This window comes from Rhodohalobacter sp. 614A, from assembly GCF_021462415.1.
GTDB lineage: Bacteria > Bacteroidota > Rhodothermia > Balneolales > Balneolaceae > Rhodohalobacter.
In genome coordinates, this window is the sequence record NZ_JAKEDS010000001.1 from 508628 (window position 1) to 566298 (window position 57671).

The 57671-nt window shown below is 41.0% G+C and carries 49 protein-coding genes and 1 tRNA gene (2 of these 50 running past the window's edge); 25 read left to right on the forward strand and 25 right to left on the reverse strand.

The window, feature by feature from the left end:
• The 4 genes from L0B18_RS01955 to L0B18_RS01970 form a co-directional block, all read right to left on the reverse strand.
• Positions 1 to 747: the beginning of an ATP-binding protein gene (locus tag L0B18_RS01955; RefSeq protein WP_234567460.1), read on the reverse strand. Its footprint begins 1191 nt before the window's first position; the window shows 747 of its 1938 coding nt (coding positions 1-747); its start codon is at positions 745 to 747; its stop codon lies beyond the left edge, outside the window.
• Positions 748 to 852: 105 nt separating this feature from the next.
• Positions 853 to 2097: an ABC transporter permease gene (locus L0B18_RS01960; RefSeq protein WP_234567461.1), complete on the reverse strand. Its 1245-nt coding sequence runs from the start codon at positions 2095 to 2097 to the stop codon at positions 853 to 855.
• A 3-nt stretch (positions 2098 to 2100) separates the two neighbouring features.
• The gene (locus L0B18_RS01965; protein WP_234567462.1) at positions 2101 to 3330 is read right to left on the reverse strand and encodes an ABC transporter permease; all 1230 of its coding nucleotides are present in this window, start codon (positions 3328 to 3330) and stop codon (positions 2101 to 2103) included.
• Between the two features lie 47 nt (positions 3331 to 3377).
• Positions 3378 to 4484: an efflux RND transporter periplasmic adaptor subunit gene (locus L0B18_RS01970; RefSeq protein WP_234567463.1), complete on the reverse strand. Its 1107-nt coding sequence runs from the start codon at positions 4482 to 4484 to the stop codon at positions 3378 to 3380.
• 256 nt (positions 4485 to 4740) lie between these two features.
• On the opposite strand from L0B18_RS01970, the gene L0B18_RS01975 reads away from it, so the two are divergent.
• From L0B18_RS01975 to L0B18_RS01985, 3 genes are all read left to right on the forward strand, one after another.
• On the forward strand, positions 4741 to 5616 hold the full coding sequence (locus tag L0B18_RS01975; RefSeq protein WP_234567464.1) for a phosphodiester glycosidase family protein: 876 nt from the start codon (positions 4741 to 4743) through the stop codon (positions 5614 to 5616).
• A gap of 42 nt (positions 5617 to 5658) precedes the next feature.
• Positions 5659 to 6093 carry an OsmC family protein gene (locus L0B18_RS01980; protein WP_234567465.1) on the forward strand — a complete coding sequence of 145 codons (435 nt, stop codon included), beginning with the start codon at positions 5659 to 5661 and terminating at the stop codon, positions 6091 to 6093.
• A gap of 189 nt (positions 6094 to 6282) precedes the next feature.
• Positions 6283 to 8808 carry a M14 metallopeptidase family protein gene (locus L0B18_RS01985; protein WP_234567466.1) on the forward strand — a complete coding sequence of 842 codons (2526 nt, stop codon included), beginning with the start codon at positions 6283 to 6285 and terminating at the stop codon, positions 8806 to 8808.
• Between the two features lie 58 nt (positions 8809 to 8866).
• Here L0B18_RS01985 and L0B18_RS01990 read toward each other — a convergent pair whose 3' ends face one another.
• Complete coding sequence (locus tag L0B18_RS01990; protein ID WP_234567467.1) at positions 8867 to 10159, reverse strand: DEAD/DEAH box helicase; 1293 nt, start codon at positions 10157 to 10159, stop codon at positions 8867 to 8869.
• A gap of 366 nt (positions 10160 to 10525) precedes the next feature.
• On the opposite strand from L0B18_RS01990, the gene L0B18_RS01995 reads away from it, so the two are divergent.
• From L0B18_RS01995 to L0B18_RS02010, 4 genes are all read left to right on the forward strand, one after another.
• On the forward strand, positions 10526 to 11254 hold the full coding sequence (locus tag L0B18_RS01995; RefSeq protein ID WP_234567468.1) for a fibrobacter succinogenes major paralogous domain-containing protein: 729 nt from the start codon (positions 10526 to 10528) through the stop codon (positions 11252 to 11254).
• Positions 11255 to 11387: 133 nt separating this feature from the next.
• The gene (locus L0B18_RS02000) at positions 11388 to 12785 is read left to right on the forward strand and encodes an InlB B-repeat-containing protein (RefSeq protein WP_234567469.1); all 1398 of its coding nucleotides are present in this window, start codon (positions 11388 to 11390) and stop codon (positions 12783 to 12785) included.
• A gap of 122 nt (positions 12786 to 12907) precedes the next feature.
• Positions 12908 to 14251, forward strand: coding sequence for an InlB B-repeat-containing protein (locus L0B18_RS02005; RefSeq protein ID WP_234567470.1), 1344 nt, complete (start codon positions 12908 to 12910; stop codon positions 14249 to 14251).
• Positions 14252 to 14341: 90 nt separating this feature from the next.
• The gene (locus L0B18_RS02010) at positions 14342 to 15592 is read left to right on the forward strand and encodes a 4-hydroxy-3-methylbut-2-enyl diphosphate reductase (protein ID WP_234567471.1); all 1251 of its coding nucleotides are present in this window, start codon (positions 14342 to 14344) and stop codon (positions 15590 to 15592) included.
• Positions 15593 to 15594: 2 nt separating this feature from the next.
• Here the strand turns inward: L0B18_RS02010 and L0B18_RS02015 are convergent, their stop codons facing one another.
• Genes L0B18_RS02015 through eno form a run of 5 tightly spaced genes read right to left on the reverse strand, consistent with a single transcriptional unit; the run spans position 15595 to position 20437 of the window.
• Positions 15595 to 16599 carry a CdaR family protein gene (locus tag L0B18_RS02015; protein ID WP_234567472.1) on the reverse strand — a complete coding sequence of 335 codons (1005 nt, stop codon included), beginning with the start codon at positions 16597 to 16599 and terminating at the stop codon, positions 15595 to 15597.
• A 26-nt stretch (positions 16600 to 16625) separates the two neighbouring features.
• The gene (locus tag L0B18_RS02020; protein WP_234567473.1) at positions 16626 to 16922 is read right to left on the reverse strand and encodes a DUF721 domain-containing protein; all 297 of its coding nucleotides are present in this window, start codon (positions 16920 to 16922) and stop codon (positions 16626 to 16628) included.
• A gap of 1 nt (position 16923) precedes the next feature.
• A complete protein-coding gene (gene recF / locus L0B18_RS02025) occupies positions 16924 to 18054 on the reverse strand; it encodes a DNA replication/repair protein RecF (RefSeq protein WP_234567474.1) in 1131 nt (376 codons plus the stop codon).
• Complete coding sequence (locus L0B18_RS02030; RefSeq protein ID WP_234567475.1) at positions 18044 to 19132, reverse strand: SGNH/GDSL hydrolase family protein; 1089 nt, start codon at positions 19130 to 19132, stop codon at positions 18044 to 18046. Before L0B18_RS02030 ends, recF begins: the two co-directional genes overlap by 11 nt.
• An 18-nt stretch (positions 19133 to 19150) precedes the next feature.
• A complete protein-coding gene (eno, locus tag L0B18_RS02035; protein ID WP_234567476.1) occupies positions 19151 to 20437 on the reverse strand; it encodes a phosphopyruvate hydratase in 1287 nt (428 codons plus the stop codon).
• Positions 20438 to 20680: 243 nt separating this feature from the next.
• Here eno and L0B18_RS02040 point away from each other — a divergent pair, with 243 nt between their 5' ends.
• Positions 20681 to 21511 carry a hypothetical protein gene (locus tag L0B18_RS02040; protein ID WP_234567478.1) on the forward strand — a complete coding sequence of 277 codons (831 nt, stop codon included), beginning with the start codon at positions 20681 to 20683 and terminating at the stop codon, positions 21509 to 21511.
• Between the two features lie 9 nt (positions 21512 to 21520).
• On the opposite strand, the gene L0B18_RS02045 is transcribed toward L0B18_RS02040, so the two are convergent.
• A complete protein-coding gene (locus tag L0B18_RS02045; RefSeq protein WP_234567479.1) occupies positions 21521 to 22360 on the reverse strand; it encodes a hypothetical protein in 840 nt (279 codons plus the stop codon).
• A 201-nt stretch (positions 22361 to 22561) separates the two neighbouring features.
• On the opposite strand from L0B18_RS02045, the gene L0B18_RS02050 reads away from it, so the two are divergent.
• From L0B18_RS02050 to L0B18_RS02080, 7 genes are all read left to right on the forward strand, one after another.
• Entirely contained in the window at positions 22562 to 22960 is a 399-nt protein-coding gene (locus tag L0B18_RS02050) for a hypothetical protein (protein WP_234567480.1), read from the forward strand.
• A 12-nt stretch (positions 22961 to 22972) separates the two neighbouring features.
• The gene (prmC, locus tag L0B18_RS02055) at positions 22973 to 23857 is read left to right on the forward strand and encodes a peptide chain release factor N(5)-glutamine methyltransferase (RefSeq protein WP_234567481.1); all 885 of its coding nucleotides are present in this window, start codon (positions 22973 to 22975) and stop codon (positions 23855 to 23857) included.
• Between the two features lie 373 nt (positions 23858 to 24230).
• On the forward strand, positions 24231 to 25676 hold the full coding sequence (gene dnaA, locus L0B18_RS02060; protein ID WP_234567482.1) for a chromosomal replication initiator protein DnaA: 1446 nt from the start codon (positions 24231 to 24233) through the stop codon (positions 25674 to 25676).
• Between the two features lie 98 nt (positions 25677 to 25774).
• The gene (gene folB, locus L0B18_RS02065) at positions 25775 to 26134 is read left to right on the forward strand and encodes a dihydroneopterin aldolase (protein WP_234567483.1); all 360 of its coding nucleotides are present in this window, start codon (positions 25775 to 25777) and stop codon (positions 26132 to 26134) included.
• Entirely contained in the window at positions 26122 to 26610 is a 489-nt protein-coding gene (gene folK / locus L0B18_RS02070) for a 2-amino-4-hydroxy-6-hydroxymethyldihydropteridine diphosphokinase (RefSeq protein ID WP_234567484.1), read from the forward strand. The genes folB and folK overlap by 13 nt, the downstream gene beginning before the upstream one ends.
• Positions 26611 to 26652: 42 nt before the next feature.
• Positions 26653 to 27300 carry a deoxynucleoside kinase gene (locus tag L0B18_RS02075; protein ID WP_234567485.1) on the forward strand — a complete coding sequence of 216 codons (648 nt, stop codon included), beginning with the start codon at positions 26653 to 26655 and terminating at the stop codon, positions 27298 to 27300.
• A 217-nt stretch (positions 27301 to 27517) separates the two neighbouring features.
• On the forward strand, positions 27518 to 28060 hold the full coding sequence (locus L0B18_RS02080; protein ID WP_234567486.1) for a tetratricopeptide repeat protein: 543 nt from the start codon (positions 27518 to 27520) through the stop codon (positions 28058 to 28060).
• Between the two features lie 122 nt (positions 28061 to 28182).
• Here L0B18_RS02080 and L0B18_RS02085 read toward each other — a convergent pair whose 3' ends face one another.
• A complete protein-coding gene (locus tag L0B18_RS02085) occupies positions 28183 to 28671 on the reverse strand; it encodes a YajQ family cyclic di-GMP-binding protein (protein ID WP_234567487.1) in 489 nt (162 codons plus the stop codon).
• 273 nt (positions 28672 to 28944) lie between these two features.
• Between L0B18_RS02085 and L0B18_RS02090 the strand changes: the two genes are divergently transcribed.
• The 6 genes from L0B18_RS02090 to L0B18_RS02110 all read left to right on the forward strand — a co-directional run bounded on the left by L0B18_RS02090 (position 28945) and on the right by L0B18_RS02110 (position 35353).
• Positions 28945 to 30759, forward strand: coding sequence for a BspA family leucine-rich repeat surface protein (locus L0B18_RS02090; protein ID WP_234567488.1), 1815 nt, complete (start codon positions 28945 to 28947; stop codon positions 30757 to 30759).
• Between the two features lie 72 nt (positions 30760 to 30831).
• Positions 30832 to 30905 (forward strand) — tRNA-Pro (locus L0B18_RS02095).
• 156 nt (positions 30906 to 31061) lie between these two features.
• Positions 31062 to 32183 (forward strand): tyrosine-type recombinase/integrase, encoded by a 1122-nt coding sequence (locus tag L0B18_RS02100; RefSeq protein WP_234567489.1) that lies wholly within the window; start codon positions 31062 to 31064, stop codon positions 32181 to 32183.
• Between the two features lie 74 nt (positions 32184 to 32257).
• A complete protein-coding gene (locus L0B18_RS02105) occupies positions 32258 to 32440 on the forward strand; it encodes a hypothetical protein (protein WP_234567490.1) in 183 nt (60 codons plus the stop codon).
• Positions 32441 to 32686: 246 nt separating this feature from the next.
• Positions 32687 to 32890 carry a helix-turn-helix transcriptional regulator gene (locus L0B18_RS19795; RefSeq protein ID WP_370647484.1) on the forward strand — a complete coding sequence of 68 codons (204 nt, stop codon included), beginning with the start codon at positions 32687 to 32689 and terminating at the stop codon, positions 32888 to 32890.
• Positions 32891 to 33325: 435 nt separating this feature from the next.
• A complete protein-coding gene (locus L0B18_RS02110; RefSeq protein WP_234567492.1) occupies positions 33326 to 35353 on the forward strand; it encodes a DUF3987 domain-containing protein in 2028 nt (675 codons plus the stop codon).
• Positions 35354 to 36177: 824 nt separating this feature from the next.
• Here L0B18_RS02110 and L0B18_RS02115 read toward each other — a convergent pair.
• Positions 36178 to 39366, reverse strand: a complete 3189-nt coding sequence (locus L0B18_RS02115) for a type I restriction endonuclease subunit R (RefSeq protein WP_234567493.1) — start codon at positions 39364 to 39366, stop codon at positions 36178 to 36180.
• 150 nt (positions 39367 to 39516) lie between these two features.
• Here L0B18_RS02115 and L0B18_RS02120 point away from each other — a divergent pair, with 150 nt between their 5' ends.
• The 3 genes from L0B18_RS02120 (at position 39517) to L0B18_RS02130 (ending at position 41183) form a co-directional block, all read left to right on the forward strand.
• Positions 39517 to 40035 carry a hypothetical protein gene (locus tag L0B18_RS02120; RefSeq protein ID WP_234567494.1) on the forward strand — a complete coding sequence of 173 codons (519 nt, stop codon included), beginning with the start codon at positions 39517 to 39519 and terminating at the stop codon, positions 40033 to 40035.
• On the forward strand, positions 40032 to 40709 hold the full coding sequence (locus L0B18_RS02125; protein WP_234567495.1) for a hypothetical protein: 678 nt from the start codon (positions 40032 to 40034) through the stop codon (positions 40707 to 40709). The genes L0B18_RS02120 and L0B18_RS02125 overlap by 4 nt, the downstream gene beginning before the upstream one ends.
• Positions 40710 to 40787: 78 nt before the next feature.
• A complete protein-coding gene (locus tag L0B18_RS02130) occupies positions 40788 to 41183 on the forward strand; it encodes a hypothetical protein (RefSeq protein ID WP_234567496.1) in 396 nt (131 codons plus the stop codon).
• A gap of 39 nt (positions 41184 to 41222) precedes the next feature.
• Here the strand turns inward: L0B18_RS02130 and L0B18_RS02135 are convergent, their stop codons facing one another.
• The 7 genes from L0B18_RS02135 to L0B18_RS02165 form a co-directional block, all read right to left on the reverse strand.
• Complete coding sequence (locus L0B18_RS02135) at positions 41223 to 42590, reverse strand: McrC family protein (RefSeq protein ID WP_234567497.1); 1368 nt, start codon at positions 42588 to 42590, stop codon at positions 41223 to 41225.
• The gene (locus tag L0B18_RS02140) at positions 42574 to 44991 is read right to left on the reverse strand and encodes an McrB family protein (protein ID WP_234567498.1); all 2418 of its coding nucleotides are present in this window, start codon (positions 44989 to 44991) and stop codon (positions 42574 to 42576) included. Before L0B18_RS02140 ends, L0B18_RS02135 begins: the two co-directional genes overlap by 17 nt.
• A 176-nt stretch (positions 44992 to 45167) precedes the next feature.
• Positions 45168 to 45749, reverse strand: a complete 582-nt coding sequence (locus L0B18_RS02145) for a hypothetical protein (RefSeq protein WP_234567499.1) — start codon at positions 45747 to 45749, stop codon at positions 45168 to 45170.
• Positions 45750 to 45757: 8 nt separating this feature from the next.
• Positions 45758 to 46720 (reverse strand): DUF713 domain-containing protein, encoded by a 963-nt coding sequence (locus L0B18_RS02150; protein WP_234567500.1) that lies wholly within the window; start codon positions 46718 to 46720, stop codon positions 45758 to 45760.
• Positions 46721 to 46724: 4 nt separating this feature from the next.
• A complete protein-coding gene (locus tag L0B18_RS02155) occupies positions 46725 to 47927 on the reverse strand; it encodes a restriction endonuclease subunit S (RefSeq protein ID WP_234567501.1) in 1203 nt (400 codons plus the stop codon).
• A 2-nt stretch (positions 47928 to 47929) separates the two neighbouring features.
• A complete protein-coding gene (locus tag L0B18_RS02160; RefSeq protein WP_234567502.1) occupies positions 47930 to 49564 on the reverse strand; it encodes a type I restriction-modification system subunit M in 1635 nt (544 codons plus the stop codon).
• A 96-nt stretch (positions 49565 to 49660) separates the two neighbouring features.
• Positions 49661 to 50686, reverse strand: a complete 1026-nt coding sequence (locus L0B18_RS02165) for a YbjQ family protein (protein WP_234567503.1) — start codon at positions 50684 to 50686, stop codon at positions 49661 to 49663.
• Between the two features lie 78 nt (positions 50687 to 50764).
• On the opposite strand from L0B18_RS02165, the gene L0B18_RS02170 reads away from it, so the two are divergent.
• Positions 50765 to 51085, forward strand: a complete 321-nt coding sequence (locus tag L0B18_RS02170) for a helix-turn-helix transcriptional regulator (protein WP_234567504.1) — start codon at positions 50765 to 50767, stop codon at positions 51083 to 51085.
• Between the two features lie 46 nt (positions 51086 to 51131).
• Here L0B18_RS02170 and L0B18_RS02175 read toward each other — a convergent pair whose 3' ends face one another.
• The 5 genes from L0B18_RS02175 to epsC all read right to left on the reverse strand — a co-directional run.
• Complete coding sequence (locus L0B18_RS02175) at positions 51132 to 52061, reverse strand: tyrosine-type recombinase/integrase (protein WP_234567505.1); 930 nt, start codon at positions 52059 to 52061, stop codon at positions 51132 to 51134.
• A gap of 730 nt (positions 52062 to 52791) precedes the next feature.
• Complete coding sequence (locus L0B18_RS02180) at positions 52792 to 55545, reverse strand: ABC transporter permease (protein ID WP_234567506.1); 2754 nt, start codon at positions 55543 to 55545, stop codon at positions 52792 to 52794.
• 73 nt (positions 55546 to 55618) lie between these two features.
• Positions 55619 to 55963, reverse strand: coding sequence for a PadR family transcriptional regulator (locus L0B18_RS02185; protein ID WP_234567507.1), 345 nt, complete (start codon positions 55961 to 55963; stop codon positions 55619 to 55621).
• Positions 55964 to 56166: 203 nt separating this feature from the next.
• Entirely contained in the window at positions 56167 to 57051 is an 885-nt protein-coding gene (cysM, locus tag L0B18_RS02190) for a cysteine synthase CysM (protein WP_234567508.1), read from the reverse strand.
• 156 nt (positions 57052 to 57207) lie between these two features.
• A protein-coding gene (gene epsC / locus L0B18_RS02195; RefSeq protein ID WP_234567510.1) for a serine O-acetyltransferase EpsC crosses the window boundary here: on the reverse strand, positions 57208 to 57671 show its 3' portion. The gene runs 376 nt beyond the window's last position; the window shows 464 of its 840 coding nt (coding positions 377-840); its start codon lies beyond the right edge, outside the window — the gene reads right to left on this strand; the stop codon is at positions 57208 to 57210.

The following is a 57671-nucleotide window of genomic DNA, read 5'->3' on the forward strand; positions in this document are numbered from 1 at the left end:
TCCAAAGTTGTTATAGACAATTCCAAGGGCATATTGATCCTGCAGTTCATCCCCAATGATTTCTGCCTGACGGTTATAATCAAGCGATTCTTCAAAGTTATTCAGCCGGAGATACTGTCCCGCAAGATTGGTAAGGGTGATTATCTCATATTGCTGAATATTATTTTCCTGGAAAACCGGTAATGCCAGTTCATTATAGCGCACGGCATTCGAGTAATCCCCCATATCCGCAAAAACCCCGGCCATATTATTGTGGCTCATGGCAAGGTTCACTTCATCTCCACTATCCTCAAAAAATGATGCACTTTCCAGAAAAACTTCCAGCGCCTCCTGGTGTTTTTTTTGTCTCAATAAAACTACACCGACCCGATTATTGATGCGTGCCGCCTGATCTGTATCTCCTGCCCGTTCTTTACTGGTTTTGGCATCACGAAAATTGATTAATGCTTCATCCAGTTCACCAGATACAAAATGGAGCCTTCCTTTTTGGTCGTAAATATCACCGAGTAAAACTTCATCGTCTGCAAGTTCCACAGACTGGTTTACATATTCCAATGCCCTGGGAAGATCAGCAGCCATGGAAAGTTGCGCTAATTGCAGATAGATATGGGCTTTCTCATTTTGATCTACTTCTACCGATACGGCTTGAAGAAGACTGTCGGCCGCTGATATTTGTGAGTAGACCGGAGGCCGATCAAAGAAAAGAATACAAAGCCACCCGAGTAGTATTGTGGTTAACCACCTCAAACCTATCTATTTTTCATTGATTTATTCATAAATCTAAGAAATAATAGATTTGAAACAAGTACTTGTATTGAGAAGGATTGTCGCGGGCTTCCGAAAATTTTGGAATTACTCGTATCTCAACGATTCCACCGGGTCTACTTTTGCAGCTTTGACTGCCGGAAAGATACCGGCGATTAACCCAATCAGTGCCAGCACACCTACCGTGATGATCACTGCCATTTCAGAGATCTGCGGTTTTCCAAGAAATTCGCCGGCACCTTCGGTCATATCCATTGCAAGAACCGCGAACACAATGGCCGACGAAATGGCCATCCCCAGGAAACCTCCCAGGAAGGAAATAAAAAGTGATTCGAAAATGAATTGTACAATGATATGAACTTTTCTTGCTCCCACAGCCAGTTTAATCCCAATCTCCTGCGTGCGCTCTTTTACAACCACAAACATAATATTGGCCACACCTACACCGGCAATCATCAGCGTGAAAAAACCAACCGTAAAAAGGAAAATCTCAAGGCCCGCCGAAACTTTCTGATTCATCTCTTCAGCTTCAATAAAATCCCACATCGGCATGGCCTGTTCATCTGCGGGATCAAACTTGTACTTGGCAGAAAATATATTCGTGATGCTCTCCTTGATTTCCTCTTGCTTGCTGGGATCGGTAGGCCGTACCAAAATGGAACCGACATAACGGTCTCCATAAATATTTCTGAAGGTTGAGTATGGAATAATCGCTCGGTCGGCATCCGGGCCATTATTCATGGATGTTTGCATTTTGGATTGCATCGTTCCAATCACCGTAAAAGGTACGTTATTGAGCATCACTTCCTTACCCACTGGGTCTTCTCCCTGGAAAATCCGTTGAGCAATTTCGTTTCCCAGGAAAAGAACGCGGCGGACTTCATCCACATCTTTCTCATTAATAAATCGTCCCCCGGCGGCGGGATACATTGTGCGCATAATCTCAAAATCCGGATTCACTCCCTCCATGTAGGTGTTGGTTCGAACGTCACCATATTCAATTGTTGCTCCCCATCGGCCGTACTGCGGACTTGAATACTCAATATCAGGAACGGCTCTTTCAAGCATGGAAACATCTTCTTCCGAAAACCGGATCGCCCTGCCAATCCCGAGTCCTTCGTAATTCATACTGGTTTGTCCACCATAAATAATAATGACCTGATTTCCTGCGCCCAGCATTCCTTCTGCCATGCTATTGCCCAGCCCCCTGCCAAAAGCCAGAAGAAGTACCACGGAGAGTGTTCCCCACGCAATAGCAATGATCGTCAGAAAAGACCGGAGTTTTTGGTTTCCAAGATCCGTAAAAAATTCTCTAAATAGATTTCGCCACATTCCTTATCTCCGTAAACATTCTACAATATCCAGCCGTGCTGCTCTCCATGCCGGGAGTAAGCCGGCTGCAAATCCCACGAATCCCAAAACGGCAAATGCAATCAACCCAACTTCTGGTGAAAAGTAAGGGGCTCCAACAAATTCCTTAATTGGAATATTTTGTGTGGCCTGTACCAGCAGCCATCCTATGGCATAACCGGCACCTGCACCCAAACCGATAATCAAAAAGGTTTCCAGGAAAAATTGTCCCATAATGTGATGACGTTTTGCACCGACTGATCGCCGGATACCGATTTCTTTCATCCTTTCCTGGACAACCACAAACATGATATTGGCAACCCCAATACCGCCGACAGCAAGTGTAAAGAAACCAATCAATCCCAGAAAGCCGTTGATTCCCAAAAACATGATGTCGATAAATGCCCAGAATTCATTGGTGTCCCAAATCCCGACGGCATCCGTATCAGACGGATCAAACCGGTGTTTCCGCCCCATCACTTCGTACACCTGATCCCGAATGTTTTCGGCCATTGCCGGATCCTTCGGCGTGTAAATGATATTATTGATAATGTCGGTACCCATCATAGTAGAAAATGTAGTTGCAGGAATAAATGCCCTGTCCTGATCTTGTTGAGAATAGGATGAGTTTTGAATTTTCTCATGAAGTACCCCAATCACGGTGAAAGGTGTATCCTGCATCATTACAGATTTTCCTACCGGATCTTCATTTTCGAACAGATTTTGAGCCAGCCGGTTACCGAGAAAAATCACACGTCTTTGCTCACGGATGTCATGATCATTTAACCAGCGTCCACCTTGTTTTTCATACATATTCCGAACATCCTGATATCCCGGATAAACCCCGCCAACTGATGAGTTTCGCCGTTTTTCGCCATATGAAATCTGCAGGTAGCTGGAATATTCCGGAAGAACAACGTCGATCTCCGAAATCTGCTGCTTCAGCATCCAGGCATCGGCTTCGCGAAACCGGATGGGACGGCCTATTCCATATCCTTCAAATGCTTTTGTTGTTTGCCCGGGAAACATAATGGCAAGTTGATCTCCCATCCCCCGCATATTCAAAACGGTTTGATCTCTGAAACCTACTCCAAAAGCAAGAAGCAAAATGAGCGTGGCTGTACCCCACATGATTCCAAAAATCGTGAGGAAACTTCGCAGCCGTTGCTGGTTTAGGTTTCTGAAAAGGTCCGTAAAAAGACTCAGGATTGACATGGATGATTTTTAAACTGATGACTTATTTAAACTTGCTTACAGATTCTCTATCTCACGGTAAGTGTTTTAACCGGGCGTTCATAAACGGTATCACCTTCAGCAAGGCCATCGGTTACGGCAACTGTAATGGCGTCACTCAAACCTAACTGAATTTCTTTTTCAACTCTGCTGCCGGGTTCATCACCGGGAATTTCCACATAGTTTTTACCATCCCGCATAGTGATTACCCGTTCAGGAATAGTAACTACATCCTGGGCTCTTTCGATAATGATATCGGCATTTGCGGAATAACCGGCTCTTAGTGTTACGCCATTTGTATCGGTAATCGTAATCTCAACCGGAAAAACCGTTGCATTATCTTCCTGTGTAGCCTTCAGTGAAATTCGAGAGACTTCACCGTAAACAACGGCATCAGGCAGAGCTCCGATCTTGATTTCTGTTCTCATTCCTTCTTCCATTTTGCCAACATCAATCTCATCAACTGTTCCTTTAAACAGCAACTTGTCCATCCCGGCAATACTCATCAACGCGGTACCGGCCTGGTAGGAGGTTAACGGAACTACAGGCTCACCTTCATCAACCATCTTTTCAAGTATATAGCCATCGACTGGTGCACGAATTACCGATTCAATCACCGTATCACCAATCGAAACTTTACCGGATTCCAACAAATCGAGACGCTCCTGGCTTATTTGAACGCGAATTTTTACATCTTCATACTGCTGTTCCAGTTGCTCATACTCCTGAGCAGAAACCAGATTTTGATCCATCAGTGTCTGCATGCGTTTCATTTCGCTTTCAAGACTTTCTTTCTCGATTTGGGTTCGTTCCAGGTTTCGTTTTGCCTCTGCGAGCTCCAGTGGAGTTGGATCCGGTTTTACCTCAATAAGCGGCTGACCCTGGGTGACGTATTCTCCCGGTTCGGCAAAAATTCTACTGACAACCCCCGAGATTTTTGATTTGATTTCGATCTCATTTTCAGGTTCAATCGTACCAACTGCCAATGCTTTTTCAATAACTGTCCCGATCTCGGCAACCACAAACGGATCTTCCTGACCCTCTTCTGAGGATGAATCACCCTGCAAAAAGTAGAAGGCCCCGCTGCCCAGTACAATCACAACAAGAAGAGTTATCCAGATTTTCTTTCCTTTCATTTTAACATCCTTTTTTTGATTCAAGACTGACTTGTCATTCATTCATAATCTCACTTACGCAAGAATTTTTACAAGGTTACTGTTAATCCGGTCCTAAACTCTCTCTTTTTTATTTTACTTTATGTGTTAGAATTTTTTTATCAACCACATTTAACTTGTTATTTTGAGCCTGAGATGAGTTTATCTTCATAAATAATGCTTCAATCTCTTCGGGATGACAGGAATTATATTCGCAACATATTTAAATCATTTATCTTTGAAGAAAGCTCTTTACAAATACTTCCGGATGGCAGAGCTTTTTGTATTTACATGTTTCATTTCCCTTTCTGCTGCTGAAGTAAATGCACAGCCCACAACAATTGCATCTGGAGTAGAGTGGGCATCAGAAAGGCTCGATACTGGTATTTATTGGAAAAATTATCGCGGAACGGATCTTTTTGATTCCAGGCAAAGTATTAATCTGATTGAAGTTTTTTTGGACAGTGTCACCACCGAATTCAAAGTAGCTTTCCTGAAAGACAGCATGATTAAAACCAGCCAATTTGCCAACGAAAATGACGCTCTTGTTGCTGTAAACGGGTCCTTTTTTAGGAGAGATACCGGAGGATCGGCAGTGTTTCTGAAAGTAAATGGAGAGGTTATTTACGAAGGAGTCCCACGGCGCAACCGATTTAACGAAAGTGGTGCTGTGGCATGGTCTTCAAACAAATCCATTCAAATTTTAAAAAAACCAGAAGAAGGCTGGCATCATGCAGACTTTGAAACCGTTTTGAGTTCCGGTCCCCTGTTAATTTTTGAATCCACTGTCCAACAATTCAATAATGATCCTTTCCATCAAAACCGGCATCCCCGAACGGCCGTTGCACTAACAAACGACAAGCGTCTCTATTTGGTTACTATTGATGGACGGTCGTTCCAGTCTTATGGAATGACAATCCCGGAACTGTCAAAATTTTTACTGGATCTTGAATCTGAATATGCTCTTAACCTCGATGGTGGAGGTTCAACATCCATGTGGATTAAAAATGCAACAGAAAACGGGATTGTTAATTATCCGAGCGACAATCTGGAATTTGATCATGAAGGTGAGCGAACGGTTGCAAATGCATTGCTTATCATTCCGTCCCAATAAGGATTTTTCAAATCATAACATTAAACATAACTACCAAAAAATATGAAACGTATAGCAAAAGCAGTTTGGAATGGCTCCGGAACCGAAGGATCCGGAACTCTGTCTACCCCTCAAAGCAAGGCGTTTGTCGACCTGCCGTATTCTGTAAAATTGCGGTTCGAAAATGAAGACGGAACCAAAGGAACAAATCCCGAAGAATTGATTGCAGCCGCACATGCCGGATGCTACGCCATGGCCCTGAGCGTTGGTCTCGAAAAGCAAGGCTACAAGGCTGATTCAATTGAAACAAAAGCAACACTCAGCCTCGACAAGCAGGATAATGGATGGGCGATCACAAAAATTGACCTGAAACTGGATGCAAAGGTACCCGATATTTCTGAAGAGAAATTTGGTGAAATTGCCAAAGCTTCAAAAGAAGGTTGCCCTGTATCGAAGTTACTGAACGCTGAGATTACTCTCGATTACACCTTGAACTAAATTATTTACCGGATCTTTGGCCATAATAACCAAAAAGGCCAATGATCCGGTGTTTCTATGCTTTCCTCATTTATTTGTCTTCCCTTTCTCAAATAAAACTGACACTTTTAGCAAAACACGGATTTGATTAAGTTGTGCCAGCTTTTATGATTTAAAATCACACCATTCACCTATTCTTATTTCCCGATCATGAAAAGAAGGGCTGTACGTTTAACCTTTTTCCTGTTTTTACTTTTTGTTGCCTCACCTGTTTTTGCACAAGTACAATCACCTGAAGAATTTTTGGGATATGATTTGGGAGACCGCTGGACTCCACATTATCTGGTGATGGATTATGTTCATCATGTCGCCGAGGAATCCGGCTATGTTACGATTCAAAAATATGGCGAAACCTATGAACACCGCGACCTTCTATACCTGGTTATCACAACTCCGGAAAATCATGAAAATCTTGAAGAAATACGGTTGAACAACCTCCGGATGACCGGACTTGAAGAAGGTGAAATCACATCCAACCAAAAAGCTATTGTGTGGCTGAGTTACAACGTTCACGGCAATGAAACATCGAGCAGTGAAGCCGCCATGAAAACTTTGTATGAACTTGTTCAGCCCGGCAATAAGGAATCCAAAAACTGGCTGGATAACACGGTAGTTATTATGGACCCGATGGTCAATCCCGACGGACGCGACCGTTATATTTACTGGTACAAGCAAATGGTTGGCGAAGAACCAAACGCTACATTCGCCGCACGTGAGCACCACGAACCCTGGCCTGGAGGCCGCTCCAACCATTACATGTTTGACCTGAACAGAGACTGGGCCTGGCAAACCCAAATAGAGTCTCAGCAACGCTATGATATTTACAAGCAATGGTTCCCGCACGTTCATGTGGATTATCACGAGCAGGGATATGACAGTCCTTATTATTTTGCGCCGGCAGCTGAACCGTTTCATAAAGTAATAACTGACTGGCAACGGGAGTTTCAGGCAGCCATCGGAGAAAATCACATCAAATATTTCGACAAAGAAGGCTGGCTCTACTTTACAAAAGAACGGTTCGACCTTTTTTATCCCAGCTATGGAGATACCTGGCCAACGTACCACGGCTCCATTGGCATGACCTACGAACAGGCCGGTCACAGTTTAGCGGGTCTTGCCATCGAAAAAGCCGAAGGAAATTCACTGACACTGCTTGACAGATTAACTCACCATTACACAACCGGGATGTCAACCGTTGAAATTTCGTCCCAAAATGCCGACAAGCTTATTGAAGAATTTCAAACCTATTTCTCAACAGCCCGTGAAAATCCGGCGGGGCAGTACAAAACGTTTGTCGTAAAAGCCGATAACGATCCCGATAACATCTACAACCTGCTAACGGTATTAGACAGAAACCAGATTGAATACGGTACTTCCGGTGGCGCCAGAACTGTAAATGGTTATGATTTCTCAACCGGAGAAACAGGACGCATTTCCATTTCGGAAGGTGATATTCTTGTAAGCACTTACCAGCCACAGGGAAATTATGTGAGAATTTTGTTTGAACCCAATCCCGAGCTTTCAGATTCTCTGACATACGACATCACCGCATGGGAAGCCCACTATCGATTTGGCCTGGATGGCTATGCACTGGAATCTCAAATCAATCCGGAAATGAATATTTCTGCATCCGATTTCCGGTCAAGTAAAATTACAGGTTCCGATACACCTTACGCCTATATTGTGGAGTGGAATTCTCTGGATGATGCCCGGTTTCTTGCCGAAATCACAAAAAAAGGTGTTAAGAGTCGATTTTCTACGGTGGATTTTGAGCTTGGAGGGAAATCGTACAAAAAGGGAACTCTGATTATTACACGCAACGGCAACCGTGATCTTGGGGACTCTTTTGATGAAATTGTGCAGTCCGCCGCCGAAAAATATCAGCGATCGCTTTATGGTTCTGCCACCGGCTATGTTTCAAGCGGTTCCGATTTTGGTTCGGGGAACGTTTCTTTCCTCGAAAAACCAGAAGTGGCTGTGATTACAGGCGAGGGAAGTTCATCCCTGAATGCGGGAGAAATATGGCATTTCTTTGATCAGCAACTCGATTACCCGGCTACGCTGCTCCATTCAGGCGATATAATGAGAACAAGTCTTGATGATTTTAACGTTCTGATTTTACCCTCCGGCTTTTATTCAGGGATTTTCACGGATGAAGTGATCGAAAAAATAAGCACCTGGACCAAAGACGGCGGCACTTTAATATCGTTTGGTTATACCAATCGAATTTTAGCGGGCAGAGATGGTTTCCAGCTTCAGCGAAAAGTGAATGAACAAGAAGAACCTTCCAACGAAGAGAAGCTTCAGCCTTACGAAGATCGCATTCGAAACCGCGCAAGTTCCATGGTTCCGGGATCCATCTTTAAAATTACTGTTGATAATTCCCATCCTTTAGGCTACGGCTATGGCGATCATTATTTCTCCCTGAAAACGGATGGCTCAGCTTATGAATATCTGGACTCTGGCTGGAATGTTGGAGCTGCTGAAGCAGAAGCACCCATCAGCGGATTTACCGGACATGAAGCCAAACAGGAATTGGAAAATACACTTTCTTTTGGCGTACAGCCTCACGGATCAGGCCAGGTTGTCTATTTTGTGGACAATCCGCTTTTCCGTGGCTTCTGGGAAAACGGCAAACTGCTGATTGCAAACGCTGTTTTCTTTGTAGGGAATTAAGAATGGATTGTGAGTAGTGGCAACTCATGAATTGCCACTACGCAAATCTTACATCTCATTACTGAGCATGCACTTTCAGTTTCAGTAAAGCAGCGGCGATTTCGATCGGGGTAAAATCGCCTTCGGCAAGCGGTTCAAGCTGATCAATATATTCTCTCAGTCCGCCGGCATGAAGAGTTTCAATGACATCATCCAGATGATTGCCCATCTTGGATTGTCTCACTTCCGAAACGGATGGCATAGGCAACGGCATTAACTGCGTTCGGATCATCTTTTCGATATATCGAATCCGTTTTCTTTTATTCCCGGATGAGAATGTAATCGCCATCCCGTTTCTTCCAGCCCGGCCGGTTCGGCCAATTCTATGCACATAATATTCGGGATCCTGCGGAATATCATAATTGAATACAACATCCACATTTTCAACATCCAGTCCGCGGGCAGCCACATCGGTGGCAACCAGCATATCAATCTGGCCGGTTCGGAATTTGTTCATCACTTTATCCCGAACATTCTGACGCATATCTCCATGAAGTGCATCTGATGAATATCCACGCGCCTGCAAATCCTGGACCAGTGAATCACAAAGGCGTTTGGTATTGCAAAAAATCAGGGCCAATTTAAAATTGCCTACGTCCATAATCCGGCAAACGGCTTCGGTTCGCACCGAATCCCGGACTTCCATCACAAACTGTTCAATTCCGGCAGCCGTTTCAGCTTTTCCTTCAACCTTCACCATTTCCGGCTGATGCATCCATTTATTCATGATTTGGCGGATTGCCTTTGGAACCGTTGCCGAGAACATCACCGTCTGGGCTTTTCCAGAACTGTAACTCAAAATTTCTTCCAGGTCTTCACGAAAACCCATATTCAGCATTTCATCGGCTTCATCCAGTACAACAAACTTCAGGTTATTCAGCCGAAGTGTTCCGCGCTTCAGGTGATCAATAATTCGGCCGGGAGTTCCCACCACAATCTGCGCACCTTTCTTCAACGCTTTAAACTGCCTGTTGATGGGTTGCCCGCCATAAACCGGAACGGTGTACACACCATTTGTAAATTTCGCGAGTTTGATCAACTCTCCCGTAACCTGAATGGCAAGTTCTCGGGTGGGAGTCAGTATCAAAACACTGGGAATTTTTGAACCGCTGTTTGCCATTTGAATGGCCGGAATACCGAATGCAGCTGTTTTTCCTGTACCGGTTTGAGCCTGTCCAACCACATCAGACCCCGAAAGTACGGCGGGTATGCATTTTCCCTGGATTGGGGTTGGAGCCTCAAAGCCCATTTCATTTATGGCTTTAAGAATTTCGGGCTGAATCCCAAGGTCTGAAAAAGAGACATTTTTCATAAAAAATTATTCTGTTTTATTTGATTTTTGCATTCGCCACGCGCATCGCTCCACTCTTGTTTTCAGAAAATTCGGGAGATACTTTCCTGGCCAAAGCGCGTTTTACAAACATTCAGAAGTGAACTTGCTGAAGAGAGGCAAAAATAGAACCGACAGGACAGGTTAATGGAGAATCGCCAATAATTGAGCAGCTAAGGTACGCATTATTTTAAGATTAACTACACTTTCTTCTGGTTACCCGCTATTTATTTTTTTTGACTGAGCTTTTCTATTCACAATTGGTGCATGTCTTTTTCAAAGGTAAGAAAGAAATCAGCTTTTCTGTTTTCCACTCAAACCAACGTAATCACTTCCAATAAAACGACTATGAATAAAAATATGCATTCAAATCACCGGCACTATGTAACACTTTTTGCTTGCCTGACCTTTGTACTTTCGATACTGCTCGTTTCCTGTAAAGACAGTTCGACATCATCAGAAGATCCCGATGACAATGATTTTGAAACTTGTGGCGACACACTCAAAGATATAGACGGAAACCGTTATAAAACCATCCAATTTGGGGATCAATGCTGGACAGCCGAAGATATGCGAGCCCGCTCTTATAATGATGGTTCTGCCATTCTTAATATCGAAGATGATGAGACCTGGGCCTCCATGTCAATGGGAGCCTGGGCATACTACGCAAATGATGAATTCAACAGCGATATCAACGGAAAAATGTATAACTGGTATGCTGTAAATAACAGCCGCGGAATTTGCCCTACCGGATGGAGAGTTCCATCCGATGATGACTGGAAAACGCTTGAAATAACTCTGGGAATGACTCCCGAGCAAGCCGATGGCGTTGAATGGCGGGGGGATGATGAAGGAGAAATCCTGAGAGATTCCAACGGATTTTCAGCCGTTTTGGGTGGTTCGAGATCTGGAAACGGAGCTTTTTCCGCCGGAGGAAATAACGGCGCATGGTGGAGCAGTACAGAATATAATGACTTCAACGCCTGGGCAAGGTTCCTTTATTATGACATTTCCAAGGTATACAGAAATAATTATGACAAACGAAATGGTTCGTTTATAAGATGTCTGCTCAATTAATTCCTGTTCAAAAATCTACTGAGCTTTTCAGGAAAAAAAGAGTGCATATCACATAAAAACTGACAAAGGGTACTCATTAGACTGGTTTCATAAGAGTACAGTTTCAGCTTTAATCATTTAATTCTTTTATATCATGAAAAAACAATTACGTTTTAAACATTTGCTGTGGTTTTTTCTGGGTTCTTTTTTAATGATCTCCTGCAAGAGCTCCAACAGCTCAAAAGAAACCTTTACACTATCAGCCACCGTCTCTCCATCAGAATCCGGGTCGGTTTCTCCTGCAAGTGGAGAATTTGATAAAGATGAACAAGTTCAACTCACAGCATCTGCCAACAGCGGCTGGGTGTTTAAAGAGTGGAACGGAGATTTGTCTGGCGTCAATAATCCGGCTTCAGTCACCATCACCAAAAATATGAGCATCAATGCGCTGTTTGAGCAGCTTACCTATCCACTTACTGTTGAGGTTGAAGGACAAGGTGAGGTTACCGAACAAATCGTTAATGCTAAAACCGATTATGCGGAGGGCTCTGTTGTTCAGCTTACAGCAAATCCCGCTGCAAACTGGACATTTACGGGGTGGAGTGGTGCGCTCAGCGGAACCCAAAACCCGACCACCATTACGATGGATCAAGCCAAAACGGTTACAGCCCAATTTGAATTAAAGAAATATAAACTCACGTTAAATATAAGTGGGAATGGAGGCTTGAACTTCGAACCTTCAAATAGCAATCGAATGTTTGCCCATGGTACCGAGGTAGAGTTAACCGCCAATCCATCCAATGAATGGCGTTTTGTTGAATGGACCGGAGATCTGGAGACACAGGATAATCCCGCAACGGTTACCATGGACGGCCCTAAAAATATCACTGCCATATTTGACTTCGGATTTAATGAAGACTTTGAAGATGGCGTGGCCGATAATTGGGTTTTCTCAGATAACCGCTTCTCTGTTGCAGACGGCAAACTTCAGTTTTCAACAGGAAATGACGGAAACTGGGGTGGAGGCGTTTATGATCAAGTATTTTCAGATTATAAAATTGAAGCAAAAGTAACACGAACGCGTTCGGACGAAACAGAAGACTATACACTCGCCCTTTTTATACGGGTTCAGGGAAATGTTGAAGAGGCTTTCCTTCAAAATGGCTATCTGGTTGCAATTACCCAGAGCGGATGGGGAGCCGTCTTTAAACACGAGAATGGTATTGAAACGGAATTTTCACCATGGGTAGAGGTTCCTCAACTAAATGATAATTTGGGAGAGTATAACATTGTAACCGTCAATGTAGTTGGCCCAACGTTTGAGATTTTTATCAATGATGAATATATCATCACTTTGACCGACGACACCTTTTCTGATGGATACGTTGGCATAGGAGCGTATGCAAGCGATAATGGAAACAACCGGGTTTTTTGGGAATATGTAAAAGTAACCCAGGCAGATGATGTATCTAAACGCCTTCCCAAAACCGTTCAAACCCCGTCAGAATCTGCTGAACCGAATGGTGATGCAACCGGTCGCCCATTCAATTAAACAACTCTCATTTTAATAGAATCTCCCAATTCGGCCTTCCGGATTGGGAGATTTTTTTGATCTTTTCTGCCTCAAAGAGTTGCATATATGGTTGAACACACTATCAAACTTCCATTCTATCTATGAAAAAAATTACTCTTTCCTGGCTTTCTTTTATTGTTCTCGCAGCCACTTTTGTTTTTGTCTCATGCAAAAGTTCGAACAGCTCAAAAGAAACGTATTCCCTTCAAACCACTGTGTCGCCTTTGGAATCCGGTTCAGTCACACCCGCCAGTGGTTCCTTTGATGAAAATGAACAGGTTCAACTTTCTGCTTCAGCCAATTCTGGCTGGGTGTTTAAAGAATGGAATGGAGATCTATCCGGAAGCAATAATCCGGCAACGGTTACCATCAACAAAAATATGAGTATCAACACGCTGTTTGAGCAACTCACTTATCCACTTACAGTTGAAGTTGACGGTGAGGGACATGTGTCGGAACAGATCGTCAATGCCAAAACCGATTATACCGAAGGCACTGTGGTTGAGCTGACAGCAGAACCGGAAACGAATTGGGAATTTACCGGTTGGAGTGGAGATCTGAGCGGTTCAGAAAATCCTGCAACCATTACAATGAATCAGGCTAAAACGGTTACAGCCCAATTCGAAGAAAAAACCTATCCGCTTACCATCAATATCCAGGGAGAGGGAACTGTAAATGAAGATATTGTAAATGGCAAAACCACAAATTATTCCCCCGGTTCAATGGTAGAACTTACAGCTGAACCATCAGAAGATTGGTGGTTTGATAAGTGGATTGGTGATTTGGAAAGTAATGAAAACCCGGCGACCATTACGATGAACGGGCCAAAGACCATCAATGCCGTTTTTGACTTTGGATTTCGTGAAGATTTTGAAGACGGCGTTGCTCAAAACTGGCTTTTCTCCGACAATCAATATGCCATTGAGAATGGAATGCTGAAATATTCTCTTAAAAATAAGAGCCAGGGAACCAGCGCTTATTACGATAGAAAGTTTAAGGACTTCAAACTTCAGGCGAAAGTCTCACACTCAGCTGGAATCACTGAAAGCGGTGCTGTTATTTTTATTCGTTCCGATGGTTTACTAATTGTGGATGAAGACAGTAAAACATTTACCCTGGGATACTTTTTCATGATTAATCCTGAGGTTGGAGTTGCTGTTGTTAAGTCTGAAAATGTTGGAAACGAAACAGAATCTTCCTTCCTGTATGAAGAAGAATTGAACCTGAAGGGCGGGTTAGATCAGTTCCATGACATCACAATCAATGCAAACGGTTCTACATTTGATCTATTTATGAATGGAGAACATATTTACAGTTTTACGGATGATAAATATTCAGAAGGGTATATAACTATTGCCAGTGTCTGTTTCGAGAACGGTAAAAATTGTAATACAAACTGGGAACATGTAAACGTTTTTCCTGCCGACCCGCCAAGAAACAATTAATGGCCGATTGAATCTTTCTTTTCGCTCCTATGTTACTGCCAAAGATTCTGTATCTTTGTACGTTAATCTGATAAAGATTGAATACGATTCATGGCACGCAAGAAGTTCGATATCCCCGTAATGTACCAGTCTCCGGTCATACGAAAAGTGAAGGAGGCAAATAAAATTACCGATCCGCGCAAGAAGGATCTTACTCCAACTGCACTCAATTTTGGACCAGTTTCCTTTTTGATTCCCAGGCATTTCGGGTTTTGCTACGGCGTGGAAAATGCTATTGATATCGCTTATAAAACCGTAGAGGAAAATCCTGGCCAGAATATCTACCTGTTGAGTGAAATGATCCACAATCCCACGGTGAATGAAGACCTTCAAAAAAAAGGTGTAAAATTCCTGTTTGATACGGATGGCACTGAACGAATTTCAATCGAGTCCCTGGATTCTGACGACATTGTGATTGTCCCCGCTTTTGGAACAACAATTGAAATCCAGGAAAGACTTAAGAAACAGGGAATTAATCCGTATCAGTACAACACAACTTGTCCGTTTGTGGAGAAGGTTTGGAAACGGGGAAATCAACTTGGCAAAAAAGGCTACAGCCTGGTCGTCCATGGAAAACACCGCCATGAAGAGACCCGCGCCACATTTTCGCACAGCGCCAGTCATTCCCCGGTTGTGGTTGTTTTGAATCCTGAAGAAGCCCAAATACTTGCGGATATCATGACTGAAAGACGACCGCTGGAAGATTTTGAAAAATACTTCGGCCACAAAAGTACTGAAGGGTTCAATCCGTTGAAAGACCTTGCCTTTTTTGGCGTCATCAATCAAACCACCATGCTTGCTACAGAAACGCAGGAAGTGATGGAAATCCTGAAAAAAGCGGCTACAGAACGGTTTGGAGAGAGTAATGTACTCGATCATTTTGCCGACACATCCGATACACTCTGCTACGCAACCAATGAAAATCAATCTGCCACGTATGCCCTGGCAAATGCGGAACCTGATTTAGCCATTGTAGTTGGCGGCTACAATTCATCCAACACCATGCATTTGGTCGAAATTCTGGAACAGCACTGCCCTACGTACCACATCAGGGATGCGGGCGAGTTTGAGTCACCAAAAAAAATCCAACATTTCAACCAGTGGAAAAAAGAGATCCTGGAAACTGAAAACTGGCTCCCAACAGACAAACCCGGCTTAAAAATTGCCCTCACTTCCGGCGCATCCTGCCCGGATGTTTTAGTGGATGAAGTGCTTCTCGAAATATTGGAATTCTTTCCCAACGCCAGAAATGTTGAGGAAGTGATCGCTCCATTTGGTGAGACGGCCGAAGCAAGTAACTGATATTATTCCGGCACAATTCGGAAATAGGCAACCCTTGGCGGCTGGAAACTTCGCAGCCGGATGAAATAATCCGTTTCCACCACTTCTATTTCCGGGGAAACTCTTCCGGATGAATCCTCTTCAATTACCGAATAATCTACATAAGCCCTGAACGGACGTGCCCCCTGAATGACCGAATACTGATCCAGAGGCACATCAAACCGAACCATAACAGACGACGGATTGTAAGTGACTGCCATTCCCGATGGCAGGTTTCGGGTGCGGATCGGTACCCGTACCTCAGCTTCAGTAAACTCGGTGATTTGTGCTTCAAAACTGACCACATTCGGGCTCAGGCTTAATCCAAATTCAGGTTCTTGTAACTCAACTGTTCGCTGAATGTCGCTATTCACATTATTGATAACCACCTCAGCCGTCTGCCACTGGGTAATATCTTGAAGTTTGGATTCTGCCCCCGATATCGTAACACTGTCGGGAGTAATTAACGGTTGGGCCATCAGACCGAATTGTTCCTGCATATTCAGCCGAACGTTATTAATTACCGGGATTACTTTTGTGGCTTTTCTTTCTGTTTCTACGGTTAGCTGTGTGGGTTGAACCTGGATAATATTCAGATCGGAAAAAGCACTGATTTGATTTCTCATCTGATCGGCAAGATTTACACTTCCATCCTGAACAGTCAACAAAACTCTTGGAGGATTGTTATAAACAGAGATAATATTCCATCCTTCACCGGATAAGTTAACCATCGCACTTTCCGGCACATCACTACTCACAATTTCATCATTCGGCACATTGGCAATCTGAATGGGTATCTCGATGGATACATTAAAATCCCTGCTTAAATTCACGATAAACCAAAGGCAGAGAGAGATAATGAGGGCGATGCTAAAGGCAACAATTTTTTCACGGTTCTCAGCATACGTATCCGGATCATCTGTTCGGGATTTGGAGCCGGATGAGAAAAAGCTTCGAAAACGATCGGATATGACGTCAAAAAATTTCATGTTGCCAGACAATATGCATAATTATTTCATGTTCGGACAATAATATCCTTCACTACTTTTGATTCCACACGATCATTCAGTTTTTTGGCAATCGTGAAGCGGTTTTTGTGAATTTCATACCTCCATGCTTCATTTTCAACAGTAACAATCAATTTTGAGCCGTCAAATCGAATTTGTTTGGTAACTTCAGCAATTTTTCCGCCTACAACATCGGGCCAGTAGTGTAAAACCATTCCTCGCTTCATTTCTGTTTTTTGAGGAATTTTGTCCATGAACTCCTGCAGAAGATTGTTCAACGCCTTTGGTTTTCGACCGAATGCCATATCAATATTTTTTGCTTACCGCTCCATTTTGTACTGTGTACCATGCATTTTGTTCAACCCCTTCGAACATTGCTTTTTCAAAAGGTCGCTCTGATGCTGATGTTATAAACGTTTGTCCGGAATGTTTCGTCAGTGCTTCGGTAATAATATCAATTTTTTGCTGATCCAAATTCCCAAAAACATCATCCAGCAGCATAATTGGCAAATCATCAAGCTGATCAGAATAGTAAAACAGCTGTGCCATTTTTAAAGCCATTGAAAATAGCCGGTGCTGACCTTGCGAACCATAATTACGCAACTCAATATCACCCAGAAAAAAAACAACTTCATCCCGGTGCGGACCAATAATGGTCTGTTCGCGTTCGGCTTCTTTTTCGAAATTACTTTCAAGCTGATCCTGAAATTCTGAATGTATTTGCTCGTATGAATCAAAGCTCCTGCAGATTGATTCATATTTTAGCGACGGTTTCAGGTTCAATCCCGTTATGCTGGTGTACTGTATCGCCAAATATTCTTTGAATTTTTCCAGCACTTCTGCCCGCTTGTGGATGATGGCTGATCCGGTTTCCGCCAATTGAATATCCCACGGTTCAAGGTACGTCTTCAGCATGGATAACGGACCGTGATATTCCTGGAGAAGTTTATTTCTCTGCTTTCTGATTTTCCGGTATTTGATGAGATCACGCAGATATTTCGGTGAAATCTGGCTGATCATGCTGTCCAGAAATGAACGGCGTTCAGCGGGCCCTTCACTTGTAAGTTTTTGGTCTTCGGGACTTAAAACCACTACCGGAATCATCCCGATTAAATCGGAAAGGCGATCCAGCGGACTATCATTCACAAAAATCTTTTTCCCTTCCCCGCGGGAATAACTGCATCCCACTTTAAATGAAGATCGAATTTCTCCTTCGAAATCCCCCTCAATCATAAAATATTTTTCATCATGATGGGCTACATACTGATCACTTGAAGCCACAAAACTCCGCGTCATGCAAAGGTAGTGAATAGCATCAATCAGGTTGGTTTTCCCAGAGCCGTTTGTACCTGTTAGTAAATTCAGATGAGGAGCAAATTCCACTTCCGTTTTCTCATGATTTCTGAAATACTGGAGTTTTATAGATTTAATTTTCATGGCTGATCACCTCTTTTTCCATGAACGGTTGCAACCAGTTCCAACTGCAATCTGCAATAATTTGTGCTCCTCTTTCATTTGGGTGAGAATCACCGGGAATCCGGATGTTGTCAAAGTCACCTTGAGTCTGTTCATGAACACAAGGAGTGTTATCAAAAAAATAGATATTCTCGGGAGTCTCGTTCACCAATGATTTGTAATAGGAAAATGTGTGAGCACCTGTGCTATTCTCATCAAAAAAACCTGTGGTTGTAAGGATAAATCTGCAGCCATTTTGCTCACACCAAATCTGAAGCTGTTCGGTTAAAAGTTTGGCTAACTGTAATGAATAACCTGATTTGGGATCGAAAGCATCTGCCGGCGGAATGAGAACCTGAGAATTCTGCTGTGAAAAATTATCGGTTTGATCGGAAAAGTACAGATCCCTCCATGCGAGTTTGACGAGGATATTCGTCAGCTCTGAATGCTCCTGCAGCCAGCGATACCATCCCATTCTCCCAAGTGACATAAAAATTTTGCGTGGTTTCCATCGAATACTGTTTTGCAATTTCGAATCTTCAACAACATACAGATTTTTTGACAGAGCTCTGTCTACATCCATGTAATTCAAATACAGAATGATGATATCAGGCGAAATACTTTCCCCTTTCTGATTCAACCATCCCGGCCAGTCTGCAAGCCCTGTTCCACCGATTCCCCCGTTTAATATCTGAAAATCAGCAGAGGGGAAATTGGCGTGAAGACGATCCTGAAGAAGGGAAGCATAGGTTGCTTGCTGGTTGAGAAGTAACCCGAAGGTAAATGAATCTCCCAGAAGCAGAATATTTATATCGTCTTGTTGAATCTTTTTATTTCCGCGGAGACCCCATTCATTGAATTGATAGCGAAGTGTTCTGTCGTCAAATTCATGCAATGCTTCAATATCGGACTGATTCATCATAAAGCCACGGGGATGCATTTCGATCCACGTGACCATTTTATTCTGAGGCAAAAAAACCCGTACCAGAATTTCTGCCAGAATAAATGCCAGAATAATACCGGCAAGTACAAGCAGAATTTTTCCCGCACGGGTTTTCATCAAAAAGTTGTAAGAATTTTAAAATCCAAATACGTCTCTGCCGAGGAAGATGGCACTTTCGCCAAGTTCTTCTTCAATTCTCAGAAGCTGATTGTATTTGGCAATACGGTCCGTTCGGCTCATAGAACCTGTTTTAATCTGGCCTGCATTGGTCGCTACGGCAATGTCGGCAATGGTAGTATCTTCCGTTTCGCCGGAGCGGTGTGAAATCACAGCTGTATAATCATTCTTGTGAGCCATTTCAATAGCGTCCAGGGTTTCGGTCAATGTACCGATCTGGTTTACTTTAATCAGGATGGAGTTTCCAACACCCTTGCTGATACCGTCGGCCAGGCGATTGGTATTGGTTACGAACAGATCGTCTCCAACCAACTGAACTTTTTTGCCGATAGCCTCGGTCAGGGTTTTCCAGCCGTCCCAGTCATCTTCGTCCATTCCATCTTCAATGGAGATGATAGGATATTTTTCCACCCACTCAGACCAGTAGGCAACCATTTCGTCAGAATCGCGTTTGGAACCGTCACTCCATTTAAATTCATAAAGCCCGGTTTCTTTGTTATAAAATTCTGAGGAAGCCGGATCGAGTGCGATCAATACATCATCGCCCGGAGTATAACCGGCTTTTTCGATGGCTGTCAAAATCACTTCAACAGCTTCTTCGTTGGATTTCAGATCCGGAGCAAAACCACCTTCATCGCCCACTGATGTATTATATCCTTTGGAGGAGAGAACTTTTTTGAGGTTATGGAAAATCTCAGCACCCATTTGGATGGCCTTGCTGTAATTTCCTGCACCGGCCGGCATAATCATGAATTCCTGTGGATCCACATTATTGTCCGCATGAGAACCGCCGTTAATGATGTTCATCATCGGGAGTGGAAGAACCTTTGCGTTTACACCGCCGAGGTATCTCCACAGCGGGAGGCCTGTAGTTTGAGCCGCGGCTTTGGCAACCGCCATTGAAACGCCCAAAATGGCATTGGCTCCCAATTTCGATTTGTTTGGGGTTCCATCGAGTTGAAGCATAATTTGGTCAATTTCCGTCTGCAAATATGCAGGGTAACCAACCAGCTCATCGGCGATGGTTTCGTTTACATTTTCTACTGCTTTTTTTACACTTTTACCGAGGAAGTAGTCAGCATCTTTATCCCGCAATTCAACGGCTTCATACTCTCCTGTTGAGGCACCCGAAGGCACCGCAGCTCGTCCTACAATTCCGTTGCTTAAGGATACGTCGACCTCTACAGTTGGATTTCCCCGGGAATCCAAAATTTGCCGCGCATGAATATCTTCTATTAAACTCATAATAATTTTTTGTTCGTTAATTTTACATCACTGTAATGTACTGTTAAATCTACTTAGCATAAAGCAGAACTGATGATTCATTTATGATAATTTGAATTCAAGAGTACTCGTTCAATTTCTTAAAAATCAGTCTTTTGAAAGATTCCGTTTTGAAATATTCCTTCCCTTTTTAAACGAATGGCAGTACTTTTCATCGAAATATTTCTGACTGTTTCATTCTGATCTTTAAAAATTTCTTCGCTCATGGCTGAAAAAAAATATACGGAAGCCGAAATTAAAAAAATCATCAACAAGGCTACTCAAATGCAGAACGAAGATTTAAAGAATGATCTTGAATCTTCCAGGGGTTTTACCCTCTCGGAACTCGAAAAAATTGGAAGTGAAGTAGGCCTCAAAAAAGAGTATCTCTTTGCTGCCGCATCAGAATTCAATCAAGAAAATGTAAAAGAGTTTTCGGATGTAAATGCCACTCATATTTTTGAAGAGAGAGTCATCGAAGAAGAAATGACTGCAAATTCCTGGAAGGACCTTTGCGCAGAACTTCGGCATTACTTTGGCACCAAATATGGGAAAATTGAAGAAGATCCCAAGCGGCTGGAATGGACACACATGAGTATTGCCGGGGTTGAAACCATTGTAAATGTCTCAACTGGAAATAATCATACTCACTTGCGCATAAGCCAGCGGGTGGGGCTGGCCAGTTCCTACGCAGAAGGGCCTCTTTTTGGATTTTCTATAGCGGGTGTGGGAGCCGTAATAGCAGCCGCTATCTTTAACTTTTCTGCATTTGCCTTGTTCGGCACGTTTCTTATTCTCTTTATTCTTTCTTCAATACTTGTATTTGGCCTTGATGTAGCCTGGCGCAAAAAGAAACAGAAGGATTTGCAAAAGCTGGCTGGTAAAATCGTAAGAGTGTTATCTCACAACCGAAATCAGGATGGACGAAGTAACTTAAGGTTGGAAACAGATATCGCTGAACAAAACAACAAACAAGATCTTTCAAATATCCTGCTTGATGAATCTAATAAAGAGGCCGATGAAATTACGCGGAGAAATCCAAATCAAATTCGATAATATTCAGCTTTACCAAAGCCAGCCAAATGTAAACGTAATTTGAGGGGACCCAAAAAACGTCTGGTCTTCAAAGGAAGGCTCCAAAATCAAGTCTCCCTCCATTGGATGACCCGGCGGATAGGTCTCATAAGGAAATTGTCCTGGTCCTGGATTTGGGAGGGGAATCGGTTGATTAGGCATCATCAACTGTAATCCATCCGGGAAGTAGTAGAAAAAGTAGCCAAATTCAACACTGTTCAAACGGGAAAAGTTACCACCAATATCAAGCGCCAGTTTTATTTCGCCTGTACCGCCCATGTGCCAGTCTCCTTCGCTCCAACCGGTAAAAATATCATTCACAGGTTCATAAAAGTTCGAAAACTGCTCGCGGTAACCATTGTCATTTGTGTCGTCGAAATAGGGAAATGAAAAAGCCAGTGCGGGACCCATGGAGGCACTTACAAAAAACCGATAATTTTCCTGAATCATATCTGTAAACAGTCGGTGCCTGAGACCAATTAAAAGTGGAAAAGCAAAAGCACGCTGATATTTATTGGGTATAATCTGCTGGCCAAATAAGTAATCTGTAAATGTTTGTTCACTTGCATCGCGTAACCCGCCAATTCTTATCGATGTCATGAGTTCGGTGCTGGGCCCCACCACCTTGCGATATTCCCCGCCAACATTAAATCCAAAATTGTTCATCGCTACATTGAAACCAAACCCCGAACCATATTCGCTCTGAATATTTGATGTATTTCGAACCACTTTTTCTACCGGCGGCTCAATGGTTTGAGCTAAAACCTGATTCGAAAATAGAAAAGCCAAAAGAAAACCGAGCAGTACAACGTGTTTAAGAAGCTGTTTCATATACCAAAGTTTTTACCTGTTTGATTTCATAACGTAATATTTAGCCCTGGCATTGCATCAAAAAGTATAAAATAATTCAGCATAAGTTGCTTATATAACATTCTTTGCATAACAAATTTGACAATTGTTGTATTTAGGCTTTTATTCCTGCTGAAATTTTGCCTTTTTTTCTAAAATTCAATAGGGATTATTAATTAATATATGAGTACAGTAACTAAATATCTTGTCTACGGTCCCAACGACACTCTGAGAAGATTACCGTTAAAACTGTTTGAACAGCACGAACCAAAATACCTCTACAAATATAATGCAACAGAAGGCAATGACCAGATCTTTGTAGCTGTATACGAGCAGTTCGAAAAACAGATTAATGCTACCATAACGGTTACTTGCATTGTTGAATGTACCAAGACCCATAATCGGATTGAAATGAAAAAAGCCGGTGGTCGAATGGGCTTTCGGGGTAGTTCACTCTCTGAGGAAAAAAATGTTGAATCGGATCTCGTAGATTTTATTATGGATTTTTCCAAGCGCTTTGGGCTTTCCCTTCAAGAGGAAGTGGATGATGATAAATCATCTGAAGACGAGGACGAGAGTTAGGATATATAAATTATGAGTGGATCTGAACGGGTATGGACAGTTCTGTCTATGCTCGAATGGGCTACAGACTATTTTAAGCAAAAAGATGTACCTGATCCGCGATTGAGCATCGAATGGATTGTAGCGGAAGCCTTGCAGTGCAAACGGCTTGATCTTTACCTGCAATTCGAACGCCCCCTATCCAGCGATGAATTAGATGCTATCCGTCCTCTTGTAAAACGAAGAGCTTCTCTCGAACCTCTTCAGTATATCCTCGGCTCAACGGAATTTATTAACGCCACCATTACGGTCGATTCGAACGTTTTAATTCCACGCATTGAAACCGAACAGCTCGTTGATCTTTTGCTGGATCATTTTAGAAAAAGGAAACACGAGCCTCTTAATTTGCTGGATATTGGAACAGGTAGCGGATGCATCCCAATTGCCATCAAAAAAGAAAATCCGGATTGGTATTGCGCCGGGTTCGACATCTCTGAAAAAGCCATTGAACGGGCAAAGAAAAATGCCGGAATCAATGAAACGGATGTAGACTTTTTCAAAGCTGATATTCTTCAAATAAATCAGCTTCCTGAGGGCCTTCAAAAGGAGTGGGATATTATTATTTCAAATCCTCCGTATATAACTGAACCTGAAAAAGCAGAAATGCATAAACAGGTCACCAAACACGAACCCCATCTGGCTCTTTTTCATGACGATCCTTTAAAACTCTATTCAAAGATCATTGAATTTGCAGCCGCACAAAATGCCTCGCTTTACCTGGAGTGCAATGACAAGACCGCACCCGACGTATTGCAAATTGCCAGTCGTCTTTTTAGTAATTCAAAGCTGTTTAAAGATCTCGATCAGAATGAACGGTTTGTGGTTGCTTCACCCAACCAGGAAGACTACTTAATTTAAGTCTTACCTCTTGATTACATAAATAGTTAATCCGCCTATTTCACCCCTTCAAATACGTGTGGATAACTTGTTGAAAAGTTTTTTTAAAAAATTTCAGGTTTGGATATAGATGTTAAATCAGTGTTATCGAATTGTTACGGGCTGTCAAGTGAAATTTTACAATTCTTACTGATATTCTACAAATCATTGCAACACATTGACTTATAACGTTTATAGAAATGTGGATAACTTTCTAAAGATTGAGGATAAATTTTTTGATTTGTGAGGAAGAAATTCCCATTTTGACTGGAGAACAAAATGATCGCCACTTTTGCCGTGTGGATAACTAAAGAGATCTGGTAACACTTTTAACGCTTTTGGGAGGCTTTGTACGTTGAATAACTTGACTGCTGAAGATGCTTGGAATGAATGCTTAGAAATTATTCAGGACAACATCAGCTATCAAAAATATAAATCATGGTTTGAGCCCATCAAACCTGTAAAACTTGAAGGGGACACACTAACAATACAGGTACCAAGTCAGTTTTGGTACGAGTGGCTGGAGGAGCACTATTATAATATGCTTCGCTCCACAATTGCCAAAGTGTTAGGAAAGGAAGGCAAGCTCGAATATTCTGTATTGGTAGAGAGGTCCGAACGTCTCGAAGACAACCGATCTATTCGACTTCCACAACGCCCCATGCCTCCTCAAAAACCCCAGGAGATGAACACATTCTCGGAGTACAGCCCGGGCAAGATTGAGAACCCCTTTGTGATTCCCGGAATCCGGAAAATGAACATCGATTCCAACCTGAACAGCAACTATGTTTTTGAGCGCTATATAGAAGGTGATTGCAACCGTTTGGCGCGGTCTGCCGCCATGGCCATTGCCGATAACCCCGGTAAGAATTCTTTCAATCCGCTTTTTGTATATGGCGGAACCGGCCTTGGCAAAACACACCTGATTCAAAGTATCGGCAACAAAATTAAACAGCAGTTTGGTGATGAACAGGCCGTACTTTATGTTTCTTCCGAAAGTTTTACAAATGAGTTCGTTCAGGCCATTCGAAATAACCGCGCCAGCGAATTTTCCATGTTTTACCGGAACATTGATGTGTTGATAGTAGATGACATCCAGTTTTTTAGCGGGAAGGAAAAAACACAGGAAGAATTCTTTCATATTTTCAATGCACTTCACCAAGACGGCAAACAAATTATCCTGAGCAGTGACCGTGCGCCAAAAGACATTCCAGATATTGAAGAACGCCTGATTTCCCGTTTTAGCTGGGGTTTGAGTGCCGATCTCCAAATTCCGGAATACGAAACCCGTTACGCCATTCTGGAACGTAAGGCTTCTGACAACGGCATTTCTCTCGATCCTAATATCATTGAGTTCATTGCGTACAACTTCAAATCAAATGTGCGTGATTTAGAAGGAGCGATCATCAAACTTCTGGCAACGGCTTCTCTCAAACATGTGGATGAAATTGACCTGCCAATGGCAAAGTCAGTTTTAAAAGACATGGTGAAAAGTTCAAACTCACAAATATCTATCGAGTTCATTCAGAATTACGTCTGCGAATATTTCGGAATTGACACAAACAAAGTGCGTGAAAAAACCCGTAAGCAGGAAATTGTAGAAGCACGGCAGATCGCCATGTACCTGGCTAAGAAATTCACGAAATCCAGCCTGAAAACAATTGGCCTTCAATTTGGCGGGCGTGACCATTCTACTGTTATTCATGCCATTTCAACGGTCGAGGAACGGCTTTCCACGAGCCCAAAACACAAGCGAATTCTGAAAGAGCTTGAGCAAAAGATTGAGGTTGCTACATTGTAACCAGGCCTCCTATCCAAGAGAGATTTCCCCGGATAAACATTCGTATCTGAAAGCACATCTGCTTATTTTGTGAACAGAAACAAATCAAACATCTGCAAGTGGATACGATTACGCTCAAGTCCCTGGAATTTCATGGGAAACATGGCTATTACGATGAAGAACGACAAGAAGGAAATCGTTTTGAGCTGGATGTAATTGCGAACGGTAATTTTAAGCCCTCCGTTAACGATGACAACCTAGATCTGACTTTCAATTATGAAATCGTAAAAAAAGTCGCCCAAAATATTATTAATGGTCCATCAGAAAAGTTGATCGAAACTCTCTGTAAGCGGATTGGTGATCAAATTTTTGAACAATCGCCCGTAGTGAATCAACTGACGGTTTCCCTCCGAAAACTAAATCCTCCCATTGGCGTTCCTGCGAAATATGCCGAAATCTCGATGACATGGAACCGGTAATAATCGCAGTGGGAAGCAATATCGGCGACCGCCTTTCGTACATTCAGATGGCTGGAAAATTCCTGGAAGAATTGTCGGAAGGAGACATCAAAAAGTCTTCTATTTGGGAATCTGAACCCGTTGGCGACGCTAAATATGATTTCTTAAATTGTGCAGCCAGAATTGAGACTTCTCTCGCACCGGAACAACTTCTTGTACGGCTGAAAGAATTTGAGCGCTCGTCTGGCCGGGAAGCAAACCCTGTACGATGGGGCCCGCGGGTAATAGATCTTGATTTGATTGGTTTTGGAGACTTGGTGATTCAACAGGAACGCCTTATTATTCCTCATCCTGAATACGCAAAGCGGCTGTTTGTTTTGTTACCATTGCAGGAAATTGACAGCAAATGGAAGGACCCGGAAAACAAGAAAAATATTGACGAACTTACAGATGAAGCACCCCGGATGGATATCACAAAAACAGGATATAATTGGTAATTTATCCGGAGTGAAAACTGACCGACAAACAGAAAGGGTTTAATGCCAAATCAGTTTGATTTTATTGCAATTGAAGGGGTGATCGGGGCCGGCAAAACCACACTTGCCCAACTCCTTTCGGAGAGGAACAACGCACGCCTTGTGCTGGAAAAGTTTGAAGAAAATCCCTTTCTCCCCAAATTTTATGAAGATCGAAAACGTTATGCCTTCCAGACACAGCTTGCATTTTTAGCAAGCCGGTTCAAACAGCAAGAAAAAATGACCAATAAAGAGCTGTTTGATGAATACATTATATCGGATTACATCTTCGAAAAAGATCGTATTTTTGCAAGGTTAAATCTTGATGACGACGAACTGGCATTGTATGATAACATTTACGGTATTATGACCGGAATTTCTGCAAAGCCCGATCTTGTTATTTATCTTCAGAGTACGGTTGAAAGATTGATGGGAAATATTGAACAACGTGGAAGAGATTATGAAAAACACATCACGCCCGATTACTTGCAGGAATTGAGTGATGCGTACAATCAATTCTTCTATCATTATGATAAAGCGCCATTGATTATTATTAATACCACAAATATCGATTTTCTTCACAATCCCGATCATCTGACTTATCTGGAAGAGCAGATCTTTGAAGCACCGATACGAAGCAATACACATATACATATTATCCCCGATTCATAATGATACGCTGGTTACTAATAGCGCTGTTTATTTACATTATTGTTCGATTGATTCGCGGACCAAAGCCAAAGAACCGATCATCCATAAAATTTCGGTTTGGCGATTTTAATAATCACTCCGATAATCAAAACAAAAATTCTCGGCGGCCAAGATTAGACGAAATCGAAGACGCAGAATTCGAAGACATAACTGATAAAGCGAAAAAAGAAGATAATACATGAGTTTTGAAGAGAAACATAAAGAAGGCTACGAACTGCTTCATGAAAAAGACCTCGACAAAAGCCTTGATATAGCACGCCGGCTCCAAAAAATGAGACCGGACGCCGCAGAAGGCTATACCCTTGAAGGCGAGGTGATGCAGAAATTGAATCAATGGGAACAGAGCATTAAATCCCTGAACGAGGCCATTGAACTGGATAGCGACAACGGACGGCTCTACAACCTCCGTGGTTATGCATATCTAAACGAAGACCACCTTGAAAAAGCTAGGGAAGATTTTGATCATGCCATTGCGCTTGACAATCTCGCCTCCGCACACCGCAACGTTGTTCTCTATAAACTTATGAGCGGTAAGGGACAAGAGGCTATCGCCTATCTCTTAGACCGTATTCGAAGCGAACCCCGAGACGTTGAAAACTGGATCCTGATGGGTGACCTGATGAAGAAAGGCGGTCACGATCAAAAGGCGCAAACCTATTACGAACAAGCCTTGAAGATGGATCCTGATAACGTCTACGCGAAAGATCAGTTAGGGCAGTAAAAAATTCCCTTTTACCTGCTCTGAATGTTTCTTGAGATTTGGGTTTTATAGCTGTGTAAAAAATCATGTTCTGTGTGGGATAACTATATCAAGGTCATCCCTCTTGAATACTGTATTGTGCTCTATTTCATATTCACAAATTGGAGCGGGATGCCGAAATCCTTCTTCTTGAGGTTCTGAATCACTTCCTGAAGGTCGTCAATCTTTTTCCCCGAAACGCGAACCTGATTATCCTGAATGGCCGGTTGAACTTTTAGCTTCAGGTCTTTAATGGCTTTCACAATTTTCTTTGCCGTTTCACGGTCAACCCCTTCTTTGATAGCAACACTCATTTTTACATGTCCCTGGCTGGTGCCTTCCTCCCGGCCAAAATCGAGAGCTTTTGGTTCCAGGTTTCGTTTGATGAAGTGCTTGATGAGCATATCCTTCACAGCCCGAAGCTTCATACTTTCAGCAGCTACAATGTCAATACGATTTTCTTTCTTGGCAAACTCCACTTCGGTGTGAAGCCCCCGAAAATCATACCTTGTGGAGACTTCTTTCAATGTATTGTTAACCGCGTTGTCTACTTCCTGCGTATTTATTTCATTTACGATATCAAACGATGCCATTATTATTGGAATTTTTGAAGGATGAATTTTCCTTTCGGAGAAAAACAATCAACATTGTAGATTTATTGAATGATAAGCAGTGAAGACATAATTCTAAACAAATAAATTATGCAACCTAAAGCTAATCATTTCTCATTAGTCTAATACTGAAATAATATTTTAACTACCTGGCCTACTAATTACTACACTCTTAGCACGACTCAAAATAATTCGCTAAGTTAATTTACAGTAATTTTTAAAAGACTATTCCAAAAATAATAAAAACACAAATCTATGAGATTATTAAGAGGCGTTTTACTTGGCAGCATTTTTTTTCTCGCAATTTCCTGCTCCACAGAAAATACGCCCGTCTACCAACTAACCACATCAATCAACCCATCAGAAGCTGGTTCCATCTCTCCTTCTGAAGGACAATATGATGAAAATTCTGAAGTAGAAATCACAGCAACTCCAGAGGAGGGATGGATGTTTGATCGTTGGCAGGGAGATGTAAATGGTTCTGATAACCCTACAACTTTTACAATGGATTCGGATAAGGAAATTACCGCACTCTTCATCAAAAAAACCTATCCGCTAACGGTTTCAATTGAAGGCGAAGGAACCGTACAGGAAACGGTAATCCAGCAGAAATCTACCGATTATGATCATGGAACAACGGTTAGGCTTACAGCTGAAGCTAATGATGGATGGGAATTTATAGGTTGGAGTGGGAAAGAAGAGAGTACAGAAAACCCCCTCCAAATCACTGTTAAACAACCCATAGAAATCACGGCTACGTTTGAAATAACAAATACTTTTTTTCTTGCAGATAATGGAGTCACCATCAAATGTCCTTCTGCGGAAGCTGGAGAATTAGGAATTGTTGATGGAGTTGAATATGAGGCAGTTGATCGGACTTTATTGGATCAGCGGCTAAATCAAGATGCCGACTTATCCATAGTGTGTACCTCACTGGTTGCGGATATGTCTGAACTATTTGCACATAAGAAAACATTCAACCAACCAATTGGCAATTGGGATATAAGTAATGTTACAAATATGGCCGCCATGTTTAGAGGTGCCGAAAAATTTAACCAGCCCATCGGGAATTGGGATGTCAGCAATGTTCAAACCATGGTAGAGTTATTTGAAGGAGCCCATTCCTTCAATCAACCGATTGGTAGTTGGGAAGTTAGCCAATTAAAAGGTATAACCGGTATGTTTAAGGAGGCATATTCATTTAACCAACCGATAGAAGAGTGGGACGTCAGCAATGTAGAATATATGGCCTATATGTTTGCCAGTGCAACTTCTTTCAATCAACCGATTGGAGACTGGGACGTAGGTAAAGTCTTTGGAATGCCTGCTATGTTCAGGAATGCTGAACGATTTAATCAACCCATTGGGGAATGGGATGTGAGTAAGGTGGAGGATATGAGTTACATGTTTTCAGAGGCCGAAGATTTTAATCAACCCATTGGAAACTGGGACGTTAGTAAGGTGGATGAAATGATTGGCATGTTTGAAACTGCCATTTCTTTTAATCAGTCACTTGAAAATTGGGAGACTGGAAACGTCGAACAAATGAATTTTATGTTTCGTGGAGCAGATGAATTTAACGGAGATCTTAGTAACTGGGATGTGAGTAAGGTGGAAAAAATGCAATTCATGTTTGAGGATGCCAGATCATTCAATCAGCCGATTGGAGATTGGGATGTTAGCAGAGTGAATGACATGCAAAATATGTTTTACAATGCCAGATCATTTGATCAGCCAATTGGTGAGTGGGACGTCTCCAGCGTATCCAATATGACCGGCATGTTCGAACTTGCAAAAGCGTTTAATCAGCCACTTGGAAACTGGGATGTTTCGAATGTAATCAGTATGCAAAGCATGTTTAGTAAAGCTCTCCGTTTCAACCAGCCGATCGGTTCCTGGGATGTTAGTTCGGTTAGGGGTATGAAAAACATGTTTTTCGGTGCGAGTGCATTTGGTCAAAATTTATCTGGTTGGTGTGTTTCAAACATTTCTTCAAAACCTGCCCAGTTTTCAGATGGGAGTGATTTAGAAGAAGATCTACTGCCCATCTGGGGTAGCTGCCCAAATTAACGCGTTAACAATTCAGAGAAAACAATTATTGAAGAACGTTTCAAAAGCCCGTAACTTTAGGGTCTGTCGTTTCGGGACGTGGCTCAGTCCGGTAGAGCACTCGGCTGGGGGTCGAGGGGTCGCAGGTTCAAATCCTGTCGTCCCGACAGTAACATGCCCCTATACTGTGTTTAAGCACTGTATAGGGGTTTTTTTATTTCGTGCACTTCTGACGGTTTGGCGTAAGAGAAGCATTTCAAGTAGGTACTGCTACGCTATTGCTACGCAACTTTCTTTGGTGAAAGCCCTTGGAGGACAAGGAAATGGCTTCACTTTTAAGACAAGAAAAATGGTATTACACCCAATTCTATAGCAGTAAACGTAACCCTAAAAGGAAACGAATAGCGCTCAAAACAAAGACGCTCAAGACGGCTGAAAAACTCCATCGGGAGTTAGAGGATAAATATGCATCCGGTGTATTTGACCCTTGGAGTGGATTTGACGCTTCCATACAGTCTGAATGCATTACTAAGGAATCAACCCTTAGAGAAGCCTTGGAGTTTTATATTCACAAAAAAAGTCGAGAAGACTGGCGAAAAGAAACTGCCAAAAACACTTCCTATCTGTTATGGGATTTCGCTCGATTTACGGGAGTTGATCTTCCGGTTTCTGTTGTAACTCCAGGAGCCATTAATGATTTTCTCAATCGAAAAAAATATGCATACGAAACGAAGAAAACCCACAAGACTAAGGTTGTACCATTTGCCAACTGGTTAAGGAAAAGAGGCTTGGTGAACTATGATTATTCGCAGGTTAAAATCTATAATAATGATCATGAGCAAGATGAGACTATCAGCTATCTATCCCTGGAAGAAATCGAAATTTTGAAAGAGGGAATACAGCGGAGGGTGCAGCAAGATATTGAAAGGGGTTACCAAAAAGAGGATCGCAATGCTTTGTGGTTGATTGATTTCATTGATTGGCAGCGTTACAGCGGCATGCGAATTTCAGAGACACTGAGCTTAACACCGAGAAGCATTAACACTGCTACGTGGGAAGTCACTATCGGCTCTGATTCATTTAGCACTAAAGTTAAAAGCAAGCAAGTCCTGCCGATTGGTGACGTTGAAATTTTGAAACGTATAGCAACTAAATTATTAGCAATATGCTCTGATCCAAGTGAGAGATTGTTTCAGCATAGAGATAGAAGACGGACGAGTCGAACATTCAAAAAATATTTAAGACTCAGTCTTCCTCATCGAGAGGACATTAATGTTCACTCACTTAGACACACATGCTGTATTGAGCTGCTAAGACGTGAAGTCCCTATTTATACTGTTCAAAGGTGGATGAGACATTCCAGCATACGTACAACTCAGAAATATGCAGACTTATTAGCAACGGACATATCTAAGGCCGTAGGAGAAGCATTTAATTCTATTTGAGGAGTAATTTTCTTTTCAATATTTAGCTTGCAAAAGAATAAATTCAGATTACTTTAACTTGTAAATATTCCTCTATGAAAAATAAACGCCCATCAAAGGAAAGTGAAGTGAATACTAAACATGAAAATGCCCACATGAATGAGGAGGAACTAAAACGACAAAATGAATTGAAAATGATTAAGCAGCTTGGTTTTAGAGATGTAACTAAAGAAATGGAAGGTAAAGTGGCTATCCACCTTGTATATAAACGCTCATGAAATCGTACTCAATTTTAAGAATTAGTAAATTAAGAGCACGGTAAAAAAAAGATTTACGCTCTCAAAAAAGCGAAGTTTTTTTAAAATTTTGAGCTACAATCAAAACGATAATTTTGAGCTAATCTGTAAATAGCAGAAAAACAGATATTTATGGCTCCAAATCTGAGATCTTCGCAGATTAGGCCAAACTTGACTTTGCGCTTATATTACATTATGGAATATAATAATCTACAATAATCTAAGCTAATGATAAAAATAATTCGCGTCAATAGACTTTGTGATATTTTATCTGTCTCTCGCTCAACATTATGGCGAATGGAACAAACCGGTGAATTACCACGAAGAAGGCAAATTGCCAAAAGAACAGTAGGTTGGCTTGAGTCTGAAATTGAAGAATGGCTTAAAAGTCGACCGTCAGCTTACCAAGATAAGAGTACCCTTAATAAGTAAAGTACTTACCCGGATTTAAGGGGCCTCCTAAAAATTAATTACTCACCCTAAACGCGGTTTTCGTGTCACGGGTGAAGTATATCCTATAACCTTAAAAAAGATAAAAAAATGATAAAAACCCATCCAAAATTTCGTGTTGCAGAGTCATTCCAGCCACATGAAGTAAGACTCATATTAAACTTATTGGGTATCAAGTGGAATCCAAATAAGGTTAGCAGTTCAGGTTGGACTCTAATAAGCAGTCCACTCCGAATTGATAAACATCCTTCATTTGGCCTAAATATTCGAAAAGGTTGGTTTAAAGATCATGCACGTCCAGATATCAAAGGCGATATCATAACTTTAATCCAGTATGTAAAAGGCTCAAATCGTAGAGAAGCTGAAAGATGGGCCCTGTCAATTCTTAACCTTAATCAAAATTAATGAGGTATTAATATGACAAAAACTCTTACAGCCAAAGGTATATTTTGGTCATCAGAAATTAGAACCTTGATTCGAAAGGGCATCCAACTTGTAGAACAAAATAGTGATCATCAACTCGTAAAGATGATCCAGGAATATGATTCAATAGATATTCTCACTTTGAAAAAATTCAAAGTGGGAATAGTCAGTTATTATGGTTCTCAATGGTTGGCCTTTCCATATGAAACAGGTATTCAGTTGTACACCCGATTAAATGGACAAAAAGTGATCAAGATGGTTAATGCATCACACCCAAATGAATCTTTCTTTAGATTAAAGAATGAACCAAAGAAAGATGTTTTAATCATTGCAAAATCCCCAAGAGAAACGATGTTACTCCATCAAAGATATGGGGAGAAAGCAAATGTAATAGGTCTCGTTTCTGGTGAAACTGATTTACTTTCGCAAACACAAGAGCAATACCTTAGAGAAGCCCTCCAAGGTATTCGCTCTGTGTATGTTTTTCTTGATACAGATACTGCTACCGCTAAAACAATTGCGATGAAACTAACTTCTAATATAGCAAAACTCACAGAATCTCCGGCTTTTTACGTAGATATAACCAACCATAGTGGTGGCAAATACAAAGATGTCACTGACGCCGTAAGAGACGGGAATGGCTCCAACTATATAGACTCATTAATCGAAAATGCCAATAGTGTCAATGTGCCAACAATGTCAATTGATGAAGAGGAGATATTGGTTGATGATGTAAAGCCACATGATACATTGTCTGATCATATCTACCAGAGACTTCCAAAATCAATAAAGGATTTAACTGGACTGATTGACAAAAACTACATGAAGGATATATTTCTCTTGGCAAGTTTAACCGTGATTTCATCGCAGTTGAATAATGTACTCATAGAGCATATTGATAAAAGTTATTCTCCTGATTTTTTTGCTTTGGTTATAGCAAGTGCTGCCTCCGGCAAGGGATTTGCCTATAAGGCAAGAAATCTTGCAAGAGTACTTAATGATCACATATTAGATCGAATTTACAGTTTATCTTCAAGTGACTCTGGCAAGCATAATAAAACTCAAAACATGCTTTTTCTACCTGCAAATTCATCGGATAGAGCCTTCTATGATCAGTTGCAAGCGAATAAGGGTAGAGGCATTATCTTTGAAACTGAAATAGATACAATGCTAAAAGCCTTTAAGCAAGATTGGGGCAATTTTTCGGATCTACTAAGAAAAGCCTTCCATCACGAAGACTTGTCGATTAATCGAAAGGGTGATCAATTTATTATTGCAAATCCATCACTATCTGTATTTCTAACCGGAACTCCTGATCAGTTCAGAAATTTATTTCAAAACACTGAAAATGGATTTTACTCCAGGTTTTTGATTTACGCTTATTCTCCACCATATGAATGGCAATCACATCAACCAACAAAGGATAGTAAAGTTTTAGAGGAGTTGATCATTAAAACATCTGAAAGGCTCTATGAATTGAATACAATCCTTCTGAATAGAGAATTACCACTATATGTTACTTTGAACCCATCACAATGGAATTTGTTGGATTCTACTTTTGAAGAGATTTTGATGAACTATTTCAACAAAGGATATTCAGATGTATTGATATCGACTGTTAAAAGAGGGGCAATCATAGCTTTACGAATTAGTGCAATCCTAACAATGGTGAGATTAATGGATGAAATTTCTGATTCCATTAGAACCAGAGCTACAGTTGTTCCTCAAACAGAAGATATTCAAACGGCCATAGATATTGTTACAGCTACTCTAGAACATTCGAGGCAAATGTATATGCAAGAACTTCAGCATCGGGATATATCTTATGATCCATTTATTGATAGCATCTTTATAAGATTGCCAGAAAGGTTTACAACAAGTGAGGCTATTCAAATTGGTGAATCTCTGGGGTGTCCTGAAAGAACCCTAAAAAGAAAACTCAGTAAATTGATTAGTAGGGGCAGACTCAAAAAGGTTGCTCACGGACATTATGAGAAAGTTATTTACACTTCTCTAAATTAAGTAATTAAGAGTGGTATTAATGGCACTTTGTCATTTTTGACCTTTTCAAAAAGTGCCATTAATCCTTCTTGTTTTCATTTAAAATATTTCCGTTAATCACAGTCAATTTTTCCCTTAATCTAAGGGCGAAATTTTAGTTATGGTAATGAGATGAGAGTTACTGTTTCAAAGTGTTTTGGGCAAAATTCAAAACGATTTTCTGCGCCCTTTAAGTGGGCGCGTCCTACCTTTTGGCTTTTCGACTAAAAAAAATTTTTGACCAGGTTTACCTCAAAAAAATATAGCTTTAAGACATCGTGCTTTACACATAGGGATAAGGTTCTAATTAAGTACCTTTAAGGGACTCCGACAAAGGGATTGCCCTCTGTGGATGGCCATTGAAGAGATTTGATGCTCTTCTTGATTAAGAATTTTGAGTCTTCATTTTCAGCTTGTTTTGGCCGTTTTTGCTGTCCAATAATTAGCATTATGTAAAGTTGAGTCAATTTCCGAACAAAATTAAGATATTCTGAAATTACTCTTTACATTTATTCTTAAAAACGCATTGTTACCTAATAGTATTCGGCTTGGTAAGGTGCGTTTATTGCGTCTAAATGCCATTTTACTCTCTCCTAAAATATTTAAGTTCGAATCGTCAGTTTTTTTGCTATTCGCTACTTGTAAAAACGGGAAAAATGGATGAGGATTTGTATATCAATTCTTTGCAGGAACTGCTCAATATACCTTTTACAATTTACATCATGAGGCACATGAATTTGTACATTTTCAAGTAACCTGCGTACAAAAGTATTCCCTTTTTGTTCAAGGTAATGTGTAGCGGTTATTTAATATCTGTTTAACACATGATCAAAAACCTCACTACAGGTCTGTGCATAAAGGGCCCGATCATACTTGTCTGGTAAAAAGCTGTCCAGTTCTTTCTCTATGGTAACTCGAACATCGGATATTCTTGATTGATAATTGGTCCAGTCGAGAACCAGTTTTTCTTTTTTAAGCTTATCCAGAAGTTCTTTGATTCCCATTTTAACACTCTCACGTTCTTTCTTGGTTAGCTCAACTTTTTCATGCTGGGTGATGACGTCGAATAGGGTTAACTGCTCTTCGGATAAATTTTCCCGGATATGCCGTTCTTCTTCATGATTTAATTTCTTGACAAATTTAAAGAGTTCTTCCAGTTGAACCTCAGCCGTAACACTGTAATTATTATACTTCTCAATCATCTCTTCGAACTGTTCTTTGAAATCAATCCGAGTGTGATTCTGCTCGATCATCTTCTCTAATTTATCTTCAATTTGAACTTTGATTTTCTGAAGTGCCACACGTTTATTCTTCGTTTTGGCAAACCGGTCCTTAAGCTTTTCAAAGTCCACATTACTCAAATCGATTGCATCAGAGCCGCTATCAATGACATAGGACTTGCTGTGAATCGATTCATCCAGTTTCTCTTCAATTTTTACATAGAGACTTGTCAGATCATCATTTGGAGTTGGCCCCAGACGTTTAATAAGATCACTGATTGCTTTCAATGCAGATCGTATAGGGAGAAATTCACCAGCCTTGGGATCTGGTAGAATTGCCTTATAAAGTTGATTCACGGTTCTGGCGTGCGCAACAAACTCCTTTTTCTTTTCTTCATTGATCAGAACTTTATCTGCTGCATTATTTACCTCTTCATCAAGTTCATTATACTCAACAATTGCTTTGGCAAATTCATCCTGGTACTTCGATTTCTCAAAACCTTCAGCGTCAATGATCTTTTGAAGACCCACTCCCTGTCTTTCACAGTATTCTTTTGCGAGTTTGATAGCCTCTCTTAACTGTTGAATCAATTCTTCTTTATTCTTCACTGGAACAGTGGAGTCGTCACTGTCCGGGCCGGTAGCGTAAACGGCCAATGCATCCTGAAGGTGACGAAACACACCGACATAATCGACGATCATCCCGTTATTCTTGCCTTCAAATACACGATTAGCCCTGGCGATGGTCTGCATAAGCGTGTGGCTCTTCATCGGTTTATCGAGATACAGAGTTGACAAACTGGACACCGAAAAACCTGTGATCCACATCGCACAGACAAACACAAATCTTAGCGGATCTTCATCATCTTTGAACTTTTCATCAAGGGGTTCTTTTTCTAAGCGGATTCGATGGGGTCTGATATCCAGTCCAACATCATCAAACTCTTTGATCTCATTTTGGGATTTTGATATCACAACGGCCATATCGGTTTCCTGAAGAAACTTTAATCGCTCCAGAAGCTGATCTTGCTCCAGTTTATCAGCCGTTTTCAATTTCTCTTTTACTCTTTCCTTTTCAGCCTCCCACTCTTTTTGTACTAGGTCGTACATTCGGACTGTGGTAAACCGGTCGATACAGACCATCATCCCTTTACCCATAAAACCACGGTTCAGAAAATGCTGAACTACATCTTTCGCAATGGTCTCCAGCCGATCCTTCCTTGTAATCAGATGATATTCCTGACGAAATTCTCTGGCCAGTTTCTCTTCCTGGGCTTCATTCAGCATTGCATCTTCAAGCAGTTGCTGTAACTCTTCATTTAAATGCTCGTTACTGAGCTCAAGCTCTGGAATTCGGTTCTCATAGAAGAGTGGAACTGTAGCATTGTCCTCAATGGATTGCTTGAAGTCATAAATGCTCACATAGTCTCCGAACACCTCTCTGGTTTTCTCGTCTTCTCCTTTAATGAGTGGGGTGCCAGTAAACCCAAGAAACGATGCATTGGGTAGAGCCTTCCTCATATTCATTGCCAGGGTATCATATTGAGTACGATGTGCCTCATCTGTAATGACAATAATGTCATCATCTTCACTTAATACCGGGAATTCCTCTCCATCCCGGCTGTGAAATTTGTGAATCAGGGTAAATGTGTAACGATGATTTTCCTGGAGTAGCTGCTTGAGTTGCTCTTTACTGTCAGCCCGGACTTCACTTTCCGGTTCGGTGACAGCTCCCACTCCGGCAAAGTTTTTATAGATCTGTTCATCCAGATCCAGCCGGTCCGTGACAATCACGAACTTCCAGTCACCGGGAATAGATCTCATGATCTTTCGTGTCAATAGGGCCATAGAATAACTCTTCCCACTGCCCTGAGTGTGCCAAAAGACCCCAAGCTTCCCCTTGTTCTCCTCAATACTTTTAACGGCCTGTATCGCATTATTCACACCAAGATATTGATGATTCCGAGCCATCAGCTTCTTTGGTTTTGAAACGACATTCTCAAAAAGGATAAAGTGTTCGAGAAGATCTAAAAGACGATTCTTTTCACAAACTCCACGAATAGCTGTTTCCAGTGAAACAATTCCCGGTTCTTCTTCATCACTGATCTTTTTCCATTCGGTGTAGAACTCCCAGGGAGATGAGATCGTGCCGATTTTTGTATCAACTCCATTGGAAAGAAAGATAAACTGGTTATACCAGAAGATTTTAGGAATGGTATCCTTATAGTCACTGATGTTGCCATTCAATGCTTCCTGAACGGGTCGCGCCGGTTTCTTAAGCTCAAACAGAAGAAGTGGAAGGCCATTTACAAATCCAACCAGATCAGGACGTTTATTTCCATAATCGCCGTTTACCCATAACTGAGAGACGAGCTGGAAGTCATTCTTGTCCGGCTCCTTCCAATCAATAACTTTAACAGTCTCCTGTTTCAGCATTCCGTCAGCACCACGAAATTCGATGTCTACACCTTCGCGGATTAAATCGTAAATCTCTTTATTGACACGGACCGGATGCATCGAGGACCGGTCTTTCGTAAACTCTTTTACAATTTCCACCAGGTTTTCTTGTGGAATATCGGGATTGAATTCCTCCAGTTTGCTCTTGAGTGTGGCAGTTAATACAACTTCATCACGGGTTTCCCGGCCAAGTGTACCTTTTGATTCTGTGGAGGCTAAGACTTCATCATACGCATTGACCGTCCGCCAGCCAAGGTGATTAAACAAGTCGATGGCTGGCTGCTCTACCTGATGATCTTCTGTATATCCCGATGCCATTGGTACTTTTTTTGGTTTGAATGAATATGGCACGGTTTATCAAGGTTGTCAATAGGGAATTCAATTCCACTTTTGATAGTGTAGAGAATGAAATATGTATGGCGATTCGCGATTTGCAAATCGCGAATTAAATCCTATTTTAAATCAAAAATGAAAGAACATACCGGAATGCGACCGCACGATATTGTTGTACTCAGTGCTGTGCTGCTTCAAAAAAGTGATAATTGGTATATGAAGGATCTGGCTCACAGTTTGCGACTAAGCCAGTCTGAAATCAGTGAGTCTTTACATCGCTCAATGCAAGTGAACCTTATTGGCCCCGAGAAAAAACACGTACAGCGTATGAATCTTAGGGATTTTATTCAATTTGGTTTGCAATATGTATTCCCTGCACTTCCCGGCACTATTGATCGTGGCATTCCCGCTGCCATTTCCGTACCTCCTTTTAAGGAACAAATAAGTTCCTCAATGGATATTGTCTGGGCATATCCGGGAGGAGAAACTAGTGGAATAACAATCCCCCCGCTATATCCAAAACTCCCACAAGCCTGCCTTGAATGGCAGGAACTGTATCAATTTGTGAGTATTCTTGATGTAATTCGAATGAATCAAAATAGACGGGAAATGGATATAGCCACACAATTATTGAAATCTCAACTTGATGTATGAATCCTGTAACGAAGAAACACTTAATCAAAGCTGCTAAGAAGTTAGAAGATTTTTTAGAAGATGCAGCATTTGTGGGCGGAGCAATTCTCCATACATACTTACCGAAGAACTTTGAAGGTCAGACTCGAATTACTTACGATCTTGATATTGTAATTCGTCTAACCCATTATGGAAGGTTGGAAGATCTAAATGAAAGGCTTGCAACCATAGGATTCTATCCCGACAAAGAGAGTTCTATAATTTGCAGGTATACTGATGGCGAACTTTTGTTGGACGTGATGCCAACCAAATCAAAAATTCTGGGATTTACGAATCAGTGGTATGAAGAGGGGCTGGACAACAAAGAGTGGATCAGTCTGAATGAAGAAACAAGTATCCCTCGTTTTACACTGCCCTACTACCTTGCAGCAAAATGGGAAGCGGTTAAAAACCGTGGAAAAAATGACTGGCGAATGAGTAAAGATATGGAAGACATCATCACGTTAGTCAACTATGGCGCCATTGAAAATCTAGTCAACCCAAAGAGCAAAGTTTTAGAATACCTGAAAGATTCATTTCGAGAACTAATTGATCACAGAAATGGTAGAGAAATCATCTTGAGCCATTTGAGCGGAGTGGACAGAACCAATGTGGGTGGAATCCTTCGTGATTTATACAGCTTTTCTAAAAAGTAAACTTTTTTGAGTACTGATTTAACCTCAAAAAAGCCTTGAACTTTCCCTTAATTATTGAAAAATTAGTCGAAAAAAATAATGCAGTTATTTTTATACTTGGCTATAAATGGCGGGATTGGATATTTAATCGCAACTAAAATTGGTAGAAATAGACAAATAGGATTTAATAATTCCCTTTTTTTCTCACTCACATTAACATTTGTTGTTGGACTTATTATCACGTTGTTGAGTAATAAATCCTCTTCCGATATACCTAAAAAATCACTTTCAAGAAAAATTCTGGGAGCTTTATTCATTGTATTTGGTTTAACCCTATTAATATTATTTGTACTTGAAAGCTTTGATCCATCTCGGTTCTCTCCGAATTTGAGTCCTCAAGCAGCAATTATTTACATAGGTATAGCTGGGTACGGATATTATTTGCTAAGAAGATCTAAAGGCATAAGGTTTGACAATATGGACCAGATGGTATGAGTATGAAAGTTCAATAATTTTAAATAAATAATGAGCATATCAGTGAGAAACATGAAACATTAATTTCAATTCTTCAATTAAATGAAGACGTGTATTTAGAAATAGTTCTTTATAACTTGCTCTATTTATCTTTCTCAAAAAAATATCACGATTTATCACAGACAACTGATACGCCATCACCTTCACATCCACCTGGTCAGCAAACTCATCTCGAATGATAAATCCTGACGCTTCTTGTTGCCAGCCGTCAATTGTATCAGGATATAAAAGCAGAATTTCATCTATTTTGTATCGAACGGCATAGGCCAGAACCTGATAGAGATCCGATTGTGAAATCCCTTTCTTTGGATCTTTGGGATCTTGATAAACCATCTTGTACTTGGTATCGGCTATAATTTTCTTCTCCCCGGTATCCAATATCAAATCCGGTCGAAGGAAAAACGTTTTATCTTCATCCAGGTAAACGGAAGAAGACTGTGGTACTGCCTTTACGCCATCCATTTCTTTTTCAATAAATCCATAGATAAAATCCTCAAACAGGTATTCCATCGGAATCAGGAAAGCGAAGAGCTTAAGATCGTTTTTGTAGTCAAAAGAGACTGCGTGATTCAGGAATAGCTGGCAGTAATCCCGAACGGTTTCAAATTCGGCAAAGGCGGGATTGAACTGGATGGCTGCACACTCATCAGCAGTTGCCGGTTCATCAGAGACATCATCCAAGGTGAAGAGGATCTCTCTAAGATACTTCTTGCTGTCATCATTCGTCGTATGGTTGATCAGAATCGATGTGACGTACTTGATGATCTGATTGAAACGATTGTCCAGCACAAATGGATCATAAATGCAATTCACTTTGTGCCAACGTGCCTTGGACAAATTTTCAGTCACATACCGTGTAATATCAAGCCGACCACGAACATACTGCACCTCGCGCCAGACCTCTTCATATTGCTGATAAATGGAATGCCCCAACAGCTCACGGGTGTATTTGGCGAATAGATAGATAAGAACCTCGAAGAAATCACTCTTTTCTGTATCCAGTGATGTTTGATAGTTCGGAAATTTAATCTTCCGGCAATAGCTCAGCCACCATAATATATGCTGCTGGATGGCCAAAAGATCGGATTGGTCGTATTCGCGGTCCTCATTAAAAAAGATCTTGGGCAGAAGGTTGATCTTTTGCTCTTCGTAGTGGATTACACCTACATACTTGTTAGACTTAATCTCCACGGTTTTGTGCAGAAATTGAAGGAACTGTTGAGACTCGATCTTGCTACCGTCTTCGTCATCTTGGGCGAAGTATTGGTTCTTTTCCCGCTGTCTCCAGATATCATCCAGAAAGACCTCCAGACCCTCGAAGTCTTCGGTTACCTCTTCCTTGTTCTGATATTCAAATAGATTGATCAACTCTGCCGTTGATTTGTAGTGGCCAGCTATTCTCCTGAATCTGGAGACCCGCATTCTTCAGGATTTCCGTTACCTCTTTTTCATCATTCATAAAGTATTCCAGCAGCAATGGAATCACTTTCCTGTTCATTCGCTCGACTAAGGTAAGATCACTATTCATGAAGTAACTGTGGCCGATCTGGAAATCGTGGCCCTTTAGTTTGATGATTCGTTCGTTGATCTTTCGAAGAATATCCTCATCGTGAATCTCTTTACCAGGAATATGATACAGTGGATACATCGCTTCAAACTCAAACCGGCGCCGTAGAGCGATGTCCAGTAAAGCAATAGATTTATCAGCCGTGTTCATTGTGCTGATAATGTAAAGATTAGATGGCACGGTAAAATCTTCCCCGGAAGGCAGCTTTGTAGATAATGCGAATTCACCTTCAGACCGTTTATCCGGTTCGATGAGTGTAATGAGTTCACCAAAAACCCTCGAAATATTGGCGCGGTTAATTTCATCAATGATGATCACATAATTCTTGCGTTCGACAACCTCCGTTTCTCCCGGTGATTTGCCGAGTTCCAGCAGTTTGTCCAGAAGTGGTTTGTAATAGGAGGAAAGTCCCTGTATTTCCAAAACGGATTCAGCTTCATACATTTTTCGCAACGTATTGATGCTCAGTGTATGATCTGTTCCACCACTTGTTTTTCGAAACTCGATGGATCGATTGGTAACTGCTGTTATGAAGTAGGAAACTCGTTTCATCTCCACTTCCAGATCTTCAACTTCCCCCTGCACGAGTGGATCTACATATTCGTTAAATACTGCCTCAAAAGATTTCTTTTTTGTGGTTGGCTTTTTGGAATTTTTCAGATTCTTTAGTGCTCGATCTGCAAGATCTTTAAAAATTCCATCATGTCTATCAAATGTGAGTTCTTTATTATTCTCAATATCTGGCCGTAAGCCCTGGATGAAGTCTTCGTAGCTATAGTTCTGGTGGAATGTGATGAATTCAATCGTATCTCTAAGATTCCTATTGAATATTTCTCGAGCCTCAGAATACTCTTCAATTTTCCGATTTTCGACAATTTCTGCCGCACGTTTTACTGTCAGATACGTTTTGCCGGTTCCTGGTGGGCCATAGAAAATGGTATTCAATGGGTAATTGATTGTAGTCTCGAACACCTTTTTATCTTCCATAACTTCAGCAGTAAATAATTTATCCAGGATTGAAGTATCAAGTGCAACTTTTGCAATCCAGGGATTATGCTTATCTGGATAAATGGATCGAAACTGTGACTTTTCCTGTCCCTTAACTCCTTTTCGTGCAAGCGCCAAAATTCCATCATAAAAATCTTTAACATTCACGTTATCTGCTTCCAGGTACACCCACGTCATTTCTCCCTCCTCAACCGGTACTGCTTTATCACTGATTTCTAAATCAAGATATAGCTCTTTTAGCTGATCCAGGTAATCATTATCAACGTAAAACCCTTGAATAACTTTACCACTTTTGCGCTGAAGATGAGTCACATATCGGCTGCCAATTGTAAATTGAACATAGTTATCAATTGCTGATGCATAGATTATTGGTTCATCATCATTGAGATCAAGTTCATGTAATACATAGTGCACTGTTTTGAAGAATTTTCGAACGGCCTTTTCATCATCAATTTTTTGGATAACCCGAACCAGCTCCCTCCACTTGTTTTTATCCAGATTCTCTTCAGCTTTTTTACTTTTTTCAGCTTCTTTCTTTTCATACTCAGTCGTCCAAAGCCAAGATTCGTGAGATATTTCATAGAATGGGAGATCGACTTTTTCACTTACCTGGTTTAGAATCCTTTCATAATCGCTGTAAGATTTAAAATCTACATCAATGGAGAGATGTTTAATTAAATATGGTTTCGCTGGTCCGTTTATGGGCAAATATTTTTCTGGATCAATATAGAATAAACCTGCCGTTAAACTTGCTTTGCCTGTTCCGTGTATAGATAGTACATCTGCAAATTTTGCATTTGTGATCGTATGATTAATTGCTTCATAAAAAAAGCTCCATAAACGAGCAATCTCATCATTTTTTCTATCATATTTATAGGGAAAAAACCAAACATTTTGTGCATGAATGGATGGAAGGCCTCGATGATCTTGTGGTTTACTTAAATTTAGTTTTTCGGCAATATTTTGCAGAATGACCAAGCGTTTATCGTCTCCATATTTATTGATATATGCAAAGAACGTAAACGGATCGATCTCCTCAAGATCAATGGTTTCACCTGATTCGTTTTTGTCATTAAAGATCGTACAGCCTGCCTCTTTCAAAAGCTCAATCAGCTCCTTCTGTTCACCTTCCATTTTGGAGAGGTATTGCGCCAGCTCTTTATGTGTTTGTACCCAGGTGAATTTTTTATCCATAGAATTCAAGACTTAATGAAGTTTGAATTGCAACAATTAAATTTCGAATAAACAAAGGCATTATAAATACCAGATCATCCTTGGAATTAATCATATTACTAATCTAGTCTTTGAAGGGGCATTGGCTGGTTTCTCAAACTGATTGCCATCAGTGTATTTACTACCATTCTATGATCTTATTTGAATTCAGACTCTAAAATTAGATACGTTCTCTTCAAGATCATAAATAATGTCAATAGTAAATTAAGATACAAATAGTATACGAGGAAATTGGGTATTAGAGAGGCTTTAATGCTAATCCCAGGTATATAAATTTCACTTAATATGTACCCAATAAACACAACTACTAAGCTCAGTACTGCAATAATAATTGAGTAAGATATATTACTGTATAACTCTTTAATCAAGTAATTTTTTTTGAGCTGTAATTCTAGATCCTTATCTGTAATCGATGGATTTTTCTGTTTTAAAGATTCCCTTGTTTCTTTTTTTAACTGAGCACTTATCAATACCAAAAGATTTAATAAAAGGCCCACAAAAATTGATAATGAAATAGAAATAGCATTTATGATTTTATCATGCTTTAAATCAATAAACAGAAATAAAAAAGTGACTACTACCCCTGGAAATATAAAGAACCAAAAAACATCCCAAGGATCTAGCTTTTTCTCATCATCATCTACTTTGGCACTTTTAGCATCATATAGTGTACTAATATGAGCTTTAAGAATACCTTTAATATTTACTTTGCTTGACATAGCTATATTTAATGAACGAGAGTTTCACCAATTTCTAATAACTCTTGTCTTGCCGCATCTCTTACACTTTCGAAAACGGCATAATTAGTTTTATCGTCTCTTTGAACCTGATCATCTATCTCTACACTCCCCCGAATTCTTTCGAGCTTTCCTAGGTTTAAGGTTTTCTCATGTCCATTTCTTTCTATTTTAATTTTCAAATCATCGTAATCAAAGACATCTCCAGAAGTACTTATTTCTATATATCTGCTATTTTTATCACTTATTGCTTTCATCAAATTCCTTCTGAAAATATTCAATGAATTTTCATCATACTCTTCAATTTTAATACTAAGTTGTGCCCTGACATATTCTGGCTCAAGCCCCCCTATGTTATTAAATGCATCTCTATCAGCGTTATATTTAATAAATGTAAATTCAGAGGCCACACTTTCATTTATTAATTCTTCAATTGCCTCTTTTGGTAGGTAGGTATTAAACTCTACATATAAATTTTCGTATTCGTTTCTTAGAAATTCTCGAAAAGCTAAAGCTAATTGGGTTTTCATTGAAAACCTTCCATCAATTTGTAAACCTATCAACCCTGTATAAAAACCAGACCTAACATAAAATGAACCTAATAGAGGATAAGTACTCGCTTGATTTGGAGTTTGGACATGAACCCTTTTACCTGTCTCTACATCATCTATATTAGATGAATACCCGAAGTCCCCGGATCTGAAAACCCCAAAATAAAACTGTTTATTCCCATCCTCTATTTTTTCAACTTCACTTTCCGAATCTTTTTGATCACGGTATTTAAACAATTTATTGTAATTGCTTAAATTCTGTGGATTATCCTCTAGCCATTCTTCAAATTCAACTATGATATCTATCAAATGGACTCCCTCAATATCATTTAAAGGGTAATAACTATCTTTATCCCTTTGTTGACGAATCTTTATTGTATAGATATCTAATTTTGTTGTCATAATCTTATAGTTGTTTTGTGTCGATTTTCCCTGAAATCAACTTTGGCAAAAGCAAATCTCTGGTTTCTTTAAGCCTTTGTAGATTTTTGTGTAATAGTAGAATTTGTCTATTTATTGGACTAATAGCACTGTCAAAGTGACGATATACATCTTGAGGCGGTAACGCTATGTGAACCTCATCCAATGCAGATTTTCTTATATGTTGCATTGTTGTCCCAGCAGTTTTTGTTAGAAACTCTTTTAAACTAACATCCAACGCATAATACAAATAGTCTTTTGTTAAATAGCTGACTTTTGGAGACACATTAAAAATGTGTTGATTTAAAAGTGCTTTCCCTCTATACCATAAAAAGATTCCTAATGATGCAGACCACGCAAACAATAAGTCTCCATCATTGATGTAGTACTTTTTATCAATATCCCTACCGTGATAATATGATGTATTATCTGAAAACCCACTTTTTAATTCTCGGATCTTGACTATAGGTAGTCCTTCATCTTGCCAATGTTTAGGCTTAAAAGCTTTGCCATTTTGAAATTCAGCAATCTCACTGAAACTCTTAATATCCCATTCCTTTGGCACATCACCCAATTCTACCCCCGAATCCACCAACTCATCCTTCTCATGACCGGGATAGCGATAATGCACAAACCACTCACGATAGATGAGCTGCGCCATCTCCTCCAGGATGGCAATACGCCGGGTGTTGTTTTCAATCAGATCATCAAAGGCAGAAAGGATGGAGGCGATTTTTTGCTGGGTTTCATATGATGGCAGGTCGGATAATTCTAGTCCCCGAATATCACTCATATTTAAATGTGGAACGGTTGATCCAGTAGAAACAGCGTGAAACCGTTCTTGAATCTCATCACCCAATAAGAGATAAACTAAATACTGAGGGTAAATTTTGTCTTCATCAGGTCGTATTAAAACAGTGCGCTGACCAAGACACGGCTTCAATCCGTCAGTTACTATAGCAACATTACCAACCGGTGCTTCTCTCGCTAATATCAGATCATTCTTTTGAGGTACAGCCCTCCTTGTCCATTTCTCATAACTTTCTTGTGAAATTCTTCTAACATCATCTAAAATCAATCTTCCTCTGCCAATATTTGGAGTTCTGATATAAGGATACCCCTCATCCTCAGTTGGTGCAGTTTTGTGTTCCGAATCAACAATCAGTTCGGTAATTTCTTCAAGTTTCATATCTATAACTTTGAAAGTATCTCAGAAATCGAATCGGAAATTTGCGATTCAAGTTTTTCAGATTGAGAATTTAATAACTCCAACTCTTCATATAGTTCTTCCAATCGAATCTCAAAATCTATTTCATCCTCTTTCTGTTCAGCCACACCCACATAACGACCGGGATTCAGGCTCCAACCCTGGGCTTCAATCTCTTCTACTGTAGCTACTTTGCAGAGTCCGGGAATGTCTTCGTACTCACCATTTGGGAAGAGCTCATCCATATTCTCCGGCTGGGTTAATGAGTTGCCGTTGGCTGAATATTCAACCTCTGGCTCGGCGGCCATCGGCAGGGTATCTTCTAAAGCCTCGCCACGGTATCGGCGCACAATTCTGGCAATGAAGTCAATCTGTTCAGGAGTAAAATCGCGGTGGGCGCGGTCAAGCTGCCGGTAAATGTTACGGGCGTCAATAAAGAGAACTTTGTTTTCCCGGTCGGTTCCTTTCTTGCCCTTATCAAAAAACCAGAGAGTACAGGGGAGAGTTACCGTATAAAAGAAGTTGGACCCAATGGAGATGATCACATCCACCACGCCTTCTTCAATAATCTTTTTGCGGATCTCCATCTCACTGTGGCGGGCATCGGCGGCGGAGTTGGCCATTACAAATCCGGCGCGCCCCTTCTCATTCAGTGCACTGTAGAATTCCTGAATCCAGAGGTAGTTGGCATTATCCGGGTTTGGTATGCCGAATGGATAGCGCTTGTCACCTTCAATGGATTCCTTATTCACGCCATCCACATTGAAGGGCGGATTGGCCATCACATAATCAAACCGGCCTACACAATTATGTCGGTTTTCGTAATAGGTATTTCCCGGCAAGATATTACCCTCCATTCCGTGTACTGCCAGGTTCATCTTGCAGAGCCGAACAGTGGCATCGACTTTTTCTTGTCCGTAAATAGAAAGAACCTTGTTGTTCTTGGTGGCATGCTTGCGCTCTGAAGCTTCAGCGTAGGAGTGACGTTTCCGAAACTGCTCACTCTGAATAAACATACCACCCGAACCGCACGCCGGGTCCAGCACCAGCCCGCCATAGGGTTCCAGCACTTCCACAATCAGCTTTACAATAGAGGTAGGTGTGAAAAACTCGCCGCCCTTTTGTCCCTCACTCATCGCGAAGTTGCCCAGGAAATATTCGTAAATCTTGCCAAATACATCCCCTCCAATATCCATCGGAATATTGGAAAAGGTTTTGAGCAAATCCTTCAGTGTCTGGTCACCGAATCTCTTGTATTGCTTTGGAAGTGTATCACGCAGTTCTGGATTTGCCTCTTCAATAGATTCCATAGCGATGTTAATCGCCTTACCAATATCTTCACTTTCCGGCATCTCTAAGAGATTATCATACCAGGCTTCTTCCGGGAGATACATCACACCTTCGGCTTTATAATCATCCGGTCCGATGGTCCGCCGCCCGGTGGCCTGCTTGGATAGCTTTTCATGCGCCGGTTTAAAACGGCTCCAGGCATACCGCAAAAAGATAAGTCCAAGCACTGGCGTTGAATATTCGTATGAGCTGAGAGAGGAGTTAGCCCTCAGATTATCTGCTGCTTCCCATAGACGTTTTTCGAGTTGCTTAACATCCGTACTGCTCATGTGTTCCCCAAAAATTGATGAAGGTGGTTCTTAATTCTGTAAACTTAAAATAACAGAATGATGGTAAATGGGAAGCGGGAATTTTCGAGGAATAAATCAGGTAAATTGTTCTCGCAAAACTTCAGCCTTCTTGGATAAAATATCCTTCAACTCATCAAGTGAATGGTTTTTTAAGCCATATCTATTTTTTGCACCGCACTCACAACTGTTTCCTTTCATTGAATTCGTTCTCAAGCATCTTGGACAAATCCAAGCTTCCGTATTTCTAAATGTGCCTTCCTCTACAGTTTTCTTGATTTGTGTATTGAATTTGTTATTCAGAAAGTCTGAAATCTTTGAATATCTCACTACATCTTTTCTATCATAAAAACTCTTGTTAATAGCACAAAGGTGCAGAGCTCGAAATCTTCGTATTGGATCTTGATCCTCTAACAATTTCAAAATGAGACTGCTGTTAAACCAATTTCTATTCTCTAAAGCAGTTACAATACATATCCAATATTTGATAGAAATTGAATGGATTTCTCGAAAAACAAGCATTTCAAGTTCACTTTGAGGAATAATCTCTAAATATTTAATCAACTTTTTGTCGTCTACATAAGCCAGTGAATTGAGATCAATCCCATCATCGAAAAGACCAAAGATTTTATACTTAATTAATTCATCACTATTAATGTCTACAAATGGGCGTTCGTCTTTCTTGAGCCTCTCTTGTATTGATTTTTTCTTTATTTCATATTCTACAATTTCAGAACTTAACTGACTGCCAATTTGCCTGCCATCTTTATCTTCTTCGTTAATTTTAAATTTTACGGCAGTGCCATATACATTTAACATAAACATAGATTTGCCACCACCGGAGATTTCATCGATATCCATATGAAATCCAATCACTCCATTTGCATGAAGTTTTTTTGCTTCATTTTCTAAACCTCGAATGGCCGCTGACTTTAACTTGTCCAACTCATTTTTATAACCTTTTGTCTCGCCACCAAACACATCTCTGAAGGAGGCAAAAACATCTTTGAATAAATTAGCTCCTATAACAATCTGTTCGTTTACCTGTCCTAAGTACTCTTCAATCTCTTTGTTGTGAAAATAATCGTTGGTTGTGATTAGCATAGTATGTTGTGTCCCCTTTCAGATAAATTGAATTTGACATTATTATAACTAATTGATCCCAAACTAATTAATGATACTATGAAAGCTTTGGAATACTCACTCAAAGAACTAATCAAAGAAGCCGTCAGGGAAGTCATTCTTGAGGAAAAGGAGAAAGGAACGTTTGATTCTGTAGTCCACAAGAAAATTCAAGTCCGTGAATCAGAACAAACTAAAATTAAAAAAAGAGATCCGTTATCCATTATACGTGCTGATGAATTAGCTGAACTACTCTCTGTGTCCACCGTTACACTCTGGCGCTGGGAGACCGAAGGAAAAATGCCAGCCAAAGTTAAGTTTGGAGGTAGAATGGTTGGCTGGCGTTATTTTGAGATTGAGGAGTGGTTGGGAAGAAACTAAATTGATATTTTCATTACTGGTACCATTTTCGATTTGTAAATTCAGTTCAATTTATCCCTTTATTTTCCAATTTTTTATCCAGCTCTGTCATTGCCTTAGAAAGATTTAGCATCATCAACTGCTGATAGGGGTCTGTTTTTTCGATGGCTTTCTGACCCAATACATCATCAGCCACGTTAGTAGGCAACCTATATTCAAGGGCTACAGTTGTTGCAAATGTGTACCTGCCCAAAACGAATGGCAAAGCACGCATTATCCCGGCAAGGCGTGCCAACTTATTAAGATGTTTGCCAGTTGATGGTGGCATACGTTCTGGAAATAGTAAAGTCGTATCTGCTACTAATCTTGATTTATTGTATTTGTCAATAATTCCTTGAGCTTCCTTCAGTACAGGTATTTTTCGTGGCTCCCAAGAATCACCTCTACTAACATATAACCACATTGAAGAGTCCGCTTCTTTCTGAATATGATTTGTAGATACAGCTTTGATCTCTTCAAATGATAGACCCGTATAACAACTAAAAAGAAAAATGTCTTTTACTAATTGAAGAATTTCATCAGATGGATCTGTCCGTCTGATGGCTTCTAATTCTTCTTTTGATAGATAATCAATAGAATTCTCTTTTTTTGAATGGCTATAGAAATCGGATGGATTAAATCGGATCAGATTTTTTTGAATCGCGAGACGAAAGATCTTACCCAGCATCTCCACATAGGTAACTGCCGTATTGTGAGCCATCTTTCTATCATGTACCAAATAATCATGAAAGTCATTACTGAAGGATCTCTTGATTGCTGAAAATTTAAGATCCTCTTTCTTAAATCGATCTAAAAAAAACTCCGACAGCCTCGAACAGATTGTTCTGTACTTTACCCAGGTACTTTTTGCAAGATTCCCTTGGTGAACCTCTTTTTCGAGTTGTTCATTATGCTCATCAAAAATTGAGAGAAGACCAGATTTTGAACGTTTATTCATAGTGTTTGAAGCTTTCATTTTATTTGAAATTTACCTGTTTTGATCAGCTTTTCAAATAATATAAATACAATATAAACAGTTGTTTAGTGTACTTTGCTTTGTAAATAGCAGTGGACGCATTAGCCTATTTAATGATGTAAAACTAAACACTCTCTTTTCCTATAATTCAACTTTAAACCGTATAAGAGAAGCCTAAACAGACTTCATAATGTGATTGGAATTGTGATGATTACTTAGTAACGGTTATGGACTTTGTAATGTATTGTGGACAATCTTTTTTCGAAATTTTTTTCCAATTAATTCGACACTGAACTTTCCATTAAAACTTGAGTGCGTATTGCGTCTGCCAAAGGGTGCAAGAAATGACAATTAATCAGGTCTATTGTAAATAAATTCATCCCGTCTTATCATGAATCATGCAAACCACAACAAATAACTTTCCAAAGAATGTAATTGCAAGCAAGGGCTGCTACGCTATTGCTACGCAAAATTACCCAGGTATAAAAAAAGACCGTTTAAATGTACCTACGGGGCAGTTTTCGTCCGGCGAATCCTCGGCTGGGGGTCGAGGGGTCGCAGGTTCAAATCCTGTCGTCCCGACATTTAAAAGCCTTCATATAGCGAATATTTGCTGTATGGAGGCTTTTTTTATTAGTAAGTGCATCTCTTGTGTAACACCCAATCATTATTGTAAAGCTGTAGTTGGTATTTGAAATAATTCACTATGTATCTATTCACTTCTCAAACTCTTCACAGGATTTGCCAATGCAGCCTTAATTGTCTGAAAACAGATGGTGATTAGTGCTATTGTCAAAACAATTCCTCCGCCGATCAGGAATGTGTACAATCCGGGAGAAATGTGATATTCAAAATCCTGCAGCCATTCCTGCATCATAAACCAAGCAACAGGACTCGCCAACATGAAAGAGATTCCAACCAGTTTTGCAAAATCGGATGAGAGCAGGTATACAATGCTAAACGTAGAAGCACCCATCACTTTTCGTATGCCGATCTCCTTTGTTCGTTGCTCAACCACAAATGCAATCAATCCAAGTAAGCCGAGACATGCGATAAAAATAGCCAGAAATGTAAAAATGCTGAAAATCGAGCCGGCTTTTTGAACTGATTCATACGACCAATTCAGTACATCATTTACAAACGTATACTCAAAAGGTGCCTGGGGAAAATTTTCAGTCCAGTAGGATTGAATCCGGTTGATTGTCGCATTCATATCATCATCCTCATTTACACGGGCTAAAAAAAATGCTCTGGGCCCAAACCAGGCATCAGCATCTTTATGAAAAACCGCTAAAGGCGGCACTTCTGTGTAAAGAGATCGATAATTAAAATCATTAATCACACCAATAACCTGGAACTGCGCTCCATCATATACGATGTATTCTCCAAGTGGAAAATTCTCATTCGGTTTTTCGTTCGTCCAGTGGAGTCGCTGCACGGCCGCCTCATTCAGCACCACACCATTCACATCGGCAGGACGATCTTTCGAGAAATTTCTGCCTTTTATAAACTCCACATCCAGCGTCGGCAAAAATTCTTCATCAGCCAGTACCCCGTTAATCGGAACCGCCGGCTCCGTACTTCCATATACACGGTAGTAATCTTCATACCAGATTTGTGGCGGCACCGCATTGGTATAGGACACCTGCTGAATTCCCGGCTGATTCTCCAGGATCTGATCAAACGTTTCCACGCTGGTATCCAAAAGCTCTGCATTATGAAGTACCAGCAGATGGTCTTTATTGAAACCAAGGTCTTTGGTCTGGATAAATTCCAGTTGATTGTAGATCACCAGCGAACTGATAATCAGGCAGATAGATACCGAAAACTGGATGACCACCAGAACGTTTCTAAAACTGCCAAATGACACACTTTTCTTTTTGAGATAAGATCCGACATTACCTTTCAGAGCATTTACGGGACTAAACGATGTGAGGAAAAAAGCGGGATACACGCCTGCAAAAATCCCGATCAGAACTAAAAAAGTGAAGATCCCCAACAAGTAGAATGGAGTGAACAGGTAACCGATTTCCAATTCCCTGCCCGAAAGCTGGTTAAACATTGGCAGAACCGCTTCAACAATAAAGACCGCAATAATTCCGGCCAAAACCGTATAAAAAACAGATTCCCCAAGAAATTGGGCAATGAGCTGTGTTTTCCCGGAACCCAGTGTTTTCCGAACACCAACTTCTTTTCCACGCTTTACCGATCGGGCCGTTGACAGGTTCATAAAATTAATGCAAGCTAAAATAATAATCAGCAATGCGACTGCGGAAAAAACGTAAACATATGTGATGTCGCTCGTAACCCCCAACCGGTTTCCGGCTTGATCGGCATCCAGCCAGATATCTGTCAGCGGCTGCATGTAAAGATTCCATTCACCCTCCTGCTCCTTGTATTCATTAATCGAAAGGCCAAAGATTTGCTGAATGGATCCGGCTGCATGCTTCTCAACTACGGTGGGGAGTTGCTGCCTGATTTGTTCTGGTGATGCATTCTCTTCCAGCAATATATACGTCACGAAAGTTGTCCAAACCCAGCTGGGTTCCCGCTCTTCCACATGCGGAAAGGATGACATGGATGTGAGCATTGTAAAATCAAAGTGAGAATTGGCGGGAGGATTTGCAACGATGCCGGTTATCGTAAATGATTTTTTAAGCTTGCCTGATTTAATGGTAAGCTGTTTTCCAATTGGATTTTCATTGTCGAAATAGCGCTCCGCCGCTTCTTGTGTGAGCACAACCGAATTGGGCTGATCCAGGGCCATTTGTACATTTCCTTCGATCATCTCAAAGCTGAAGATCTCGAAGAAAGTAGAATCCACAGCAAGCGTTTTTTTCTCTTCAAAACTCCGTCTTGTGGATTGGCCTTCCTGCTCAATAGTTACAATAAAATCCGTGGGCGTATGGATACGAAGAATTGATTCGATCCCCGGAATTTCTGCTTCCAAAGCACCTGCAACGGCCGGCCCTGTAGAGCTGAATTTTTCGCTATGGTCTCCCCAAATATTACTTTGGTTGATTCGATAAATGCGGTCTGCTTTCTCGTGAAATGTATCGAACGAAAGTTCATGCTGTACATAAATCAGAATTAGCAGACAGCTTGCAATGCCCAACGCCAATCCTGCAATGTTGATCATTGAATACGCTTTGTTCCTGGCAAAATTTCGTAGGGCAATTTTCATGAAATTGGGCAGCATCACCGGAATCCAGCTTTTACTTTTCCACGGAGGAAGACCCACCTTCGTTTTCCGTGCCTGGAAAAACTGATTGGCAATCTCCTCCGGATCGTCAAAATTTTTCACGGCCTGATGAAACGCATCTTCTTCAGAATGACCTTTTTGCACCAAATCATCTATTTTATCGCGGAGATGAGATTCCATCTCTTCAACAAAACCAGGCTCCAAACCTTGATGTTTTAAGAGACGTTTCCGCCAGTTTTGTATCGATTTTTCTACGTTGAACATGTTTTTGTAGCTAACAGCCGTCAGCTTTCAACTATCAGATCTGTTTACTGACGGCTGAAAGCTGATAGCTTATTTATTCTAACACCAATTGCGGATTATCTCCCCACAACGCTTTCAGTGCTTCGTGAACACTCATCCATTGTGATTTTTCGGCTTCTAATGCGTCTTTCCCACTTGCAGTGAGACTGTAATATTTACGTTTGCGGCCATTCTCCATCACCTTCCATTGAGACTGAATTAGCCCGTCGGCATTCATTCTGTGAAGTACCGGGTACAACATCGCTTCGGACCATTCCCACTTCCCACCGGATAGTTTTTCAATATTCTGAATAATCTGGTATCCGTAACTCTCTCCGTGTGAAAGAATGGAGAGAATCATTGGCTTGGAAGAAGCGGCTTTCAGTTCGCGTGAAATCATACTTTTCTGATTGAAAATGAATAACAAATTCCTATACCTAATTTGCTTAGGTAAAGTTTCAGGATTTTACCTAATTGTTTTAGGTAAGTCAAGAGAAGGGTGATAAATTGTATACTCCGTCAGTTTGAGCGCAATGAAGTAGCGTGAGCGGATGAACGGATTCGAAAATCAGAGATGCTTTTCGATCAAAGAATGGGTTCGTTTTACGATTCACCAAACAACGGAGAACTCAAATAACGATCCCCGCGGTCGCAGGTGATGCAGACAATCACTCCCTTATCAATTTGATCAGCTATTTTCAAAGCTGCAGCGAGTGCACCACCGCTGCTCATTCCGGCAAAAACTCCTTCTTCTTTAGCCATTCGGCGGGCCATTTCTGTTGCTTCTTCCTGGCTGACGTCAACCGTTTGATCCACACGGTCTGCATCAAAAATCTCCGGAAGAAACTCAGGCGACCATCGCCGAATACCCGGAATGGAGGAACCTTCTGTTGGCTGTGTTCCTACAATTTTCACGTCCGAATTCTGTGATTTCAGGTACCTGGAAACGCCCATAATGGTACCGGTGGTTCCCATCGCCGAAACGAAATGCGTGATTTTGCCATCAGTATCTCTCCAGATTTCAGGTCCCGTGGTCTGTTCGTGCACCTTATAATTATCGGGATTGGCAAACTGGTTCAGTTGAAAATACCCGTTTTCTTCCGCCATCTGTTCAGCCACATCACGCGAATATTCAATTGTTTTTTCGGCGGGAGTTAAAATCACTTCCGCACCAAACGCTCTCATCGATTTAATCCGCTCTTCGGTCGCATCTTCCGGCATGATCAATTTCATCTTCAGCCTTTTTATAGCTGCAATCATGGCGAGTGCAATCCCGGTATTTCCGCTTGTGGCTTCCACTAATGTATCGCCGGGTTTTACATCTCCTCTCTCCAAAGCCCCGTTAATCATTCCCAAAGCCGCGCGGTCCTTCACACTTCCGCCGGGGTTTTGGCCTTCGAGTTTACAATAAATCTCCACCTCTTTTTTAACGGGAATTTTCTCCAGCTTTACTAACGGTGTATTTCCAATAAGATCTTCGATGTTCATGGCTTTAATCGTTGTTTTTAGAAGATTCTAATTTCAGTGGCAGAAATTCCAAATAACAAGCACAAAGTTTCAACTGCTTTAAGCTCTCAGCATTCAGCCGTCAGTAAGAAGCCTCTACACTAAGACACTGATAGCTGACAGCCGACTGCTTTTTTCCTAATTTTCCTGTTTAAACGTAATCATATCCGTTTCGCCGGAGCTGTCTGTCATACTTGCTTTGTAATAAATTTTAGACTTTGGCGGAACGCTTCGGGTCAGCCACACATTTCCTCCAATAATACTTCCTTCTCCAATGACCGTTTCTCCACCCAAAATAGATGCACCGGCATAAATCACAACGTTATCTTCAATCGTGGGGTGGCGTTTCTTGCTGGCATCTTCTTTATCTACGCTCAGTCCGCCAAGCGTTACTCCCTGGTATACTTTAACATTTGAACCGATAACCGTCGTTTCACCGATCACCACTCCGGTTCCGTGATCAATACAAAAATGGTCTCCGATGGTTGCGCCGGGGTGGATGTCTATTCCTGTCTGCCGATGGGCATACTCCGAGATAATGCGGGGAATCAAAAGCACACCCAATTTCAGAAGTTCGTGGGCAATTCGATGAGCGGCTAACG

Bases quoted from the DNA above. Each gene is read 5' to 3' on its own strand.
- prmC (WP_234567481.1), top strand. From the start codon at position 22,973: ATGAGTGGATCTGAACGGGTATGGACAGTTCTGTCTATGCTCGAATGG.
- L0B18_RS02150 (WP_234567500.1), bottom strand. From the start codon at position 46,720: ATGACAACAAAATTAGATATCTATACAATAAAGATTCGTCAACAAAGG.
- L0B18_RS02005 (WP_234567470.1), top strand. From the start codon at position 12,908: ATGAAAAAAATTACTCTTTCCTGGCTTTCTTTTATTGTTCTCGCAGCC.
- L0B18_RS02015 (WP_234567472.1), bottom strand. From the start codon at position 16,599: ATGAAATTTTTTGACGTCATATCCGATCGTTTTCGAAGCTTTTTCTCA.
- L0B18_RS02030 (WP_234567475.1), bottom strand. From the start codon at position 19,132: ATGAAAACCCGTGCGGGAAAAATTCTGCTTGTACTTGCCGGTATTATT.
- L0B18_RS02020 (WP_234567473.1), bottom strand. From the start codon at position 16,922: ATGGCATTCGGTCGAAAACCAAAGGCGTTGAACAATCTTCTGCAGGAG.
- L0B18_RS02040 (WP_234567478.1), top strand. From the start codon at position 20,681: ATGGCTGAAAAAAAATATACGGAAGCCGAAATTAAAAAAATCATCAAC.
- L0B18_RS02130 (WP_234567496.1), top strand. From the start codon at position 40,788: ATGCAGTTATTTTTATACTTGGCTATAAATGGCGGGATTGGATATTTA.
- L0B18_RS02145 (WP_234567499.1), bottom strand. From the start codon at position 45,749: ATGTCAAGCAAAGTAAATATTAAAGGTATTCTTAAAGCTCATATTAGT.
- L0B18_RS02000 (WP_234567469.1), top strand. From the start codon at position 11,388: ATGAAAAAACAATTACGTTTTAAACATTTGCTGTGGTTTTTTCTGGGT.
- L0B18_RS02140 (WP_234567498.1), bottom strand. From the start codon at position 44,991: ATGGATAAAAAATTCACCTGGGTACAAACACATAAAGAGCTGGCGCAA.
- L0B18_RS02010 (WP_234567471.1), top strand. From the start codon at position 14,342: ATGGCACGCAAGAAGTTCGATATCCCCGTAATGTACCAGTCTCCGGTC.
- L0B18_RS01985 (WP_234567466.1), top strand. From the start codon at position 6,283: ATGAAAAGAAGGGCTGTACGTTTAACCTTTTTCCTGTTTTTACTTTTT.
- eno (WP_234567476.1), bottom strand. From the start codon at position 20,437: ATGAGTTTAATAGAAGATATTCATGCGCGGCAAATTTTGGATTCCCGG.
- L0B18_RS02165 (WP_234567503.1), bottom strand. From the start codon at position 50,686: ATGCTAATCACAACCAACGATTATTTTCACAACAAAGAGATTGAAGAG.
- L0B18_RS02110 (WP_234567492.1), top strand. From the start codon at position 33,326: ATGACAAAAACTCTTACAGCCAAAGGTATATTTTGGTCATCAGAAATT.
- L0B18_RS02175 (WP_234567505.1), bottom strand. From the start codon at position 52,061: ATGAATAAACGTTCAAAATCTGGTCTTCTCTCAATTTTTGATGAGCAT.
- L0B18_RS02185 (WP_234567507.1), bottom strand. From the start codon at position 55,963: ATGATTTCACGCGAACTGAAAGCCGCTTCTTCCAAGCCAATGATTCTC.
- L0B18_RS02180 (WP_234567506.1), bottom strand. From the start codon at position 55,545: ATGTTCAACGTAGAAAAATCGATACAAAACTGGCGGAAACGTCTCTTA.
- L0B18_RS02155 (WP_234567501.1), bottom strand. From the start codon at position 47,927: ATGAAACTTGAAGAAATTACCGAACTGATTGTTGATTCGGAACACAAA.
- L0B18_RS02045 (WP_234567479.1), bottom strand. From the start codon at position 22,360: ATGAAACAGCTTCTTAAACACGTTGTACTGCTCGGTTTTCTTTTGGCT.
- L0B18_RS01995 (WP_234567468.1), top strand. From the start codon at position 10,526: ATGAATAAAAATATGCATTCAAATCACCGGCACTATGTAACACTTTTT.
- L0B18_RS02160 (WP_234567502.1), bottom strand. From the start codon at position 49,564: ATGAGCAGTACGGATGTTAAGCAACTCGAAAAACGTCTATGGGAAGCA.
- L0B18_RS02170 (WP_234567504.1), top strand. From the start codon at position 50,765: ATGAAAGCTTTGGAATACTCACTCAAAGAACTAATCAAAGAAGCCGTC.
- cysM (WP_234567508.1), bottom strand. From the start codon at position 57,051: ATGAACATCGAAGATCTTATTGGAAATACACCGTTAGTAAAGCTGGAG.
- recF (WP_234567474.1), bottom strand. From the start codon at position 18,054: ATGAAAATTAAATCTATAAAACTCCAGTATTTCAGAAATCATGAGAAA.
- L0B18_RS01980 (WP_234567465.1), top strand. From the start codon at position 5,659: ATGAAACGTATAGCAAAAGCAGTTTGGAATGGCTCCGGAACCGAAGGA.
- L0B18_RS02105 (WP_234567490.1), top strand. From the start codon at position 32,258: ATGAAAAATAAACGCCCATCAAAGGAAAGTGAAGTGAATACTAAACAT.
- L0B18_RS19795 (WP_370647484.1), top strand. From the start codon at position 32,687: ATGATAAAAATAATTCGCGTCAATAGACTTTGTGATATTTTATCTGTC.
- L0B18_RS02075 (WP_234567485.1), top strand. From the start codon at position 26,653: ATGCCAAATCAGTTTGATTTTATTGCAATTGAAGGGGTGATCGGGGCC.
- L0B18_RS01960 (WP_234567461.1), bottom strand. From the start codon at position 2,097: ATGTGGCGAAATCTATTTAGAGAATTTTTTACGGATCTTGGAAACCAA.
- L0B18_RS02120 (WP_234567494.1), top strand. From the start codon at position 39,517: ATGAAAGAACATACCGGAATGCGACCGCACGATATTGTTGTACTCAGT.
- L0B18_RS02115 (WP_234567493.1), bottom strand. From the start codon at position 39,366: ATGGCATCGGGATATACAGAAGATCATCAGGTAGAGCAGCCAGCCATC.
- L0B18_RS02085 (WP_234567487.1), bottom strand. From the start codon at position 28,671: ATGGCATCGTTTGATATCGTAAATGAAATAAATACGCAGGAAGTAGAC.
- L0B18_RS02125 (WP_234567495.1), top strand. From the start codon at position 40,032: ATGAATCCTGTAACGAAGAAACACTTAATCAAAGCTGCTAAGAAGTTA.
- L0B18_RS02080 (WP_234567486.1), top strand. From the start codon at position 27,518: ATGAGTTTTGAAGAGAAACATAAAGAAGGCTACGAACTGCTTCATGAA.
- L0B18_RS01970 (WP_234567463.1), bottom strand. From the start codon at position 4,484: ATGAAAGGAAAGAAAATCTGGATAACTCTTCTTGTTGTGATTGTACTG.
- L0B18_RS01965 (WP_234567462.1), bottom strand. From the start codon at position 3,330: ATGTCAATCCTGAGTCTTTTTACGGACCTTTTCAGAAACCTAAACCAG.
- L0B18_RS02100 (WP_234567489.1), top strand. From the start codon at position 31,062: ATGGCTTCACTTTTAAGACAAGAAAAATGGTATTACACCCAATTCTAT.
- L0B18_RS02050 (WP_234567480.1), top strand. From the start codon at position 22,562: ATGAGTACAGTAACTAAATATCTTGTCTACGGTCCCAACGACACTCTG.
- folK (WP_234567484.1), top strand. From the start codon at position 26,122: ATGGAACCGGTAATAATCGCAGTGGGAAGCAATATCGGCGACCGCCTT.
- L0B18_RS01990 (WP_234567467.1), bottom strand. From the start codon at position 10,159: ATGAAAAATGTCTCTTTTTCAGACCTTGGGATTCAGCCCGAAATTCTT.
- L0B18_RS02090 (WP_234567488.1), top strand. From the start codon at position 28,945: ATGAGATTATTAAGAGGCGTTTTACTTGGCAGCATTTTTTTTCTCGCA.